Origin of the sequence: Pseudoalteromonas sp. XMcav1-K, from assembly GCF_044005875.1 — a bacterium.
Lineage (GTDB): Bacteria > Pseudomonadota > Gammaproteobacteria > Enterobacterales > Alteromonadaceae > Pseudoalteromonas > Pseudoalteromonas spongiae.
In genome coordinates this window covers 57,672-115,342 of the sequence record NZ_JBIPJE010000035.1, presented here as the reverse complement: position 1 = coordinate 115,342, position 57,671 = coordinate 57,672, and the positions used below count along the sequence as shown (strand labels likewise).

General features: G+C 41.0%; 56 protein-coding genes and 7 tRNA genes (2 of these 63 cut by a window edge). 38 read left to right on the top strand and 25 right to left on the bottom strand.

Annotated features, from left to right (window positions below; genetic code table 11):
• On the bottom strand, nt 1–1,173 hold the 5' portion of the coding sequence (ilvC, locus tag ACHSBP_RS06730) for a ketol-acid reductoisomerase (protein WP_395388410.1). Its footprint begins 303 nt before the window's first position; only the first 1,173 of its 1,476 coding nucleotides appear in the window; the start codon lies at nt 1,171–1,173; the stop codon falls past the left edge of the window.
• 127 nt (nt 1,174–1,300) lie between these two features.
• On the opposite strand from ilvC, the gene ilvY reads away from it, so the two are divergent.
• From ilvY to ACHSBP_RS06685, 9 genes are all read left to right on the top strand, one after another.
• Entirely contained in the window at nt 1,301–2,191 is an 891-nt protein-coding gene (gene ilvY, locus ACHSBP_RS06725; RefSeq protein ID WP_010560506.1) for an HTH-type transcriptional activator IlvY, read from the top strand.
• A 196-nt stretch (nt 2,192–2,387) separates the two neighbouring features.
• Nucleotides 2,388–3,170, top strand: a complete 783-nt coding sequence (locus tag ACHSBP_RS06720; RefSeq protein WP_010560505.1) for a MipA/OmpV family protein — start codon at nt 2,388–2,390, stop codon at nt 3,168–3,170.
• Complete coding sequence (locus ACHSBP_RS06715; protein WP_010560504.1) at nt 3,160–3,546, top strand: DUF3019 domain-containing protein; 387 nt, start codon at nt 3,160–3,162, stop codon at nt 3,544–3,546. The genes ACHSBP_RS06720 and ACHSBP_RS06715 overlap by 11 nt, the downstream gene beginning before the upstream one ends.
• Before the next feature lie 9 nt (nt 3,547–3,555).
• Nucleotides 3,556–4,242, top strand: a complete 687-nt coding sequence (locus ACHSBP_RS06710) for a response regulator (protein WP_010560503.1) — start codon at nt 3,556–3,558, stop codon at nt 4,240–4,242.
• Between the two features lie 22 nt (nt 4,243–4,264).
• On the top strand, nt 4,265–5,506 hold the full coding sequence (locus ACHSBP_RS06705; RefSeq protein WP_010560502.1) for an ATP-binding protein: 1,242 nt from the start codon (nt 4,265–4,267) through the stop codon (nt 5,504–5,506).
• A gap of 165 nt (nt 5,507–5,671) precedes the next feature.
• A complete protein-coding gene (locus ACHSBP_RS06700; protein ID WP_010560501.1) occupies nt 5,672–7,450 on the top strand; it encodes a DUF4856 domain-containing protein in 1,779 nt (592 codons plus the stop codon).
• Between the two features lie 92 nt (nt 7,451–7,542).
• Nucleotides 7,543–8,826 (top strand): imelysin family protein, encoded by a 1,284-nt coding sequence (locus tag ACHSBP_RS06695; protein WP_010560500.1) that lies wholly within the window; start codon nt 7,543–7,545, stop codon nt 8,824–8,826.
• A gap of 9 nt (nt 8,827–8,835) precedes the next feature.
• Nucleotides 8,836–11,016 (top strand): TonB-dependent receptor domain-containing protein, encoded by a 2,181-nt coding sequence (locus ACHSBP_RS06690; RefSeq protein ID WP_010560499.1) that lies wholly within the window; start codon nt 8,836–8,838, stop codon nt 11,014–11,016.
• A gap of 52 nt (nt 11,017–11,068) precedes the next feature.
• Nucleotides 11,069–12,085 (top strand): sterol desaturase family protein, encoded by a 1,017-nt coding sequence (locus tag ACHSBP_RS06685; RefSeq protein WP_010560498.1) that lies wholly within the window; start codon nt 11,069–11,071, stop codon nt 12,083–12,085.
• A gap of 31 nt (nt 12,086–12,116) precedes the next feature.
• Here the strand turns inward: ACHSBP_RS06685 and ACHSBP_RS06680 are convergent, their stop codons facing one another.
• The 4 genes from ACHSBP_RS06680 to ACHSBP_RS06665 form a co-directional block, all read right to left on the bottom strand.
• On the bottom strand, nt 12,117–13,571 hold the full coding sequence (locus ACHSBP_RS06680) for an aminoacyl-histidine dipeptidase (protein WP_395388409.1): 1,455 nt from the start codon (nt 13,569–13,571) through the stop codon (nt 12,117–12,119).
• A gap of 17 nt (nt 13,572–13,588) precedes the next feature.
• The gene (locus ACHSBP_RS06675; protein ID WP_010560496.1) at nt 13,589–13,804 is read right to left on the bottom strand and encodes a DUF3820 family protein; all 216 of its coding nucleotides are present in this window, start codon (nt 13,802–13,804) and stop codon (nt 13,589–13,591) included.
• Between the two features lie 38 nt (nt 13,805–13,842).
• On the bottom strand, nt 13,843–14,094 hold the full coding sequence (locus ACHSBP_RS06670) for a hypothetical protein (RefSeq protein WP_395388408.1): 252 nt from the start codon (nt 14,092–14,094) through the stop codon (nt 13,843–13,845).
• Between the two features lie 101 nt (nt 14,095–14,195).
• Nucleotides 14,196–15,776, bottom strand: a complete 1,581-nt coding sequence (locus ACHSBP_RS06665; protein ID WP_105170636.1) for a cation:proton antiporter family protein — start codon at nt 15,774–15,776, stop codon at nt 14,196–14,198.
• Between the two features lie 213 nt (nt 15,777–15,989).
• Between ACHSBP_RS06665 and ACHSBP_RS06660 the strand changes: the two genes are divergently transcribed.
• Nucleotides 15,990–16,733: a sporulation protein gene (locus tag ACHSBP_RS06660; RefSeq protein WP_395388407.1), complete on the top strand. Its 744-nt coding sequence runs from the start codon at nt 15,990–15,992 to the stop codon at nt 16,731–16,733.
• 50 nt (nt 16,734–16,783) lie between these two features.
• The gene (locus tag ACHSBP_RS06655) at nt 16,784–17,239 is read left to right on the top strand and encodes a GNAT family N-acetyltransferase (protein ID WP_395388406.1); all 456 of its coding nucleotides are present in this window, start codon (nt 16,784–16,786) and stop codon (nt 17,237–17,239) included.
• An 82-nt stretch (nt 17,240–17,321) separates the two neighbouring features.
• Here ACHSBP_RS06655 and ACHSBP_RS06650 read toward each other — a convergent pair whose 3' ends face one another.
• The 5 genes from ACHSBP_RS06650 to ACHSBP_RS06630 all read right to left on the bottom strand — a co-directional run bounded on the left by ACHSBP_RS06650 (nt 17,322) and on the right by ACHSBP_RS06630 (nt 22,100).
• A complete protein-coding gene (locus tag ACHSBP_RS06650) occupies nt 17,322–18,671 on the bottom strand; it encodes a sodium-dependent transporter (RefSeq protein WP_100913082.1) in 1,350 nt (449 codons plus the stop codon).
• A 165-nt stretch (nt 18,672–18,836) separates the two neighbouring features.
• Nucleotides 18,837–20,147, bottom strand: a complete 1,311-nt coding sequence (locus ACHSBP_RS06645) for an ATP-binding protein (RefSeq protein ID WP_395388405.1) — start codon at nt 20,145–20,147, stop codon at nt 18,837–18,839.
• Between the two features lie 3 nt (nt 20,148–20,150).
• Complete coding sequence (locus tag ACHSBP_RS06640) at nt 20,151–20,849, bottom strand: response regulator (RefSeq protein ID WP_010560489.1); 699 nt, start codon at nt 20,847–20,849, stop codon at nt 20,151–20,153.
• Nucleotides 20,849–21,274, bottom strand: coding sequence for a DUF3019 domain-containing protein (locus tag ACHSBP_RS06635; RefSeq protein WP_010560488.1), 426 nt, complete (start codon nt 21,272–21,274; stop codon nt 20,849–20,851). The genes ACHSBP_RS06640 and ACHSBP_RS06635 overlap by 1 nt, the downstream gene beginning before the upstream one ends.
• The gene (locus ACHSBP_RS06630; protein WP_010560487.1) at nt 21,264–22,100 is read right to left on the bottom strand and encodes a MipA/OmpV family protein; all 837 of its coding nucleotides are present in this window, start codon (nt 22,098–22,100) and stop codon (nt 21,264–21,266) included. Before ACHSBP_RS06630 ends, ACHSBP_RS06635 begins: the two co-directional genes overlap by 11 nt.
• 198 nt (nt 22,101–22,298) lie before the next feature.
• On the opposite strand from ACHSBP_RS06630, the gene ACHSBP_RS06625 reads away from it, so the two are divergent.
• The gene (locus ACHSBP_RS06625) at nt 22,299–23,450 is read left to right on the top strand and encodes a serine hydrolase (RefSeq protein ID WP_010560486.1); all 1,152 of its coding nucleotides are present in this window, start codon (nt 22,299–22,301) and stop codon (nt 23,448–23,450) included.
• 35 nt (nt 23,451–23,485) lie between these two features.
• Here ACHSBP_RS06625 and yhbY read toward each other — a convergent pair whose 3' ends face one another.
• Nucleotides 23,486–23,782 carry a ribosome assembly RNA-binding protein YhbY gene (gene yhbY, locus ACHSBP_RS06620; protein WP_010560485.1) on the bottom strand — a complete coding sequence of 99 codons (297 nt, stop codon included), beginning with the start codon at nt 23,780–23,782 and terminating at the stop codon, nt 23,486–23,488.
• 86 nt (nt 23,783–23,868) lie between these two features.
• Here yhbY and rlmE point away from each other — a divergent pair, with 86 nt between their 5' ends.
• The 10 genes from rlmE to ACHSBP_RS06570 all read left to right on the top strand — a co-directional run bounded on the left by rlmE (nt 23,869) and on the right by ACHSBP_RS06570 (nt 34,342).
• The gene (rlmE, locus tag ACHSBP_RS06615) at nt 23,869–24,498 is read left to right on the top strand and encodes a 23S rRNA (uridine(2552)-2'-O)-methyltransferase RlmE (RefSeq protein ID WP_010560484.1); all 630 of its coding nucleotides are present in this window, start codon (nt 23,869–23,871) and stop codon (nt 24,496–24,498) included.
• Between the two features lie 67 nt (nt 24,499–24,565).
• The gene (gene ftsH / locus ACHSBP_RS06610; RefSeq protein WP_395388404.1) at nt 24,566–26,524 is read left to right on the top strand and encodes an ATP-dependent zinc metalloprotease FtsH; all 1,959 of its coding nucleotides are present in this window, start codon (nt 24,566–24,568) and stop codon (nt 26,522–26,524) included.
• 50 nt (nt 26,525–26,574) lie between these two features.
• Nucleotides 26,575–27,423, top strand: a complete 849-nt coding sequence (gene folP / locus ACHSBP_RS06605; protein ID WP_395388403.1) for a dihydropteroate synthase — start codon at nt 26,575–26,577, stop codon at nt 27,421–27,423.
• Nucleotides 27,413–28,771, top strand: a complete 1,359-nt coding sequence (gene glmM / locus ACHSBP_RS06600) for a phosphoglucosamine mutase (RefSeq protein WP_010560481.1) — start codon at nt 27,413–27,415, stop codon at nt 28,769–28,771. The genes folP and glmM overlap by 11 nt, the downstream gene beginning before the upstream one ends.
• A 62-nt stretch (nt 28,772–28,833) precedes the next feature.
• Nucleotides 28,834–29,583, top strand: a complete 750-nt coding sequence (gene tpiA / locus ACHSBP_RS06595) for a triose-phosphate isomerase (RefSeq protein ID WP_010560480.1) — start codon at nt 28,834–28,836, stop codon at nt 29,581–29,583.
• 2 nt (nt 29,584–29,585) lie between these two features.
• Nucleotides 29,586–29,942 (top strand): preprotein translocase subunit SecG, encoded by a 357-nt coding sequence (gene secG / locus ACHSBP_RS06590; RefSeq protein ID WP_010560479.1) that lies wholly within the window; start codon nt 29,586–29,588, stop codon nt 29,940–29,942.
• 14 nt (nt 29,943–29,956) lie between these two features.
• Nucleotides 29,957–30,043: transfer RNA gene (locus ACHSBP_RS06585), tRNA-Leu, on the top strand.
• 192 nt (nt 30,044–30,235) lie between these two features.
• A complete protein-coding gene (locus tag ACHSBP_RS06580; protein WP_395388402.1) occupies nt 30,236–32,851 on the top strand; it encodes an ATP-binding protein in 2,616 nt (871 codons plus the stop codon).
• A complete protein-coding gene (locus ACHSBP_RS06575; protein ID WP_010560477.1) occupies nt 32,844–33,191 on the top strand; it encodes an Hpt domain-containing protein in 348 nt (115 codons plus the stop codon). Before ACHSBP_RS06580 ends, ACHSBP_RS06575 begins: the two co-directional genes overlap by 8 nt.
• The gene (locus tag ACHSBP_RS06570) at nt 33,188–34,342 is read left to right on the top strand and encodes a response regulator (protein ID WP_395388401.1); all 1,155 of its coding nucleotides are present in this window, start codon (nt 33,188–33,190) and stop codon (nt 34,340–34,342) included. Before ACHSBP_RS06575 ends, ACHSBP_RS06570 begins: the two co-directional genes overlap by 4 nt.
• A 280-nt stretch (nt 34,343–34,622) precedes the next feature.
• Here ACHSBP_RS06570 and ACHSBP_RS06565 read toward each other — a convergent pair whose 3' ends face one another.
• Together ACHSBP_RS06565 and queC are read right to left on the bottom strand one after the other, a co-directional pair.
• Entirely contained in the window at nt 34,623–36,059 is a 1,437-nt protein-coding gene (locus ACHSBP_RS06565) for a YfcC family protein (RefSeq protein ID WP_010560475.1), read from the bottom strand.
• Nucleotides 36,060–36,300: 241 nt separating this feature from the next.
• Nucleotides 36,301–36,963 (bottom strand): 7-cyano-7-deazaguanine synthase QueC, encoded by a 663-nt coding sequence (queC, locus tag ACHSBP_RS06560; RefSeq protein WP_010560474.1) that lies wholly within the window; start codon nt 36,961–36,963, stop codon nt 36,301–36,303.
• 98 nt (nt 36,964–37,061) lie between these two features.
• On the opposite strand from queC, the gene queE reads away from it, so the two are divergent.
• Complete coding sequence (gene queE / locus ACHSBP_RS06555; protein ID WP_105170624.1) at nt 37,062–37,727, top strand: 7-carboxy-7-deazaguanine synthase QueE; 666 nt, start codon at nt 37,062–37,064, stop codon at nt 37,725–37,727.
• Between the two features lie 69 nt (nt 37,728–37,796).
• On the opposite strand, the gene ACHSBP_RS06550 is transcribed toward queE, so the two are convergent.
• A complete protein-coding gene (locus ACHSBP_RS06550) occupies nt 37,797–39,368 on the bottom strand; it encodes a LysM peptidoglycan-binding domain-containing protein (protein ID WP_395388400.1) in 1,572 nt (523 codons plus the stop codon).
• A gap of 99 nt (nt 39,369–39,467) precedes the next feature.
• Entirely contained in the window at nt 39,468–40,232 is a 765-nt protein-coding gene (gloB, locus tag ACHSBP_RS06545; protein WP_395388399.1) for a hydroxyacylglutathione hydrolase, read from the bottom strand.
• Nucleotides 40,233–40,292: 60 nt separating this feature from the next.
• Between gloB and ACHSBP_RS06540 the strand changes: the two genes are divergently transcribed.
• Nucleotides 40,293–41,063 carry a class I SAM-dependent methyltransferase gene (locus ACHSBP_RS06540; RefSeq protein WP_395388398.1) on the top strand — a complete coding sequence of 257 codons (771 nt, stop codon included), beginning with the start codon at nt 40,293–40,295 and terminating at the stop codon, nt 41,061–41,063.
• Here ACHSBP_RS06540 and ACHSBP_RS06535 read toward each other — a convergent pair.
• Complete coding sequence (locus tag ACHSBP_RS06535) at nt 41,056–41,910, bottom strand: MBL fold metallo-hydrolase (RefSeq protein WP_395388397.1); 855 nt, start codon at nt 41,908–41,910, stop codon at nt 41,056–41,058. The genes ACHSBP_RS06540 and ACHSBP_RS06535 overlap by 8 nt on opposite strands.
• Before the next feature lie 61 nt (nt 41,911–41,971).
• The gene (gene rnhA / locus ACHSBP_RS06530) at nt 41,972–42,442 is read right to left on the bottom strand and encodes a ribonuclease HI (RefSeq protein WP_100913096.1); all 471 of its coding nucleotides are present in this window, start codon (nt 42,440–42,442) and stop codon (nt 41,972–41,974) included.
• 62 nt (nt 42,443–42,504) lie between these two features.
• Here rnhA and dnaQ point away from each other — a divergent pair, with 62 nt between their 5' ends.
• The 9 genes from dnaQ to ACHSBP_RS06485 all read left to right on the top strand — a co-directional run bounded on the left by dnaQ (nt 42,505) and on the right by ACHSBP_RS06485 (nt 45,835).
• Nucleotides 42,505–43,221: a DNA polymerase III subunit epsilon gene (gene dnaQ, locus ACHSBP_RS06525; RefSeq protein ID WP_010560467.1), complete on the top strand. Its 717-nt coding sequence runs from the start codon at nt 42,505–42,507 to the stop codon at nt 43,219–43,221.
• The gene (locus ACHSBP_RS06520; protein WP_395388396.1) at nt 43,221–44,561 is read left to right on the top strand and encodes a TIGR03503 family protein; all 1,341 of its coding nucleotides are present in this window, start codon (nt 43,221–43,223) and stop codon (nt 44,559–44,561) included. The genes dnaQ and ACHSBP_RS06520 overlap by 1 nt, the downstream gene beginning before the upstream one ends.
• A gap of 123 nt (nt 44,562–44,684) precedes the next feature.
• Nucleotides 44,685–44,761 (top strand) — tRNA-Asp (locus tag ACHSBP_RS06515).
• Nucleotides 44,762–44,784: 23 nt separating this feature from the next.
• Nucleotides 44,785–44,861 (top strand) — tRNA-Asp (locus tag ACHSBP_RS06510).
• A gap of 31 nt (nt 44,862–44,892) precedes the next feature.
• Nucleotides 44,893–44,969 (top strand) — tRNA-Asp (locus ACHSBP_RS06505).
• A gap of 35 nt (nt 44,970–45,004) precedes the next feature.
• Nucleotides 45,005–45,081 (top strand) — tRNA-Asp (locus ACHSBP_RS06500).
• A gap of 28 nt (nt 45,082–45,109) precedes the next feature.
• Nucleotides 45,110–45,186: transfer RNA gene (locus ACHSBP_RS06495), tRNA-Asp, on the top strand.
• Between the two features lie 21 nt (nt 45,187–45,207).
• Nucleotides 45,208–45,284, top strand: a tRNA-Asp gene (locus ACHSBP_RS06490).
• A 284-nt stretch (nt 45,285–45,568) separates the two neighbouring features.
• On the top strand, nt 45,569–45,835 hold the full coding sequence (locus ACHSBP_RS06485; protein WP_395388395.1) for a hypothetical protein: 267 nt from the start codon (nt 45,569–45,571) through the stop codon (nt 45,833–45,835).
• Between the two features lie 32 nt (nt 45,836–45,867).
• Here the strand turns inward: ACHSBP_RS06485 and ACHSBP_RS06480 are convergent, their stop codons facing one another.
• On the bottom strand, nt 45,868–46,395 hold the full coding sequence (locus tag ACHSBP_RS06480; RefSeq protein WP_395388394.1) for a prepilin-type N-terminal cleavage/methylation domain-containing protein: 528 nt from the start codon (nt 46,393–46,395) through the stop codon (nt 45,868–45,870).
• 92 nt (nt 46,396–46,487) lie between these two features.
• Here ACHSBP_RS06480 and ACHSBP_RS06475 point away from each other — a divergent pair, with 92 nt between their 5' ends.
• Together ACHSBP_RS06475 and ACHSBP_RS06470 are read left to right on the top strand one after the other, a co-directional pair.
• Entirely contained in the window at nt 46,488–47,120 is a 633-nt protein-coding gene (locus tag ACHSBP_RS06475; protein WP_395388393.1) for an ATP-binding cassette domain-containing protein, read from the top strand.
• Nucleotides 47,113–48,189 carry a DUF6136 family protein gene (locus ACHSBP_RS06470; RefSeq protein ID WP_395388392.1) on the top strand — a complete coding sequence of 359 codons (1,077 nt, stop codon included), beginning with the start codon at nt 47,113–47,115 and terminating at the stop codon, nt 48,187–48,189. Before ACHSBP_RS06475 ends, ACHSBP_RS06470 begins: the two co-directional genes overlap by 8 nt.
• A gap of 49 nt (nt 48,190–48,238) precedes the next feature.
• Here ACHSBP_RS06470 and ACHSBP_RS06465 read toward each other — a convergent pair whose 3' ends face one another.
• Together ACHSBP_RS06465 and fadE are read right to left on the bottom strand one after the other, a co-directional pair.
• Nucleotides 48,239–49,399: a hypothetical protein gene (locus ACHSBP_RS06465; RefSeq protein ID WP_395388391.1), complete on the bottom strand. Its 1,161-nt coding sequence runs from the start codon at nt 49,397–49,399 to the stop codon at nt 48,239–48,241.
• Nucleotides 49,400–49,489: 90 nt separating this feature from the next.
• Nucleotides 49,490–51,940: an acyl-CoA dehydrogenase FadE gene (gene fadE, locus ACHSBP_RS06460; RefSeq protein WP_395388390.1), complete on the bottom strand. Its 2,451-nt coding sequence runs from the start codon at nt 51,938–51,940 to the stop codon at nt 49,490–49,492.
• Nucleotides 51,941–52,157: 217 nt separating this feature from the next.
• Between fadE and ACHSBP_RS06455 the strand changes: the two genes are divergently transcribed.
• From ACHSBP_RS06455 to ACHSBP_RS06445, 3 genes are all read left to right on the top strand, one after another.
• Nucleotides 52,158–52,583, top strand: coding sequence for a hypothetical protein (locus ACHSBP_RS06455; protein WP_395388389.1), 426 nt, complete (start codon nt 52,158–52,160; stop codon nt 52,581–52,583).
• Nucleotides 52,570–53,040 carry a DUF4124 domain-containing protein gene (locus tag ACHSBP_RS06450; protein ID WP_021033070.1) on the top strand — a complete coding sequence of 157 codons (471 nt, stop codon included), beginning with the start codon at nt 52,570–52,572 and terminating at the stop codon, nt 53,038–53,040. Before ACHSBP_RS06455 ends, ACHSBP_RS06450 begins: the two co-directional genes overlap by 14 nt.
• A 75-nt stretch (nt 53,041–53,115) precedes the next feature.
• Entirely contained in the window at nt 53,116–53,880 is a 765-nt protein-coding gene (locus tag ACHSBP_RS06445) for a class II glutamine amidotransferase (protein WP_010560457.1), read from the top strand.
• 124 nt (nt 53,881–54,004) lie between these two features.
• Here the strand turns inward: ACHSBP_RS06445 and ACHSBP_RS06440 are convergent, their stop codons facing one another.
• From ACHSBP_RS06440 to cmoA, 5 genes are all read right to left on the bottom strand, one after another.
• Nucleotides 54,005–54,757: a DUF3108 domain-containing protein gene (locus ACHSBP_RS06440; protein ID WP_148665228.1), complete on the bottom strand. Its 753-nt coding sequence runs from the start codon at nt 54,755–54,757 to the stop codon at nt 54,005–54,007.
• Nucleotides 54,708–55,346, bottom strand: a complete 639-nt coding sequence (purN, locus tag ACHSBP_RS06435; protein ID WP_010560455.1) for a phosphoribosylglycinamide formyltransferase — start codon at nt 55,344–55,346, stop codon at nt 54,708–54,710. Before purN ends, ACHSBP_RS06440 begins: the two co-directional genes overlap by 50 nt.
• On the bottom strand, nt 55,346–56,386 hold the full coding sequence (purM, locus tag ACHSBP_RS06430) for a phosphoribosylformylglycinamidine cyclo-ligase (protein ID WP_010560454.1): 1,041 nt from the start codon (nt 56,384–56,386) through the stop codon (nt 55,346–55,348). The genes purN and purM overlap by 1 nt, the downstream gene beginning before the upstream one ends.
• Nucleotides 56,387–56,577: 191 nt before the next feature.
• Nucleotides 56,578–57,546: a tRNA 5-methoxyuridine(34)/uridine 5-oxyacetic acid(34) synthase CmoB gene (gene cmoB / locus ACHSBP_RS06425; RefSeq protein WP_010560453.1), complete on the bottom strand. Its 969-nt coding sequence runs from the start codon at nt 57,544–57,546 to the stop codon at nt 56,578–56,580.
• Nucleotides 57,547–57,557: 11 nt separating this feature from the next.
• Nucleotides 57,558–57,671 carry the final stretch of a carboxy-S-adenosyl-L-methionine synthase CmoA gene (gene cmoA, locus ACHSBP_RS06420; RefSeq protein WP_010560452.1) on the bottom strand. The gene runs 609 nt beyond the window's last position, so the window shows 114 of its 723 coding nt (coding positions 610–723); its start codon lies off the right edge, out of view — the gene reads right to left on this strand; its stop codon occupies nt 57,558–57,560.

Below are 57,671 nucleotides of genomic sequence, written 5' to 3'. Positions count from 1 at the left end.
TGACTCATAGTATGCTGATTCATCTTTAATGCCTGCAGCTGTCATGGTTTCAAACGCAAGTTCAACACCTGCTTTCACCATAGCAACCATTAGAATGCCTTTATCAAAGAACTCTTGCTCAGTGATTTCATCACTGGTATTTGCTTGCTTTTCAAAGGCCGTTTCGCCGGTTTCTTTGCGCCAGCCTAGTAATTTAGCGTCATCTTCAGCCCAGTCAGCCATCATACCTGATGAAAATTCACCACTCATAATGTCGTCCATATGCTTGTTATAAAGCGGACGCATAATTACTTTTAGCTCTTCAGATAAGTCAAACGCTTTGATTTTTGCAGGGTTTGATAGGCGATCTAACATGTTAGTTACACCACCGTACTTGAGTGCTTCAGTGATCACTTCCCAGCCATATTGCAGTAACTTTGAAGCGTATGCCGCATCAATACCTTGCTCAACCATTTTATCGAAACACAGTAGTGAACCTGTTTGCAGCATGCCACATAAAATAGTTTGTTCGCCCATAAGATCTGATTTTACTTCCGCAACAAATGACGAAAGTAACACACCTGCACGATGACCACCGGTACCTGCAGCATAAGCTTTAGCTTGCGCTAAACCTTTACCTTCTGGATCATTTTCAGGGTGCACTGCGATAAGCGTTGGTACACCAAAGCCACGCTTATATTCTTCGCGTACTTCAGTACCTGGACACTTAGGTGCAACCATAATTACGGTAATGTCATCACGTACTTGCATACCTTCTTCAACAATATTGAAGCCATGCGAGTACGCAAGTGTTGCACCATGCTTCATTAGTGGCATTACTGCTTCTACTACGCTGGTATGTTGTTTGTCAGGCGTTAAGTTAAGTACTAAGTCAGCATCTGGGATAAGTTCTTCGTATGTGCCTACAACAAAACCATTATCGGTGGCGTTAAGGTAAGATTGGCGTTTTTCAGCAATCGCTGATTCGCGCAATGCGTAAGATACATCAAGACCGGAATCGCGTAAGTTTAAGCCTTGGTTAAGTCCTTGTGCGCCACAGCCAACTACAACCAATTTTTTACCGACTAACGCATCCACACCATCGACAAATTCAGATGGGTGCATAAACTCACATTGAGCAAGCTGCGCAAGCTGCTCGCGTAACGGTAAACTGTTAAAATAATTCGTTGCCATGTCTCATTCCTAAATAAAAAAATCGCTGCCTTTTGCAGCATTGATTTAACCATAAAAGAAATTTTTAATTGCGTAAAATGATATATTTGAACTATTGTATTACAAAAAATGAAATATAAGTTTTTCAATGGATATCAAACGTCTGCAATTATTTTTGGTGCTGGCAGAGCAATTGCACTTTGCAAAAGCGAGTGAACTGGCGAATGTCAGCGCGCCAACGCTTAGCCGCAATATAAAACAACTAGAAGACGAAGTTGGAGCTATTCTTTTTAATCGCAATAAGCGCAGTGTGTCGTTAACTAAGCAAGGTGAAGCATTTGTCCGTTATGCCAGAGCCACGATTGGCGAATGGCAAATGTTTCGCGCATCGCTCAATGAAGCAGGGGAGGCGCTATCGGGTGAAGTGAAGTTATTCAGCTCTGTTACCGCAACGTATAGCTTTTTGTATGACTTGCTCAAAAAAGTAAGACTGGCGCATCCACACATTGAAGTAAAATTAAATACAGGTGACCCAGCACTAGCCATTGAGCGGGTAATGAAAGGCTTTGAGGATATGGCTATTGCGGCAAGGCCCGATAAGCTGCACGACAGCCTTGCGTTTTTCTCACTTGGCTCGTCTCCCTTAGTATTTATAGCGCCAAATGATGATGGACCTTTAGGCACCGTAATCAATGATGCAATTAGTGAGCGAGTAGATATACCTTGGCAAAAATTACCTTTTATCGTGCCGGACCAAGGGTTAAGTCGTAAGCGCTTGGCAGACTGGTGGCAGAAAAATGGTATTAATCCGTTAATTTACTCCAAAGTAGCAGGTAATGAGGCGGCCGTTTCTATGGTGAGTTTAGGTTTTGGTGTGGCACTTATTCCAAAAGTTGTTGTCGATAATAGTCCAATAAAAGATAAAGTTCAGATTTTGTCGATGCCGGATCCGGTACCTGCATTTGATGTTGGCTTGGTCACTAAAAAGGCGCACTTACAGCAACCTATTATGAATGCAATTTGGCAGCTGCTTAAGTAACACTAACTAAAGACTAGTGATTTATTTTTAAACAAAACGCTTTTATCTCTAATGAAAATGGGTGAATATTTGTATATTTTTCGGCGAAGCTTGTAAGTAATTGTAATTTTTGTTGCAGGATTTGTTCGGATTGGTAAAGTGCGCGTAATTTCTCGGAGAATTTTAAATATTGAAGCATATAGTTTGCATAATTATATTGTTTTTTAGTTGGGGAAGTTGTGCTCAGCAAAGCGAAAATGCAATTGAGCTAAGTCAATTAAGACTTGGTGTAGCATTAGGTTTTGGCACAATTACAAATCCACTCAATGATGGTGATAATTTACCGTTAATTGTGATCCCCGATATTGCATACTATGGTGAACGTGCTTACTTTGATAACGGTCAACTTGGTTTTACCTTATCTGAACATAACCGGCATGTATTTAATCTTATCTCCGAGTTCAATCCAGAAAATCGCTTTTTTGTGACATGGCACCCCGCCAATGTATTTATTGCTCGAAACGCATTCACGGAACCTGCAAATTCGGAACGGATCTCTATTTCAGAAATAAATAGCCCTAAGTGGGCATTAGATGGTGGTGTGAATTATCAGTATATTGCCGATACTTGGCGCTTTTCAGCCAGTGTATTGCACGATATTTCTAATGTACACAAAGGTCAGCGCGTTGCATTAAGCTTAAGTAAAGGCTGGCAAACACAATCTGGATTATTGAGTGTGCGTTTGGGGCTTGATTATTTATCTCACAAACTCGCAGATTATTATTATGGTATTCAAGCCGACGATCAGGTTGGCATTACGTTTCAGCAAAATGCTGCTTGGTTGCCTCACGTAGAACTAAGTTGGCATAGGCAAATTAATCAACATTTTGGTTTGTTAGCAAAAGTAAAATACCACTATTATGGTTCGCTTAGTGATAGTCCTTTATTTTCGAGTAATCAAAGCGTGACAGTATTTACTGGGATGACCCATGTTTTTTAGATGCTGTCTGTTTTTTATATTGTGCGTATTTAACAGTGCGGGCGTTGCTGCAGAGCAAAAAGCGCATTTTCAGTTAGCTCCTGCGGTGTGCATGGTGCAAAACAGTGATGATGTGTGTCAGGTTGATGTTAACTTTGAATGGCAGATAAAAAAAGCAGAGGATGTTTGCATTTTACGCGATCAAACCCCCTTAAAATGTTGGCAAAATGCCACTGAAGGGCGTTTTAGTTATAAAGCTGACGTTCAGTTTGGCACTGTATACTCCTTGGTCAATCGGAAAACTGGCAAACAAATCGCCAGTGCGAAAATCAAAGTTCAAAGCAGCAATACCAAGTCGCAGCGTAGGCGATTACGCACCCCTTGGAGCTTTTTCTAGGAGACAAAGATGGCGCATATTTTATTAGTGGAAGACGATATTGCCTTACAACAACTGACCAAAGATTATTTAGAACACAACGGTATGACGGTTGATGTGTTAAGTGATGGTTCTGAAGTGATGGCGGCACTTGAAGCTAATATGCCTGATTTAATGATTTTGGATGTCATGCTGCCAGGTAAAGACGGTTTTAGCGTGTGTCGTGAAGTACGCGATCGCTACCAGTTGCCCATTTTAATGTTGACCGCAAAAGGCGAAGATTTTGATCAAGTGATTGGTCTTGAGCTGGGCGCCGACGACTATGTCATTAAACCAGCTGAACCAAGAGTTTTATTAGCACGTATCTCTGCGCTACTGCGTCGTGGAGCAGTAGAAAAAAGTAGTGAAGAACTGCGTTTTGGTACGCTTACTATTGATAAAAACAGCCGTATTGTTAAGTTGCTTGGTGAAGAAGTGAGCTTAACCTCGCACGAATTTGAATTACTGTGGTTACTGTCAAACAGCGCAGGCGAAGTACTTAGCCGTGACTTTGTGCACGAGAAAATGATTGGCCGTGAGTACGATGGCTTAGACAGAACCGTAGATGTACGTGTGTCTCGACTACGTAAAAAACTTGGCGATAATAGTGATAAACCCTATCGCATTAAAACCGTATGGGGACAAGGCTACTTGTTCGTATCAGATGCTTGGGGATAATCACAAGCTGCAAGGAATTTAGATGGGCAAGTTATTTGTTAGCTTATACGCCTATATTATCATCTCTATTTTTATTCTTAGCGGTGCGCTCGAGAAACTATGGCCTGAACCCAATGGCATAGATGCGCTACCGCTTGCGCCGCAAGTCACAGAATCTCTCTCCCAACTAGCAAAAACCGCTAATGGCATTACTAAACTCAAAGATATTTATCAAAACGAAGTGATTTCGTCTGATCTTGTTGCATTTTTGCCAGAACAAAGCGCCGATTTAAAGCAAGGGCTAGCAGTACCAGTATTTGACGGTCCGCAGCAAGTAATCTGGTATTTGCGGGTAAATGATAAAGAATTACTGAAAATTGGTCCGTATCGTTTTGATGTTAATAGTTACGACTCGGTATGGCCATTTTTCATTATGTTGTTGGTTATTGGTTTACCCGTTGCGGCCTGGAGTTATTGGCTATGGCGTGATTTTAATCAGTTGGAAAAAGCATGTCACAATATAAGCGCGCCGGAAGATTTACAAATCAGCGGTGACGACAAATCTGCTTTATTGCCAATAAAACAAACATTAATGGCGATGAAAGCGCGTATAAAACACTTATTGGACAGTCAGCGCGAACTTACCTCGTCTGTATCTCACGAGTTTAGAACGCCATTAGCACGGCTTAAATTTGCGATTGCGATGCTGGAACAAACACAAGGCGATGATAAAAGTAAGCCGTACTTTGACGGTATGCAGTCCGACATTCAAGAGCTAGAGTCGCTAGTGAGTGAAATGCTGGAGTTTGCAAAATTAGAACGAGAAAAACCGCAACTTAATATTGAGTTGTACGATGTAGTCGCGCAAACACAACACTTTGTGCAAAAGCTTGGCTTTAACCACTCAACTGCTATCAAAATTGAAGCAAACACAGCCATTCAATTAAACGCCGACCCACACTTCATTGGCCGCGCAATTCAGAACTTTATTGGTAATGCGCTGAAATACGCAGAGCAGCAAGTAATCGTTACCTTGACGCAAACCTCAAATACTATTTTTATTAAAGTGGCTGATGATGGTCCTGGCATTGAACAATCCGAGTGGGAAAACGTATTTAAACCATTTACCCGTTTAGATAAAAGCCGCAATAAAAAAATCAAAGGATTTGGCTTAGGGTTAGCAATCGTGCAAAAAATCATAAACTGGCACGAAGGTGAATGCTATCTTGAAAGTGGCCCGTTAAAAGGCGCATGTTTTGTAATTGCGTTACCTAAAAAACCTTAATTTGATCTCTGCTAAACTAATGCAGCATAAACCTGCTATGCTGAATTTTTGTAAACAAAACATTAAAATAAACTAAATGAGATTGATTCTCATTGGTTTTGAAGTTTATAATAGCGTTAGTTTATAAATCTTCATTAATAAAAATTATACTTTATAGGTCACATAATGATTAATTTTCGTAAATCTGCGTTAGCATCAGCTGTGCTTGCTGTATCTCTTGGCTTAACTGGCTGTGGTGGTAGCGATAGCAAAAAAGATCCTGTAACTCCTGTAAACCAAGCTCCAACTGATATCCAAATCTCAGCATCTTCAATTGCTGAAGATACACTTGGCGCGGCTATTGGTGCACTAACTGCAACAGATGATGCAACATCAGGTCTAACCTTCACTGTATCAGACGAACGTTTTGAAATTGTTGATGGCGAACTTAAAGTTAAAAATCATTTAGCGGTTAACTTTGAACAAGAAACAGAAATTACTGTAACTGTAACTGTAACTGATGCAGGCGGTTTAACTTTTACAAAAGACTTAACGCTTAACGTAGCTGATGTTGATGCGGTCGCCGGCGTAAATACCTATGAATTTAATTCAAAACTAGGTGAGGGTTCTTCAGTTTCTTACACAGGTCAAACTGCGCGTCATGCACTCTCGGCAGAAATTAAATATTACATGGGTTTAATGACAGTTGAGTACATTGAGACTAATGGCATTATGGCTGCTGATGTAAGAGCTAAGTTAGATGCACTTTGGGGCGACTACGCGGCTGTTGCAGATTCTTCTATTTCTCACCTAGGCTCAGATTTATCAGCTTATAAGCAAAAGTCATTTGCTGAAATTTCAAGCTCAGGCAAAGAATTAAGTGGCAAAATTGCAGGTAATGATGCAAGCAAAATGTATCAGGATTGGTTAGTAGCTGGCACGTTTAAAGGCTGGAATGATTTTGGTACACGCGCAGCAACGCCTGAAGGTTTAGTTGAGCATTACTTTGATTTATTCATTGCTCAAATTGAAAAAGTGAACGCGGGTGAAGCGCTAGTAGATGCAAATGGTGTTGCTATTTCAAAAGCATATATCACACCAGAAGGCTTGGATTTAGTTCAACTGGTTCAAAAGCATACCTTAGGTGCGCTAATGTTCTCACAAGGTGCTGACGACTACCTTGGTGAAGGTCTTGAGACAGACAATAAAGTAGCGCAGAAAGAGTCAGCAAAATACACAGCTCTTGAGCACCAATTTGATGAAGGCTTTGGTTACTTCGGTGCGGCGCGTAACTATCTAGAATACTCTGACAGCGAGATTGCTAAAAAAGGCGGTCGCGAAGACTTCCAAGGTAAAAATGATATTAATGGTGATGGTGTAATCGACCTAGCGTCAGAGTTTGTGTGGGGCAACTCTTCAAATGCAGCAAAACGTGACCTTGGCGCAACAGTTACAACTGACTTAACAACGCAGGCAATGCTTCACTTTATTGCTGGTCGTAAAATGATTACCGATAACCATGGTTCGGACCTAAGTGAGTTCTCAGCTGACGATCAAGCAAAATTCCGCGAGCATGTTTTCCAAGCCGTAAATGCGTGGGAAAAAGCAATTGCTGCGACAGTTGTTCATTACATTAACGATGTAATTGCTGATATTGAAAACATTGAAGACGGCGAATACACATCAGCTGAATTTGCGGATTACGCTAAGCATTGGGGTGAAATGAAAGGTTTCGCACTGAACTTCCAATTCAACCCATATTCACCGTTTGCAAATCATGAACTAAACCCGAAAAAAGATACGGTAGGCGAAGCAAAATTTGTGGAAATGCATGACTTATTCGGCGACATGCCAGTACTTGCTGATGCAGATGCATTTGCACAGTACAAAGCACAATTAATTGCAGCGCGCGATATTTTAGATGATGCGTTTGATTTTGAAGACGCGAACTCAGAAAACTGGTAATTTAAAAAACGTTTTAAATTGATATAAAAGGTTAGTAATTTCGGTTACTAACCTTTTGCTGTATTTATAATTCGAGATTTTAGGATAATTTTATGTTGATATCCGCAAAACTTAAACCGATAGCATTGGCAACATCATTAGTATTGACGTTGGCAGCGTGTTCGGAAGATACCTCAAGTACACAGGGACCAAATTTTGGTGGCGGTACAAGCGAGCCAGGGAATGGTGGCGGCACAACGTTTGATGAAAAAGCGTTAGTGGCAAACTTAGTCGATAATGTGATCACGCCAACATTTACCTCGTTTAATCAACAAGCGAATGCAAACAAACAAAACATTGAAAGCTATTGTGCAGTTGAAAAAGCAGCGATGGCAGGTGATGCAACTGAACAGCAACGTTTAGCTGCATTAGCATCGGCGCAAACTAGCTGGCGCGATACAACGGCACTTTGGCAACATGCAGAGCTGATGCAAATGGGGCCGCTATTAGAAAATGAAGGCGAACTGCGCAATCTAATTTACTCTTGGCCTGCTAAAAGCTTATGTGGCGTAGATCAAGATACCGTGTATTTTGAAGACGGCGTGATTAATAAAAATGCATCGCGTCCTTACGATATTAAACAGCGTACCGCAACGCGTCGTGGTCTAGTAAGCCTTGAACATTTACTGTTCACCGAGCAACTAAATCACAGCTGTTCGATTGCGAATGATGCGCTTGCTGATTGGAATAACCGCAGTGATAGCGAACGTCGTATCGCGCGCTGTGAGTTCGCTGTTGAAGTCGCCAGCGATTTAGTTGATAACAGCCAAGTGTTACTTGATAAATGGAATGGTGACAATGGCTACGCAATGAAGTTAAAAAATGCCGGTGAAGTTGGCAGCAGTTTTGATAGCGTACATGCGGCGGTTAATGTAATTTCCGATGCACTTTTCTATCTTACTGAAGAACTAAAAGATCAAAAATTAGCACTACCGCTGGGTTATGAAAGTAACTCGTGTGGTTTAGAAGCATGTCCTCAAGATGTTGAGTCACCGATAGCGGCGCAATCGCTTGCTAATATCAAAGCAAACCTTGCTGCGTTTGAAAAACTCTTTACTGGCAATGGTATAGTGCAAGATAACACCACTGGTTTTGATGATTTTCTTGTAGAAGAAGAGGGCACTGACGTTAAAGACACAATGTTAACTGGCCTTGAGCAATCAAATGCCGCATTAGATGCGATTAATGGTTCGCTGCAACAAGCACTGATTGATGAAAAAGACAAAGTAGAAACGTCTCACGCAAAAGTAAAAGATGTGACCGATCAGTTAAAACATGATTTTATTAACAAACTTGCGCTTGAATTACCTAAATCTTCAGCCGGCGATAATGATTAGAGCTTTATTATGAAAAAAACACTTTTAGCATTAGCAATTGCAAGCTGTGCAACGTCCGTTGTTGCAAAAGATAACAAAGCAAACGATATCGAGCACATCACCATTATTAGTCACGGTGACAAACTGCGTACAGAGTCTGGTTCAGCAACCCTTGTTTCAGAAGTAGAACTCGAAAAATATGAATACGATGATATTCACCGTATTTTAGCCAAAGTACCGGGCGTAAATATTCGTGAAGAAGACGGTTATGGCCTGCGTCCAAATATTGGCTTTCGTGGTGTTACACCTGAGCGTAGTAAAAAAGTAACTATTTTAGAAGACGGTGTCTTAATTGGCCCGGCGCCATACTCAGCGCCGGCGGCATACTATTTTCCAGTCACTACGCGAATGACCGCAGTAGAAGTGTTTAAAGGCCCTGCGGCAATTAAGCACGGCCCGCAAACGGTTGCAGGTACGCTTAATATGGTTACGCGCCAAGTACCATTTGAAATGACCGGTGGTTTGGATCTAGCAACGGGCACCGATGGCTATCAAAAAGCGCACGGATATTTTGGTACTGAAGTAGCCAAAAATTTGGGTGTACTAGTTGAAGGTGTTCGTTTACAAGCGGATGGTTTTAAGGAAATCGATAACGGTGGTGATTCAGGCTTTAAAAAGAATGATTTACTCGTTAAAACTAAATATTTGTTAGACGGACAAGCGTTCGACCAAAGTTTTGAACTTAAGCTTTCTTACGCAGATGAAAACTCAGATGAAACTTACCTAGGGTTAACGGATGCGGACTTTAATGCAAATCCGTATCGTCGCTACGCGGCTTCTCAACCTGCGAATATGGACACTGAGCATACGCAAATTATGTTTACCCATAATCTCTCAAACGATGTTTTCTCTGCAACAACGCGTGTTTATCGCAACGACTACGAGCGTGCTTGGCGAAAATTAGGTAGCTTAACAAGTTCAAGTGCAAGTTTGTCGGCAATTATGACAAACCCAGAATTACATGAACGAGAATATGCTGTTATAACTGGTGAGCAAAACTCAGTGCTAGATGGTGAAACATCAATGTTCTTAGTTATGGGTACCAATGACCGCGAATACTATTCACAGGGTATTCAAATTGATGCCGACTACGAATTTTCACTTGGTGGTTTAGATCATAAGTTAGCATTCGGCGTGCGTTATCATGAAGATGAAATTGAGCGTAAACACTTTAGTGAAAACTATCAGATGCTTGATGGTTACGCTGAAAAAACAGCTGGTGATAAAGTATTTACTACAACCAATATCGAAAATACTGAGGCGCTTTCAGTTTATATTGAAGACACGGTAAAACTTGGCAACTTAACGGTGTCTGCGGGTGTTCGTGGCGAAGATATGGATATGTACTACACCGACCTTGTGGACAAAGACGATTGGCAACGTAAATCAACTCAAATTTGGCTACCTGGCGTGAGCGGTTTTTATCAAGTGACAGAAAACGCAGGCGTGTTATTTGGTGTGCATCAAGGTTTTGTGCCAAGCAGTCCGCAACAGGCATCTGATGTTAAAGTTGAGAAAAGCATTAACTATGAGTTTGGTGGTCGTTTTAACGACGGCGCAACTAACATCGAACTAGTTAGCTTTTTTAATGACTACAGCAACTTAAAAGAAAGCTGCTCACAGTCAAGTTGTGGTACACAAGGCGACCTTGACCGCGAGTTTAACGGTGGCGAAGTGAATGTGTATGGCTTGGAAGCACAGTTACGTCAAAGCTATCCAATTAGTACACAATTTGATATGCCATATAGCTTCACTTATACCTATACCAAATCTGAGTTTTTAGAAAGCTTTGAATCAGATTTTGAACAGTGGGGGGATATTTCGGATGGCGACTCAGTACAGTATTTACCTGAACATCAATTGAACTTTGAAATCGGTTTAGCGGCGAATAATTGGGAAACCAATTTAATCGTTAAATACGTAAGCGAAATGGATGAAGCCGCAGGTGATAATGTTACGTTATCGGGCTTTAAAACCGAGTCGAGCGTTATTGTAGATGTATCCGCATCGTATGATCTTGGTCAATATGGCCGCATTTACGGCAAGGTTGATAACCTAACTGATGAAGCGTACATTATTAGTCGCCGCCCGTATGGCGCAAGACCAAATAAGCCAAGACAGTTTGTAATTGGTTACAAATACCAGTTTTAAGCTTTGGCATTGCGAATAAGGGGCTATCGGCCCCTTTTTTGTAGGAACTGCTGTGTTAGAGATATTTTCAACAAGTTTAAGCGAACTACCGCGTTATTTTAGCGATGCGAATAAACGTATTTTTTACCTTTATTTGTTAAGTGCGGTGGCGTTAGCGCTGCCGGTGTATTTTGCTGCAACAAAACAGCGTACAACGTTAGGCTTTTTTAAATTCTTATTCCCAAAATCAGTTTGGTTAGCAAAAAGTGCCAAGCAAGATTATGCTTTGTGGGTAGTTAATAAACTGATCAAAGCCTTAATGTTCGGCCCTATTGTATTAACAATGGCACCGATAGCAATTGCGCTAAGTGACGCTTTAGAATGGCTGTTCGGTCGCACAGAGCCGTTGGCATTGGCCAAGTGGCAAGTAATCACTATTTTCACTTTTCTACTTTTTATTATTGATGACTTAACGCGTTTTTTACTGCACTACGCTCTGCATAAAATACCGTTTTTATGGGAATTTCATAAAGTACATCACAGCGCAAAAGTACTTACGCCATTTACCATTTACCGTTCTCACCCTGTGGAGAGTTATTTATACGCGTGCCGTATGGCAATCGTACAAGGAACCGCAGTGGGTATAGGCTACTATTTATTTGCCGATGCAATTAGTATGTTTGATGTGTTAGGTGCCAATGTGTTTGTGTTTTTGTTTAATGTTTTTGGCGCAAATTTACGCCACTCACATATTTGGTTGTCGTGGGGCGATAAGTTGGAAGGCGTTTTTATTAGCCCTGCACAACATCAAATCCATCACAGTGATAACCCCAAACACTTTGATACGAACTTGGGTTCCGCACTGGCTATTTGGGACCGTATGACAGGTACCCTCATTAAAGCATCAGAAGTTGGCAAGATTTCCATTGGTGTAGGGCAGTATGATTGCGGCCATGATTCGTTATTTGCGATTTATAGTAAACCGTTTTTAGAGTCTGCAAAATCATTAAAGCTAAGTGCTAAAAAAGGCATAAATAAAATAGTGCCGAATAAAGACAAGGTCACCAATGACAAAAAACCGAGCATCTAAGGCTCGGTTTTTTATAACGCGTAGACGAAATTTAGTTTTTATTCGGAATATTACCTAGTACTTCAACGAGTAGGTTGAAAAACGGCTCAACTGTATCGATTTTCACTTTTTCATCTGGCGAATGCGGAAAGCGAATCGTCGGTCCAAACGACACCATATCCCAATGTGGGTAAGCATCCTTAAACAAGCCACATTCAAGTCCAGCATGGATCACCATAATTTTAGGTAATGTACCAAACATACCTTGATAGGTTTCACGTAAAATATCTTTAATTTCAGAATCGTCTTTTGGCTCCCAGCCAGGATACGCACCTGTGAAAGTAACGCTCGCACCTGCTAGGGCAAATGTTGATGCAATCATATTTTGCGTATTAGTGCGGGCAGAATCGATTAGTGAGCGAACCAGACATTTTACGCTAACGGCGTTTTCGTTTGTTAAAACAACACCTAAATTGGTCGATGTTTCAACGATGCCGTCGATAGTGTCACTCATGCGAATAACGCCGTTAACACAACCATTTATGCTATTGATTACCGCTGACTGCGATACTTTAGCAAGTTGTTTTTCGGGTAATGGCGCATCAGCAACCGATAGTAAAATATTTGGCTCAACTTTACTTAATTCTGCTAAAAACAGTGAATTGATATCTTTAAGTGCATTAGCTAGTGTGTCTTTATCTTGGCCATCGATTACTAGCGTTACTTCTGCTTCGCGTGGAATTGCGTTTCTCAGTGAGCCGCCTTGTAAGTTGGCAATGGCAAAGTCGATATCTAATAAACTTAATGTGCGCACTAACAGTTTATTTGCGTTAGCGCGACCTAAGTGAATATCAACACCCGAATGACCGCCTTTTAAACCGTTAAGTGATACGTTAACAGCTGATTTAGTTGTATCGGTCGCTTCCCATTCGATTGGCAGCTCAATGTTTACATCAATACCGCCTGCGCAGCCCATGTAAACTTCGCCTTCATCTTCTGAGTCAGTATTTAGTAAAATATCGCCTTCTAGCCAACCTGCTTCAAGGCCGAAAGCACCTGTCATACCGGCTTCTTCGTCTATGGTAACTAATACTTCAAGCGGACCATGTTTGATATCTTTGCTGGCTAAAACAGCAAGGCTTGCCGAAAGGCCAATGCCGTTATCAGCACCTAATGTTGTGCCATTTGCTGTTACCCAATCACCATCTACATAAGCTTCAATTGGGTCGTTGATAAAGTCGTGCTCTTTATCATTATTTTTTTGCGGCACCATGTCCATATGCGCTTGTAAAATCACACCTTTGCGATTTTCCATACCGATTGTTGCAGGTTTTTTAATAATTAGATTGCCTACTTTGTCTTCTTTAACATCAAGACCAAGCTCGGTAGCGAATTGTTGGATCCACGCAGAAATTTTTTGCTCGTGTTTGCTCGGGTGTGGAATGCTGCATATTTTTTCGAAAATTTGCCACAGTGGCTGTGGTGATAACTGAGAAAGTTGAGTCACAGTGTGTTCCTTGAATATTAATTAAGTAATGGCATTAACACTTTTTCGAGGCCATTACGTTTCACTTCATAAATTAACGCAAGTTGCTGCCCAAGCTTACCCTCAGGGAAACCTTTTTGTTTAAACCAAACAAGGTAAGGCTCAGGTAATTTTAGCAGTGGGCAGCCGGCATATTTGCCAAACGGCATAGGCTGATTGATTGCTTCCAATAAAGCGTGTTTATCTGCGAGCATAAATAAAGTGAGATTGTGAAAGTCTCAGCTAGTATACCTTAATGGCAATTAATTTTGAGTGGTTTTGAGGGAGTGAACCCTTTTTCTCGCAATAAATTATCGAGTTGATTTACAGGTAAATGATGTTGCGGGTTATGGCGCAGGGCATGGGTTTTTGGCACCGCGTATTTATCAAGCAGTAAAAAGTAAAATGTGCGCTTGGCTAAGTCTGAATCAAGGTGTTTAAGTTCATTGCTGATAAAATCACGCATTTCGGGTGATAATGCGTTTTTTTTAGGTTGTTGCTGCATAGTCACGTCATTCAGAGTAATAGATAGGTAAATATTACTCTGAATAACGATAAAAGTGTTACAAAAATGTAAATGAACGTAATCGTACTGAGTGGTTTATGCTAGCTCGCTTTAGAAAACACCTTTTCTTTTACGTGTTCAGCAAAACCGCTACCAGCTTCTAAGTAAAAGTTAAAGGTTGAATGAACACCCATATCCTCTAGCTCTTTTTGTTGGTCGCGATAGTTGGCGATTGCGGTTACTTGCCCAGAGAAGCCCGACGCTTTTAGCTGCTCAAGGGCGTACAAGTTTTGCGCGTGTTTTGGCATGGCTAACATTACCATTTCTACGTCTGAGTGGTTAATGCGGTTCCAAAAATCGGGATCGGTGGCATCGGCTAAAATGGCAAATCGATCGCGCTTGATATGCTTTTCTACTGTGTCAGGGTTAATATCTACACCGGCGACCGATTCAGGGTAGCTTTGCGCAATTGTTTCATAGGCACCAGTGCCAACACGGCCCATACCAAAGATCAAGATTTTCGCTTTGTTTAAGTTAACCGGCATTTCTTCGGCTAAGCGTTTGCTCGATTCAAAGCGCAGTAAGAAATTCTCATATTTTACGTAAAGCTCGTTTGATTTGTTATTAAGCGGTGACGCAATAATAAAGGTTATGGATACCGCAATTGCAAGTACCGCGAGCCATTCGCCCGTTAACCAGCCACTCGATACGGCTAGCGCACAGACAATCAAGCCAAATTCACTGTAGTTTGATAATGAAAATGCACCGAGTAGGGAAGTGCGCGCACGCAAGTGGAAAGCGTTAGTAAATAGGTAATAAAGTAGCACTTTAAGGGGTAACACAATAATTAAAACTGCGGCAACTAAGAGTGCATTGAGCGTGAGTTCGGCGTTAAGGCCAATTGTTAAAAAGAATCCGACTAAGAAGAGATCTTTAAAGCTTAATAGTGCCTTAGATAGTTCGCTTGCTTTTTTATGTGGCGCTAAGATCATACCAATAATCAGTGCGCCTAAATCACCTTTTAAGCCCGCAAATTCAAATGCGTGATAGCCAACCACTAATGCAAAGAAAAAACCAAATAGCGGGAGCACTTCACCGTGCTTTGAACGCGCAAGCATCCAGTAAAATGCGGGTCTAATAAGTGGCAAGGCAAGTACCAATGCGATTGCCCAATAGTTTGGCAGCTTACCTGTACTAATCGCTAAGAAAACAACAGCAAAGATGTCTTGCATGACCAAAATACCTATGGCGACTTTACCGTGTAAGCTGGCCATTTCACCGCGTTCTTCAAGTACTTTTACCGCGAAAACGGTGGATGAAAAGCTTAGTGCAAATGCCAAAATGGCCGCTGATTGACTCGATAATTCAGAAAATAGAGGCAGCTTTAACCAGCTGAGCCCCAGTAAAGCAGCCCAAAACAACACGCTACACAATACAATATGCAAGGTTGCAGGCCCCCAAACTTGGGCTTTTATTAGATTGCCAATCTTCAATTTTAGGCCAATGCTAAATAGCAGTAAGGTGACACCTAGATTAGCCATTGTTTCAAGCAACTCGGTACTTTGATACCCCGCAAGATTAAGCACAAAACCGGCACATAAGAAGCCGATCAGCGGTGGTAATTTAAACTGTAAAATAATGAAGCCGCAAATAAAGGCTGTTGCGTAAAACAATAATTCCATAGAGTATTTTATAATTCTCAGTTAAATAGTAAGGCTTTTCTTAGTCTATCTAAAAACACCGTGCTGTGCTACGAAATACGCTCAGCGCAAGCCAATCAAAGGTGCAATCTAAACTAAAATGTAATCAACTTTTAACAAGTATAACTTTTAACTGACAAATTAATATTTTTATGGTTAATATGCAGTATAAGTATAAAGAACAAGGTGAGTTATATGTTCAAAAAAGTTCTCGCATCTATCGGTATTGGTGCGGCAAAAGTGGATACCGTGCTACATACTGAGCATTTACTGCCAGGGCAAAAATTTTCAGCAGAAGTTATCATAACAGCAGGCGATGTAGAGCAAGATATTTCAGGATTAGAGTTAGCCTTAATGACTAAGGTTAAAGCAGAGTCAGACGAAGGCGAGTATTTTGCAGATCATGTGTTAGATAAATGGTCGATTGTCGATCAAAGAACATTGCAGCCAGGTGAAGAGTTACGTATTCCATTTGAAGCGCGCTTGCACTCAGAAACGCCAATTACTGAAATATCACAGGGCATTAATCAAAGCGTAGTTTGGATTGCAACTGGTCTAAATATTGATTTTGCGCTCGACGCAACCGACCGAGATCCGGTTTATGTATACCCAAATGAAGCGGTAAAAACCTTTATGCTAGCAATGGAGAAATTGGGCTATAAATTGGTTAAAAGCGATGTTGAAAAAGGCTATTTACGTACGTCTAATTTCAATTCCACATCAGGGTGTTATCAAGAACTTGAATACAAGCCTGCAGGCCTAAAAGTGTTTGGTCCGAAGGAAGTTGAGTTGTCATTTGTGCCTGAGGCATTGAAAACTCATGTGTTAATTGAAGTAGACCGAATGTTTGGCTCAGATGGTTACGCTGATTTGACCATTGAGCATGATCAGGTCAACCTGAGCCAAATTTGCGATCAGCTAGAACATATTTTCAGCTAAGCTAAGATAACTATCTAAGGGGCTTAGGCCCCTTTTTTATTGGGTGCATAATGACAAAATTTTATAGTAAAACATTTAATGAACTCACAACGGCAGAGCTCTACGCCATTTTAAAGTTGCGCGTTGATGTCTTTGTGGTTGAACAAAACTGCCCGTATGAAGAGCTTGATGGGTTAGATTGCGAGCCGCAAACCCAGCATATTATTGGTTATGACGATAATGACGTTGTTGCCTATGCGCGTTGTTTAGCGCCAAAAATTAACTATGAGAACAGCGCGGCGATTGGTCGAGTGCTCGTTAAAAACGAGGTGCGGGGTAAAGGGCTTGCACACGCTATTGTGTCGCTTGCCAAAGATATTTGTATCTCACATTGGCCTGAGCACGGGATTGAAATATCAGCGCAGTGTTATTTAACTGAGTTTTACACTGAACTTGGCTTTCAAGTAGACGGGCAAGAATACCTCGAAGATGGTATTCCGCACATTCATATGAAAGCGGTTTTGTAAAAAGATTTGCTAAGCCTAAAAGTAAAAAGCCGATGAATACACATCGGCTTTTTATTTATCTGTTTATGTTTTTAGCTGCTGGCTATGTAAATGAATGAATAAATACCGCCGCAATAGCGAGAGGACACACAAATTTTGTGTACCATGGCCAGATTTTCCAGAACACGCCTGATTCAACGTCTTCATTACCTTGTTTAATTTCTTCAATAAGTGAATTTCGTTGCCAAATCCAGCCTGCGAAAATACAGCAGAACATTGCGATAATTGGCTGACCATATTCTGTCGCCAATGTTGCCACAAAGTCGAGCATCGTACCGATGTTAAAAATAATCACAAAGCTGATGGCTAAAATACCAATACCAGTCCATGTAGTCGCGGTTTTACGCTCAATATTATGGCGCTCAACAAGATAAGATACAGGGCCTTCTAACATCGATATTGACGACGTAAGTGCGGCAATCGACATCAGGATAAAGAATGCCAAACCAACAAACACACCCAGTTGACCCATAGAATCAAATAAACTTGGTAATACTTGGAATACTAGGGTTGGGCCTGCGAGTAATGAGCCATCCTCAGCAAAAATTTGCACCCCTTGTTCCAATGCAACATACATTGCCGGAATGACTAAAAGGCCTGCTAAAAATGCAATTGATACGTCAATAAATGTAACTTGTGCGCCGATGGTAACCATATTTTCTTTTTTCGAAATATATGAACCATAGATCACCATTACACTAGTACCCAACGACAGTGAAAAGAATGCTTGGCCAAGTGCGCTAATTAGTAAGTCAGGGTCAAGTACTCGCGAAATATCCGGGTTAAGGTAAGCTTCTAATCCTTTGTCTGCACCATCTAGGGTTAATACATAGATGATCAATAAAATAAGCAGAGCAATCATTGCAGGCATCAAACGCTTAGACCATTTCTCTATGCCATCTTCTACGCCATTACGAATAATAATTACGGTTAAAAACATAAAAATTGCACAGAAGAAAATATTGCGTGCCACGCTATCGCTAACGGCCCACTCTGCAACGCTGGTGGCACCGACGATGGTTGCACCTGCCTCTACGGCGTAAGATGTCATCCAACCGGCTAAAATACCGTAAAAGCTTAAAATAAGCGCTGCACAGACAATGCCGCCAAAGCCGACAATAAATGCGAAGCGTTTTTGTGTTTGCGTACGAGAAAGTTTTTCAAGAGACGTTACGGCATTCGCTTGGCCGTATCGCCCAATTAGAATTTCAGCCATAAATGCAGGATATGCTAGGCAAAACGCTAAAATTAAATACATTAATACAAACGCTGCGCCACCATTAGTTGCCGTTTGTGTTGGGAAGCCCCAAATATTGCCAAGACCAACAGCACTACCTGCTGCCGCCATGATAAATCCTAGTCGAGAGGAAAACTCTCCACGTGAAGCACTCATATCTTTTTCTCGTTATTAGTTTGCCGCCCAATCTACTGTAAATTGAAATAAATTAATAGAGTGAGTTCGCTTGATTTAGATCAATAAGATTAAAAAAATGTAAACAATCAAATTCGCTAAATTGTTTAATGTAATAGTTGCGTAATTTGTTAAAGGGCGAGCGGGCTACCATGAACTGGTCTTGTTCTTTAAATGGCAGCGATGTGGCAAGCGTAAAGTAAATTTTGCACCGCCGAGTTCTTTTGAGCGAGACACTTTAATATCGCCGAAATGCCATGCGATAACTTTTGCTACGATAGCAAGCCCAAGGCCATAGTTTTTGGCCGCGCGGTTACGGTGATTTTCTTGCTGGAAAAAGGGCTTTAATACGTTATCTAGGTTTGCTTCATCAATGCCCGGACCATCGTCTTCGATTTCAATAAACGTGTCAGCGTGGGTTTGCGTCGTACTAATCGTAATGGTGGTTTTTGCAAAGTCAGTAGCGTTACTTAGCAAATTAACAATAGCACGGGCTAACCAGTGCGGATCCACATAAAGCTGCTGGGTATCTGATTTTATTTCAAGTTTAATAGATTGCGCTTTGAGTTTAGGTTCAACTTGATAAAAACAGTTATCAAATAGCTCAGTACTGGTGATGACAGTAGGCGATATTTGATACGATTTTTGCTCAAGGGTTGCGTACTCTAAATAGCTGTTGAGCATGGATTCCATTTGGTCTAAATCGTTTTCCATGCGTTCAAGGTAATGCCGAATTTTAGTTGGATCTTTGGTATCTATCGCGGCATCTAAGCCAAATCGTAAACACGCAAGGGGAGTGCGGATATCGTGCGACATACTGGATGCGAGTAGTTGGTTTTCTTCGATCAGCTGTTGTATTTGGTCGGCCATGCGGTTGTAGCTGGTTTCTAGCTCACGAATATAGCTTAGCCCGGTTAAGTTGATACGCGCATCGAGGTTGCCATTGGCAAATTGTGCCGTGGCCTTATTTAGCAAACTTAATCGTTTGGTGAGCGGCGCGAGCCACCACCACATAAAAATGCAAATGCCCAGATAAAAACCAACGGTTAAAAAGAGATCGGTACGATTAGTTGGCATTGGCGGCTTTTCAACACGCAACTGAATATGGCTATCGGCTAATGCTGCACTTGTTTGAATCAAGTAAAAGCCTAATTCGTCTTCTAGGGTAATACCGCCGGGTACCAGTAATTCTCCGTGCAGTTCGCGGGGCAATGCAAGCTCGCTATTGCTGTGGTAACTCAAGCTAAATTGACTCGCTTGGGTGAAGCGTTTTAAAAAGGCTTCATGTCCGCTTTTAGGGTGATGGCTTATTTCAGCAACCACGCCTGCAAGTATTTGCTTTTCAACTTTAAAATTATCGTGATTACTCGGAGGCGCACTTAATGAATCAATCAACCAACCAAGAATAAATGATGAAATCAGTGCGCCGGTGATCAGGCTAATATAAAGCTTTTTCATTAACTACCAAGCTTGGCTTACAAACAAATAACCTTTACCCCAAATGGTTTTTATTTTATTTGGGCTTTGTGGGTCGTCGCCAATTTTCTTACGAAGTGCAGAAATAAGCACATCAACGCTGCGATCTAAACCGTCGTATTCTCTGCCTTTGGTCGCTAAAAACACGCTATCGCGGTCGAGAATTTGATCCGCATTTGATGCCAAGTAAAATAATAAGGAATATTCGGCATTTGAAAGGGCGAGTTTAGTACCATCTAAAAATACGTCGCGTGACAAAGTGTCGATTTGTAAACTGCCAATGCTGATCTCATCAGAATTGGTATCCGAGCTCCCTTGTTTTTCACGCATTACTGCATTGATACGCGCAAGCAATACACGTGGACGCACAGGTTTTATGACATAATCACTTGCGCCAACTTCCAAGCCAAGTACTTCATCAATTTCATCACCTTTAGCGGTCATCATAATAATTGGTTGATGATAGAAAATACGTAAATCGCGACATACACTCATGCCATCTTTACCTGGCAGCATTAAATCAAGTAATACTAAATCGGGGTTATGTTTTTTTACTGCCTGCACAGCTTCGTCACCACGATGACACAAAACAACGTCAAAACCTTGCTCAATTAAGTACTCACTTACCCATTGTGCAAGAGATGTGTCATCTTCAACTAATAGTATTTTTTTTGCTATATCCATTAAAACAGTCTCCACCGACGTTTCTTTCGCTTATTGGTATATACCCAATTTACTTTCATTTCTACGGGCTCGCTTATTTGCCCTGAGCTAATTTCAACTAATTCGTATTGCATAGCTTCTGGCGAGTTAAACTCACTGTCTAATTCACCAAAGGTACTGCTATACCAGCAGCGAATCAGTTTTTTATCACTTACTGTGCGAATACAGTAATCACCTCTGACCGGCGCATGCCACTGGAACTTTAATTTGGTGTAACAGTGTTTTCCTTGACGCAATGCCACACATTTTTCAGGGAAAATGGCCAGTTCAGGGTGCGATAGTGGCAAATTGACGTTCTTTTCGGCATTGGCAAAAGACATGCTTGCGAACAAAAATAACGCAATAAGCTTGAGCTTAATAAGGACAAATTTAAGGTTAAAATACATAGCGTATACCAACCTTAGCTTTGTGTCGTAAGCTGTTAGAGATTAATGGACTGTTGCTAATTTCCTTTGAATACCAAGAGGATAACCAGCCACCAAGAAACACCCAATCTTCGTTAATTGGGTATTCGGCGTGAATTTCAAAGGTCAGGCTGTACGCGGCACTTGGGTTGTACTGTGGTCTAAATCCCGCGATTGCTTCGTTGGCATCTACGCCAAAATAATAACCAGTGAAATCCGATGAATAAATATTTAGGCCTGAGCCAACACGAAATTCCCAATTGCGATAATCTTGAATCGTACTAATAAAACCACTTGCCCAAAGACTTTTATGTGCACCTGAGATGTCGTGGAGAATTTCTAACGATAACTGGTGAGTTTTTTCTTTACGGGTAAGGCGAAGGCCCGCATTAAAATCATCTTCGCGTTCTTTCACGCCGCGAAGTTGAGATACTAAATCGTCGTCGTAAAAAGTGCCAGTTTCATCAAAACCTTCATGGGCGTTAATCGCGAATAAATCGAGACTCCAGTCATACTTATCAACGAGGTTATAACCAATCGTCAAGCCACCTGTAAGCTGCGAGTTATCCACATCAAAATAAAATTTGTCGTAGTTGATGGCAACATTGATGTTTAATTCAAAACCATCTTGATAGTCCACACCTTGTAAATAGTGTTTATCGACATAGTAGCCAGCACCAAAACTCCAATCCCACGTGAATCCATCACTTGCCTCGAGTGTGTTGTCTGCATAAAGCCTATTACTAGCAAGGCAGGGCGTCGCAAGCAAGGTGCTCAAAATAAGAAGTGAAATTGTAATTTTGTTCATTGTAATAATTATAGTTGTACTGATCTGTGGCTAAATGCTGTTTAATAAAATACGTATTATATGTATAAATGTGTAGTTCACATGTAAAAAAATGTAGTTGTTCAGCTTGGACAAACAAAATATTTAAAAGTTTTGCCTGCATCCTTGTTATTGGCTTGTTAAACTATGTGCGTATTTATTCCGAGAATAGCGATATATATGCGGTTTTTGTTTTTCTCAACATTTTTGAGTTTTAGTTGTTTTTCAGTTGCGGATAGTCTTGATAACGCAAGCGAACAGGTTGATTTTGACCGTTTTGTTAAAGGTTACAAGAACACCATGGTATCTAAATTAAGAAAAAAAGGGATCCCAGGTGCTGCACTGTCAGTTGTAAAAGTAGATGCGGGGGAGTTTGCCTACGGCTATGGCAAAACCAAACGTATTAGCGGTAAACCTATTACCACCAGTACACGCTTTCGTTTAGCGTCGGTATCAAAAACATTTGCGGGATCTTTGGCTGCAAAGCTCGCCAGTGAAGGGCAGTTAAAGCTTGACGATACGGTGACTAAATATCTGCCGGATTTTCATTTCCACAGTCGTGATAAAAAGCTGCGGGTGTCGCATTTATTAAGTCATAGCAGTGGCCTTGTACCCAATGCGTACGACAATCTTATTGAATCACGCATGCCTTATAACAAAATTAAAAACAAGCTTGCAGAAGTAGAACCGATTTGTTCTCCGGGGCGTTGTTATGGTTATCAGAATGTGATGTTTAGCCTGATTGGTGATGTAATCGAAAAATCCACGCAGATAGATTACAGCACTTGGGTTAATGAATTCATGTTTAAACCGTTAAACATGAAAAATGCGAGTCTTGGTATACAAGCCATGATGCAAGATGACAATTACGCTCATCCGCACGTGAGAGCACGTAAGCGTTGGTACACCACAAAAATAAAACCAAATTACTATAAAGTTGGTCCTGCAGCGGGCGTTAATGCCAGTGCAGATGATATGGTGCAGTGGCTCAAAGCGCAGCTTGGCCAATACCCAAGTGTGTTATCAAAAGAATCACTGGCGCTACAAAGTACACCACAAATTAAAACAAAAAAAGAGTTAAGGCGTCGAGTTTGGCGTAAAAATCTAAATCAAGCTCATTACGGACTGGGCTGGCGCATTTATGACTACAAAGGCGAGAAAATTTATTATCACAGTGGCTGGGTGCAAGGCTATCGTGCTGACGTGTTGGTTATTCCAAGGTTAGAGTTAGGCTTTAGTTTGATGATAAATGCCGAAGCCGGTATTTTGAACGAGCTGACTACGGATTTTCTTGATTTAACGTTAAAGCAATACAATAAAAAACGCGCTTAAAGCGCGTTTTTTTACAGGTTAAAATATGTTTTCCGTTAACCCTTTGGCAATTGGATTTTCTTATCTTCGCTTTGTTTATAAAGCACAATAATATGACCAATTGTTTGAAGCTTGATAGCACCCGTTTCGCGCACAATGGCTTCAAAAATAAGCGCTTTAGTTTCACGGTCACTAGTTGGTACTTTCACTTTAATTAGTTCGTGAATGCCAAGTGCGTTTTCAATTTCGAGTAACACACCTTCTGTTAAACCATTTGCACCTAAAAGAACAACTGGATTTAACGCGTGTGCTTCGCCTTTTAAAAACTGCTTTTGTTTGTTTGATAACTTCATATTTAGTAAATTTCGCAGAAATAATCTTGAATTAAGGGTATTCTACCGCCATATATCCAATATTACTAATTCTAGAGTAGAATTTAATGGCTAATAAAAAGCATTCGGCAAGTTCAAAACGCTGGTTAAAGGAGCATTTTGATGATGTATATGCCAATGAAGCCCGTAAACTCGGGTATCGCTCGCGCGCTTACTTCAAAATTGAAGAGCTCGACAAAAAAGATAAATTAATTCGCCCGGGACTCACTGTGGTGGATTTAGGTGCCGCACCAGGTGGTTGGTCGCAATATGCGGCTGATAAGGTTGGTGATAACGGCACAGTAATATCTTGTGACATTTTACCTATGGATCCCCTACCTGGCGTTGAATTTTTACAAGGTGACTTTCGTGAAGAAGCGGTACTGGATGCACTGTTATCACGAATTGATGGTAAGAACGTTGATCTTGTGATGTCGGATATGGCGCCTAATATGAGCGGAAATAACGTGACAGATCAGGCAGGTAGCATGTACTTGGTCGAACTTGCATTTGATATGTGCCATCAAGTACTAAAACCAAACGGCAATTTTGCTGTCAAAGTGTTCCAAGGAGAGGGATTTGATCAATTTGTTAAAGACCTACGTAATAGTTTTAAGACCGTTAAAATTCGCAAACCAGATTCGTCGCGTGCGCGCTCTCGTGAAGTTTATATAGTAGCGACAGGTTACAAACTGTAGTACAGTATTTAAAGTTAAAGATTTTTTTCAATGTTAGATAAGACAAGAGGTTAATGCCTTGAGTGATATGGCTAAAAATTTAATTCTCTGGTTGGTAATCGCCGTAGTTTTAATGTCGGTATTCCAGAGTTTCAATCCAGGCGAAGGCGCTAACCGCCAGCTCGCATATTCGCAGTTTGTAAAGGATGCCCGTGCACAGCAAGTGCGCGAAGCGAAGTTTGATCGCACAGCAGGCATCGTATATGGCACAAAATTAAATGGTGAACAGTTTAAAACTGTTATCCCTATGCACGATCAGTACATTGTTGACGAGCTGATCAAAAGCGGTGCAATTGTTGAAGGTGTAGAACCGGAAGAGCAGTCATTACTGGCAACAATCTTCATTTCTTGGTTCCCAATGTTACTGCTTATTGGTGTTTGGATATTCTTCATGCGTCAAATGCAAGGCGGTGGCGGCAAAGGTGCCATGTCATTTGGTAAGAGCAAAGCACGCTTAATGAGCGAAGACCAAGTTAAAACGACATTTGCCGATGTAGCTGGTTGTGATGAAGCAAAAGAAGACGTTACTGAGTTAGTAGATTTCTTACGTGACCCATCAAAATTCCAAAAGTTGGGTGGTAGCATTCCGAAGGGCGTACTAATGGTAGGTCCTCCAGGTACAGGTAAAACGCTACTTGCAAAAGCGGTTGCAGGTGAAGCAAAAGTACCATTCTTTACAATTTCAGGTTCTGACTTCGTAGAAATGTTCGTTGGTGTTGGTGCATCGCGTGTGCGTGACATGTTTGAACAAGCTAAGAAAGCTGCGCCTTGTATCATCTTCATCGATGAAATTGATGCGGTAGGTCGTCAGCGTGGTGCAGGTCTTGGTGGTGGTCATGATGAGCGTGAGCAAACACTTAACCAAATGCTTGTTGAAATGGATGGCTTTGAAGGTAACGAAGGTATTATTGTAATTGCTGCAACTAACCGTCCAGATGTACTAGACCCAGCGTTACTTCGTCCAGGTCGTTTTGACCGTCAAGTAGTTGTAGGTTTACCTGATATCCGCGGTCGTGAACAAATTCTTAAAGTACACATGCGCAAAGTGCCTCTGGCAGACAATGTAGAGCCAGCACTAATTGCACGTGGTACACCGGGCTTCTCTGGTGCTGATCTTGCTAACTTAGTGAATGAAGCTGCTCTTTTTGCTGCGCGCGGTAATAAGCGTGTTGTTAGCATGGCCGAGTTTGACGCTGCAAAAGATAAAATCATGATGGGCGCAGAGCGCAAATCAATGGTTATGAGCGAGCAAGAAAAAGAAATGACGGCATACCACGAAGCTGGTCACGCTATTGTTGGGCGTTTAGTGCCTGAGCATGATCCTGTTTATAAGGTATCAATTATCCCGCGTGGTCGTGCACTTGGTGTAACTATGTATTTACCAGAGCAAGACCGTGTAAGTCATTCTAAGCAACATTTAGAGTCGATGATTTCAAGCCTTTACGGTGGCCGTATTGCTGAAGAACTCATCTATGGCGCAGATAAAGTGACCACAGGTGCGAGTAACGATATTGAACGTGCAACTGATATTGCACACAAAATGGTTACGCAATGGGGTTTAAGTGAAAAACTAGGTCCGCTTCTTTATTCAGAAGATCAAGGCGAAGTTTTCATGGGTCGTAGTCAAACGCAGAACAAGAGTATGTCTGGTGAAACGGCTAAGCTTATTGATGCGGAAGTACGTGACTTCTCAGATCGCAACTATCAACGCGCTGAAGATATTCTAAAAGAAAATATGGATATCCTTCACGCAATGAAAGATGCGCTAATGAAGTATGAAACGATTGATGCTGCGCAAATTGATGACCTAATGGCGCGTCGCGAAGTGCGCCCACCACGTGATGCACATGATCGTAAAGACGATGACAAGCCAAGTGCTGGCGCAACAGCTACTGGCGATAAAGAACCTCAAGCAGCAAAACAGGTTGATACAGAGAAAAAACCTGAAAATAAACTTGATGACACCGACCAACCATCGGTAAACTAACAACCCTAAAAACCCCGAGCAATTCGGGGTTTTTTTAAATCTACATTTCTATGTCTACTATCAATTTACCAAACGGCAAGGTACTTGACCTAAGCCAAACCCATATAATGGGAATACTTAACCTTACCCCAGACTCTTTTTCTGATGGCGGCAGTCATCAACAAATCGACAGCGCTGTCATTTCTGCTCTGGAGATGCTTGGAAATGGCGCGACCATTATTGATATTGGTGGCGAATCAACGCGTCCTGGTGCACCTGATGTTGCATTAGAAGAAGAGCTTGCGCGCGTTATTCCAGTTATAGAGGCGATCCGCAAAAAGTCAGATTGTCTCATTTCCATCGATACTAGCAAAGCAGAAGTAATGCGTCAGGCGGTGAATGCGGGTGCTGATATTATTAACGATGTTCGTGCACTGCAAGAACCCAATGCCTTGGAGACAACGGCTGAGTTAGGCGTGCCGGTATGCTTAATGCATATGCAAGGGCAACCGCGTACCATGCAATCAAATCCTCATTACGATGATGTGATAAATGATATTAAACAGTTCTTTGTTGAGCGCATAGCTGCTTGCGAAGCTGCAGGTATATCGCGCGATAAAATCATTCTCGATCCTGGCTTTGGTTTTGGTAAAACCCTTGCACATAACTACTATATTTTAAAATACATAGACGAGTTTAAAATGATGGGGTGTGAAGTACTTGCGGGCTTATCGCGCAAGTCGATGATTGGTAATTTATTAGGGCGCGATGTAGATCAGCGTTTAGCTGGCTCAGTTGCGGGCGCGCTTATCGCCGCGCAAAAGGGCGCTAAGATTATTCGAGTACACGATGTTACAGAAACCGCCGATGCACTTAATGTATGGCAGGCCTGTGAACAAGGAATTACAAATGAGCAATAGAAAATATTTCGGCACCGACGGTGTACGTGGTGAAGTAGGGCAGTTCCCAATCACCCCTGAATTTGCATTAAAGCTTGGCTGGGCGGCAGGAAAAGTGCTGTCTAAAGCGGGCACTAAAAAAGTGATTATTGGTAAAGATACACGTATTTCGGGCTATCTTCTTGAAACATCGCTTGAAGCCGGTTTAGTAGCGGCTGGTATTGATGTTATTTTATTAGGCCCAATGCCAACGCCTGCAATCGCGTATTTAACACAAACGTTCCGCGGTGAAGCAGGTATTGTTATTAGTGCCTCTCACAACCCTTATCAAGACAATGGCATTAAGTTTTTCTCATCACAAGGCACTAAGCTAGATGATGCGTTAGAGCTTGAAATCGAAGCCATGATGGATGAAGAAATGACGTGTGTTTCTTCAGAATCGCTCGGTAAAGCAAAGCGCCTTGATACTGCGGCAGGACGTTATATCGAATACTGTAAAAGCCAGTTCCCAAGCGCTTTATCGCTTGAAGGTTTACGTATTGTGGTTGATTGTGCCAATGGTGCAACGTATCACATTGCACCCGATGTTATGCGTGAACTTGGCGCTGAAGTGATTAAAGTAGCGTGTGAGCCAAATGGTTTAAATATCAACGCAAAATGCGGCGCAACCCATGTTGATACCATGATCCAAAAAGTGCTTGAAGTAAAAGCAGACGTAGGTATTGCCTACGATGGTGATGGTGATCGCGTGATGATGGTTGACCATAAAGGCCGTGTATTTGACGGTGATGACATTGTTTATATCATTGCGAAATACGCGTTCGAGAAAGGTGAACTTGGCGGCGGTGTCGTTGGTACTGTAATGTCTAACATGGGCCTTGAAAATGCGCTTAAGTCACTCGGCGTTGAATTTGAACGCTCAAAAGTGGGCGATCGCTATGTGCTAGAGCTATTAAAGCAAAAAGGCTGGAAAATTGGTGGCGAAAGCTCGGGCCACATTCTAAATCTTGACCGCATCTCAACGGGTGACGGTATTATATCTAGCCTACAAGTGCTTGCTGCCATGGTTGAGAGCAATCAAACTCTTGAAGATTTAGGTCAGGGCTTTACAAAGTACCCAATGAATATGATTAACGTGCGTTATGCAAAAGGCACTGAGCCGCTTGCAAGCAACGATGTGAAATCTGTGATTGCTGAAGTAGAACAGCAACTGGGTGACAAAGGTCGTGTACTTATTCGTAAGTCAGGCACAGAGCCTGTGATCCGCGTTATGGTTGAAGCAGAAAAAGAGAAGCAAGTCTTCGATTTCTCAAAGAAAATTGCTGATGTTGTTGAATCTATAAGCAAACAACTCGAAAACGCACAATAACTTCTTGTAACTTTTAGCGAGTCAGGATAACATCCTGCTCGCTTTCTAAATTGGAGTAAGCAATGGCACATCGCAAACCTATGGTTGCAGGCAACTGGAAAATGAATGGCTCACTTGAGCTTGTATCTGAACTTGCCGAAGTAATCACGAAAATTGATACCTCTGACGTTGATATTTTAGTTTTCCCGCCATTCCCTTTAATTAAATCAGCACTTGATGCAGGTTTGAAAGCAGGCGCACAAACAGTGTCAGAAAATAATGCTGGTGCATTTACTGGCGAAGTTGACGCCCAATTGATTCACGCACTAGGTGCAAATTACACTTTAGTTGGTCACTCAGAAAGACGTGCTATTTACGGCGAAAGTAACGAAACAGTTGCTGCTAAATTTGCCAAAGCACAAGAAAATAATCTAACACCAATCCTATGTGTTGGTGAAAGTGAACAAGAACGTGAACAAGAATTGACCGAACAAGTTGTTTGGCAGCAAATTGATGCGATTATTAGCAAATTAGGTGTAGATGCACTTGCTAATAGTGTGATAGCATACGAGCCCGTTTGGGCAATAGGCACAGGTAAAACTGCATCGCCTGAACAAGCACAAGCTGTGCACAAATTTATCCGTAGCAAGCTGGCTGAACTTAACAGCGAGTTAGCTGCGAAAATACAACTGCTTTACGGCGGTAGTGTTAACGAGAACAATAGCGAACAATTATTTGCGCAACCAGATATTGATGGTGGGCTAATAGGCGGAGCAAGCCTTAAAGCTAATAGCTTTGCAACCATCTGTAATAGCGCAAAAGGAAATGGCTAACAATGTACGAAATTTTATTAGTAGTTTATCTTATTGTCGCACTTGCTTTAATTGGGTTTGTATTAATCCAGCAAGGTAAAGGTGCTGATATGGGTTCATCATTTGGTGCTGGTGCGTCTGGAACCGTTTTCGGTTCAAGCGGTGCTGGTAACTTTATGACAAAAACAACAACCACGTTAGCAACAGTGTTTTTTATTTTAAGCATTGTGTTAGGTAACTTAACAGCAGGTCAGATTAAACAAACTGACGAGTGGTCAGATTTATCATCAGACGCTCCTGCTGCAACGACAGTTGTTGCTGAACCAAAAGATAAAGACGTTCCTGCTTCACAAGACAAAAGCAACGACGTTCCAAACTAATAAATAACATCTTCGCGGATGTGCTGGAATTGGTAGACAGGCAGCGTTGAGGTCGCTGTGTGAGCAATCACGTGAGGGTTCAAGTCCCTCCATCCGCACCAAATATTTAAAACCCAAGCCAAGGCTTGGGTTTTTTGTTTTTCATTTCTAAAAACGCCACCAATATCAAATCTATACATCTGCACGACAAGAATAATTTTAAATCATTGCTATAGTAAATATGTTAATAAAACAATGTGCGGCCCTTTAGGGCCCGATTTGCCGATCGTTTTGTTTACTACTAAGGGAAATAGATGGTTTCAAATAAATACTACATTCGCACTGATGTTGATTTAAGAATAACCGAGGTAAACAAGCTTGTTGAGAGTTTATTGTCGGCATCTCAAGATTCAATTTTAGGTCAGAATCTAAGGCTGTTTTTTAGTCAAATTGAGGCGAAAGAATATCGTAGTATTGTTACTTTCGGCAGTACAGTATTGGAATTTACGTGCTGTGAAGTGCCTAATGGGTATGTCTTCGTGTTTGTTGATATCTCTAGCGACCCACTGGCTAACAGTGATATGGATTTTGTTGAGCAAGCACTTAATTCATCTGATATTGGTGTATGGTGTTACGACCATGAAACAAAAGAGTTTAACTGCACTAAAACCTTCAAAAGGCTTTTAGAAATCCCTTTAGACTCGATTGTCTCCCTTAAAGACCTTCTACAGTTAGTTCACGCTGACGACAAAGAGTTATTCCCTTTATTTTTTGAAAATCATTTGCACTTTCAGATCCCACTACAGTTTGAATTTAGATCTAACACACGTGAAGAGAAATGGTTTTCATTAAAAGGGGAATATATAAACAATGATCAAATTAGAAGTATTGTAGGAACAATTGTAGATAGTTCGTACGAAAAAGAAATGGTAATCGCCTTAAATGAGGCGAATGAAAGTAAACAATTAGCGATTGAAGCAGGCAAAATTGGTACGTGGAATGGCATATTAGATAATCATGTATGGCGTTGGCAATGGGATAGCCAGGCTAATGATATTTTCAAAATGAATTCTGAAGATATAGGTAACCTAGAAAAGTGGATTAATTGTTTACACCCTGATGATAAAGATAAGGTAGTCAATGACTTAGAGCATAGTTTGCGTACAGGTGAAGAATTCATTAGCACGTATCGTAGCGTTCTTCATAATGGAGAGCTTGTTTATATATTTGCACAAGGACGGGTTGGAAAAGATGTACATGGTGAAAGCTATCGCATTGATGGTGTATGCATAGATCAGACAAAATTTTATAAAGCGCAATTGGATTTACAACAACTAAATGCTGATCTAGAAGAGCGGGTTGAACGCCGAACTAAAGACTTAAATATAGCGTTAGACAAAGCTCAGCGTGCCAGCGAAATTAAATCTAATTTTCTTGCGATGATGAGTCATGAACTTAGAACGCCACTGAATGGTATTATCGGTTCGTTAGATTTATTAGAAAATGCGAGACTAAACCATGAATGTTTAGATCTTGTCAAAACAGCATCAATATCTGCAAACAATTTAATTGCTATATTGAATGATGTTTTAGATATCAACAAAATTGAAGCTGGAAAACTAGAGATTGATCACGAATTGTTTGATGTTACAGAGGTCATTCATCAAGTAATCATAACCTTCGCCGCTAAGGCAAAAGAGAAAAATATTCGTTTAAGCGTTTTTGAATCTTCACTGCCGAAAAATCATTTCTTGGGAGATGATAATCGATTAAGGCAAATCCTCTTAAATTTAGTTGGCAATGCAATTAAATTTACTGGTAATAATGCAAAGAAAGAGAACTTCATCAACGTTGATGTGAGTTACAACACGATAAATGAATATCAAGTTGAGTGTATTATTTCAGTTACCGACTCAGGAATTGGAATCAAAGACGATGTGATCGATAAATTGTTTACGCCTTTTACACAAGCTGAAAAGTCAACAACCCGACAATTTGGCGGCACAGGTCTAGGGTTATCAATTTGCGGCAAATTGATTGATTTAATGGGGGGAGAGATTAATGTTTCAAGCGAGTTTGGATTAGGGTCTGAGTTTAAATTAAAGATACCGTTTTGGGTTGACACAAATACAGAAGTTACCAAACCATGTACGCCGATGCAGCTTGTTAGTATTGGGGTTGGCACGTATGAAGAGCAATATTTTCAAAAATTACTCAATAGCACAGTAACATTATGTAATCAGATACTCATTGAAGAGCAGTCTCAGTTTGCAAATGTTATGACAAACATTGACACAATTTTCATAGTAAGCAATACGAGGCTTTTCAGTACGCTGATACAGCAATTGCCTAAATTCGTACGGTTCTTTATATATACATCCGAAAATAATCGAAATTCACTTGAAGCCGCCGCCCCGCATTTATTAATACATACAACTCAACCAATGACGTCATATGCGCTAAAACAAGTTTTATTTGAATCGATAGACGATGACGAAATTGACGATGAGTTAGACCTTGAAATCGAGACTTTTGATGCGCCATTAGTATCAGATGTAAATCACGATATCCTGCTTGTAGAAGATAATCCATTCAATCAAAAGCTGTTACGAAAGCAACTTCAGGCAATCGGGCTCGAGTGTGATATTGCAGACAACGGTGAGCGCGGTTATCAATCTTGGAAGAAAAATAGATATAAGTTAATTTTAACTGACTGTCATATGCCTGATGTAGATGGATACGAGATGACTAAACTGATTCGTATGGAAGAAACACAATTAGGTGTAAAGGCGGTGCCAATAATTGCTGTGACTGGCGCAACAATGAATGATGATGTGGCGTATTGCAAGTCTATTGGTATGGATGACTTTTTGAGTAAACCCGTTAAATTGAAGGACATTCAAACGATTGTGGAGAAATGGTATGGATGAACCAGAAAGTGAATTAGTAACTTTAAATTCTTCTGTGATGATTGAGTTAATTGGTAATGACTTAGCAAAGATTAAGCAATTCCAAATAGACTTTTTGGGTCAGGCGAATGAGTATTTCAAGAAACTCGCAGGGGCATACAATCAAAATCAATTTGAAAATCTAAAAGAACATGCACATTTCTTAAAAACGTCAGCAAACGCTATTGGTGCTGAAAAAACCGGTCATTATCTTGCCACCATAGAAGCTTTCGCCTTGAAAAAAGACAAACCCGCTTTAAAGGAGTTGATTCTAAAACTCAAATCTGAGCTCAAAACATTAGCTGGAGAAATACGGAAATGACAGTGACATCTGAAGGAAGACTCGCAAACCGGCATCCTGACATTGTATTGATCACCCATTGTGAAGAGGAAGTTCACGGTGTAAATGAAATCATAAGAGAACAATTTGATAGCTTTCGATGTATTGTGAAAGACGATGCAGTCATTGAAACGATAAATCAGCTTAAGCCAAAAGTGGTTCTATTCGCGCTTGCAACGGTTAAAGAAAATATCACTTTGTACACGTTGATGATTAAAAGCCAAGTTTTAAATGAAAACCACTACAGCGTACTGTTGTGTAACAATAAAGAGTCGATACTTGCATTTGGTTGCTGTTTAAGGAATTTGTTTAATAGTTACTTCACTCATCAACCGCTTTATGAGCGCTTTCGGCTAAAGTTGATCGTATTCGAAGGACTCACTCGTTGTGAGGTTGAACAAACATTTTATGATGAGCTTGTAAGTGTGGTTAAAAACCAAGATAGCGACTTAAATGAACTAATAGAGTTAGGGCTAAGTTATAAAAAAAATGTTCTTGATAAACTCGATACGAGTAAGTTGGAAGTAGAACGAATAAAGAATGAAGTTAGCAAAGAAGAGCAAGGAGAGTTAAAGCAACTACTTTTAGACAAGATCCAAACTGAACATTTACAACCATTACTGTCTTCACTTGAATCGGTGATATCAGACAATTTAACGACTATGTTGGCTAAAATGATGTCAGCACATGCAAACCTACAAAGTGCGGAAGTAACGCAAAATAATAATCCAGCACAAGCCTTGGAACAGTTTGATATTAATGAACAAGATGAAAAGCGCATATTAGTTGTAGAAGACAACCATATTTATCGCGAAATGATTAGCGACGTTTTGTCTAAAGAAGGTTTTATAATTCATCAAGTAGATGATGGACTGAATGCTGTAAAAAAAATAAAGACTGATCGTTATGACCTTATTTTAATGGATTTGTTTATGCCGAATTTAAATGGTCTCAAAACAACGAAACATATGCGACAAGTTGGCAAGAACAAAAAAACACCGGTAATTGCACTATCAGGCAATAAAAACAAAGAAATAGTAAAAAAATGGGCGAGCCATGGCTTAGCTGGGTATATCGTAAAACCTTCAACTAAAGCTGAAATACTAACAGTTATAAAACGGGTACTGGATTAAATTTATCAATACACATATTTACTAGCGTTTGTTAGCCATTATTTAATTATTTTCAAGGACATAGTGATTGCGGTAACCGATTTGATTATGTTCGCAAGCGCATTTGACTAATAATATTAAAGAGTAAGAACGCAACAGCGTTGAATTTAAACTTTATTAAACGTGGAGCTGGTTGCTTACTCATAAAGAATGTTGCTGTTGATGCGAATTAGTAAAAGTTGTAAATATGAGTCAATAAAAAGCCACCGTATTCGGTGGCTTTTTTGCGCTTGTAATAGAATCAGCTATTTGCTGTAACTTGGCTCTCAACCCCTGCAATCTGTGGTTGCACATCTAAACCATAACCAAAGAAAGTGGCAGCGATTAGTACTACAGAGGCTGCAATCATTAGTTTCACCAATAACGGTAAGCAGAACTTAAACCACTGACCATAAGGTACACCGGCCATACCGATGATCCCCATTAATACCGCATTAGTTGGAATAATCATATTTGAGAAGCCATCGCCAAATTGATACGCAAGTACTGCAACTTGGCGTGGTACACCAACTAAATCACCAAGCGGTGCCATTAGCGGCATAGTAACGTACGCTTGACCTGAACCCGATGGAATAAAGGTATTTAGCAGAGTTTGAATAACAAGCATACCAACAGCTGATATTTCTGCGCTCACATAAGAAAGCGGTAAACTCATACCGTACACTAGGCTGTGCAGAATTTTACCGTCGTCTAAAATGAGTGCGATACCGCGTGCAACACCGATTAAAATTGCAGTGGTTACTAAATCAGAGGTACCTTCAATAAATTTGTTAGCAGCGGTATTCGCATCAAGTTTACCTAATACAGTGATAACTAGGCCCCAAGCAACAAATAAGCCGCCAAGTTCATATAAGTACCAGCCTTTTGTGGCAATACCCCAAACGGCAATTACTAATGTTGCGATAAAGCTAAGTAGTACCAATTGGTGGCGACGATTAAGTTTTGGATAGTCATGGGTTTCTTTGCCTTCTAATGGGCAAGGAATGCCTGCCATTAACGAGCGAGATGGATCCACTTGTACTTGTTTGGTGTATGACCAAACATGATGAAAACCAAGTAATACGAACGGCACGAAAATCGCTAAACGTAGCCATAAGCCCGAATACACAGGAACTTCTGCAATCTGTTGGGCGATTAATACAGTAAACGGATTAAACGCAGATACGCCATAACCGATGCCATAGCCGGCAACAATCATACCGACCGCCGTCATCGCATCAAGGCGCATGGCTTTACATAATGCCACTAAAATAAGTACAAATGGAATGTATTCGCCCGCTGTGCCAATTGCACTTGAGGCAAGAGCAAAACAAAAGACTACGGCAAAAATGAGTTTTTGCGGCTTATCGCCATGTTTTTCTAATAAACGGCCAATTAATGCATCTACTGTGCCTGTAGCACGTGCAATTGCGAGTACACCACCCACAATTAACACAAAAAAGATAACATCCTGTGCAGCGGCAAATGCCCGTGGAATTGCCGTTAGAAAGTCCCAAGGGGTAAGGTAATGACTTTCAGTGGCAACTTGATAAGTGCCAGGAACAACGGCTTGGCGGCCATTTGCTGTTTCTACGGTATCAAAAAAGCCTTGGGGTACAATCCAAGTAGCAAGATAAGCGACAAACATCATCGCTAGTAGCAAAACCAGCGTATGAGGTACTTTCAATGTCTTAGGCATAAATAAATCCAGTTGTGGGAAAGGCCAATAGTTTATTCGTAATTTGGGTGCTTAAAAAGAGGGGATTGTAAACAAATTAGAATGGCTTATCGCAAAAGGGTGTAACTTTGGCGTAGAGTACAAATATGGCTTTAGTTTTTAAGGTGCATAGCAGCAATAAAAAAGAGTTTTGCGAATGGACAGAGCAAAACAAAAAAGCACCATTTGGTGCTTTTAATGTACGTTAACTAACAGGTATTAGTTAATTTGCTTCATATGGTAGCGGATCGCTTGCCTGGTTTAGCTCAAACGCTTCTAAACGCTCTTGGCAAGCGCCGCATTTACCGCAGGCTTTTTCTCGACCGTTGTAGCAAGTCCATGTCTTACTGTAATCGAGGCCCATATTTAAACCGTCGGTTAAAATCTCAATTTTAGTATTATTTAAGTATGGGCTAACTATTTCAATTTCTTCGTAGTTAGCGATGCGGCACACATCATCCATTTTTTGTACGAATTCAGGGCGGCAGTCTGGATAAATTGCATGGTCGCCTGAGTGAGCGCCGTAAAATACCTTGTTGGCTTTAAGTGAAACTGCATAGCCAACAGCAAGTGATAATAAAATCATATTGCGGTTTGGTACCACAGTTGATTTCATGCTTTCTTCTTCGTAGTGACCTTCCGGTACGTCAATATCGTCAGTCAGCGATGAGCCACCAATTAATTGGTTGATTGCTGAGATATCAACAACTTTATGAGAAATGTTTAATTCCGCACATACGTCTGCTGCAACTTTTAATTCTTTAACATGACGCTGGCCGTAATCAAACGAAAGTGCATACACTTCATAACCTTGGCGAATGGCTTTATTTAAAACGGTATATGAATCCATTCCACCAGAGTAAATTACAACAACTTTTTGCGACATATTTCTCTCACTTTAGCTATAATAGCGGTTTTTGCGGGCGCGATAGTCTACACCTTCGTGACCTTGAAGACAAATCTAGCAGTAATTAGAGGCGTACGTTGTACAAAATTAACGAAGTATTCGAAACCATTCAAGGTGAGGCAAGTTACACAGGTTGCCCATCTATATTTATTCGCTTGCAAGGGTGTCCTGTGGGATGTGCTTGGTGCGACACTAAGCAAACATGGCATACGGACGATACTTATTTAGTTGATCTCTCTGACACAGTTGAAAAGAAAGCTGACTCGGATTATTTTGCTAATTGCACCGCAGAACAAATTCTCGCGCTAATTCGCGACAAGCAATATCAAGCAAAGCATATTGTGATCACTGGTGGTGAGCCATGCATGTACGATTTAAACCCACTTTGTGAATTACTTCATGAAAACGGGTTTTCTACGCAAATTGAAACCAGCGGTACATTTGAGATTTTAGCGCCAGCAACAACGTGGGTAACGGTATCACCAAAAATTAATATGCGTGGTGGATATAAGGTACTTAAAAGCGCCATGCAACGTGCTAACGAGATTAAGCATCCAGTTGCGATGATGCGCCATGTTGAAGAGTTAGAAGAGCTGTTTGCTGAAGCAGGGCATACGCCAGAACTCGTTTATTTACAACCTATTAGTCAAAAGGCAAAGGCAACGCGCTTAGCGATTGAAGTATGTAAGGCTAAAAACTGGCGCTTATCGGTGCAAGTGCATAAGTATATTGGTATTGCTTAACTTTCATTAGTTAACGTACGACACAAAAAAGGCGCTAAATAGCGCCTTTTTTAATATGTTTGCTTGGTGTTAACCTGTTTTTACATCCACTTTTAGTTTTAGCTTTTGTCCAGGTTGAATGTATTCATTCTTGGTAATGCCATTCCATTTCATAATGTCCGATACTGACACTTTATACAAACCCGCAATGCGCGCTAACGAATCACCTTTGCGCACTTTATAGGTGATGGTGCGTTCAGTCACATTACCCGCTAAGGTTGAACTGGTTTTTTGATAAACCGTTAACTGCTGGCCAAGACGTAAGGTCGCATTTTTGCGTAAGTTATTCCACTTCATTAAGTCTTTGGTTGATACTTTATATTTACGACCAATTTTCCACAGACTATCGCCACTAACGACTGTGTGCGTAGTTTTGCGGTTTGCTTTGTTGTTAGCTGCAATACGCATTGGACCGCTTAATAAGTTATTGTCTATTTCACCATTACTTAAAGGTACAAACAGCTGTTGACCAACGCGAATAGTATTGTTGCTCAACTTGTTTAGCGTTTTGATGCTAGTCGTGCTGGTATCAAATTGCTTGGCGATTTTTGATAGGCTATCGCCTGATTTTACTGTGTATTGCTGCCAACGAATGCGATCTTTCGCATCCATTTTGGCAAGTTGTGCTTTGAAGCCATAAGCTTTATCTGCTGGCACAAGTAGCTTATGCGGACCGGTTGGATCGGTTGCCCAACGGTTAAATGCGGGGTTTAACTTATACATTTCAGTCACTGGAATGTCGGCCATTTCAGCGGCTTTTGCTAAGTCAATTTGACCGCCAGTATTAACCAATTCAACCGCAGGCTTATTATCTATTTTTTTCCACGTTACTTTAAACTCGTCTGAGCGCGCAAGTAAGTCTGATAGCGCTAGCAGTTTAGGTACGTATTGGGTTGTTTCTCGCGGTAAATCAAGCGACCAAAAATCAGTTGGTAACTGCTTTTTACGGTTCTTTTTAATCGCACGTAATACACGACCTTCACCTGAATTATATGCAGCGATCGCATTTAGCCAATCACCATCAAGTGTTTTGTGTAAATACGTTAAATATTCAAGTGCAGCGCGAGTAGACTCGGTAATATCGCGACGACCGTCGTACCACCAATTCTGCTTTAGACCGAAACGCTCACCTGTGGCTGGCATAAACTGCCAAATACCAGAAGCACTGCGGTGCGAGTAGCCAAATGGGTCAAATGCGCTTTCAACAATAGGTAATAGCGCAATTTCAATAGGGATCTGACGCTTTTCGACCTCTTCCACAATATAGTGAAGGTAGGGAGTACCACGTGTGGCGATACGATCTAAATATTTTTGGTGCTTAGCGTAGTAATTACGCTCGGCAACTACGGCACGATTTTGCGGCACAGGAATCGAAAGCTGATAGCGAATACGTTGCCACACATCGTCAAATTCAGGGATTTGTTCAATGACTTCTTGCTCTTCTTCTGCAAGTGCAAGCACTGTTAATGCATCATATACGTCTTGTGAGCTGGCAACTTTATAGTTTGGCTCTGTCGTATTTTCTGATTGAGATTGATTTGTCGTTTGACAGCCCACAAGCCATACACTGGCGCTTAGGGCAATTATTTGCTTATAAGTCATTAATACAAAATACCGAGTTAAAACGGAACGCCGAATAATACCGATCTTGGCTAAAAATTGCCAATTTCATTTATTTTTATCATTAATTGATAAATAGATTTAATAATTGTCCTTTAGTTCCCTTAAGGCGGCAAAAACACTGACATCGTTTATTTCGGTAACTGAATTTTTAGCTAACACACTGGTTCTTACATTATGTTCATGTGTGCGTAAAAATGGGTTTATCGCCTTTTGCTCTTCTATTGTGGTAGGCAAGGAAATATCACTATGTTTGGCAAGTTCATCGCGATAGGCAACAAGCGTATGATTGTCTGGCTCGATATATGCAGCAAAATCTAGGTTGGCACGCGTATATTCATGGGTGCAATAAACCTGTGTTGAATCGGGCAGGGCTGCGATACGTAAAAGCGATGTGAGCATTTGTGATGGCGTGCCTTCAAATAATCGACCACATCCACCATTAAAAAGTGTATCGCCACAAAAAATCATGTTTTCATTATAATACGCAATATGATCAAGGGTATGTCCCGGCACATGCATAATTGCTAATGTCAGTTGTAATTCATCCAGTGTTATAACAGCGTCATCTTTAAGTTTATGGGTAATGCCTTCAAAAGGGCTGTTGCTCGGGCCATAAACGGGTAAACCATTAAACTTCTTAACCAGCTTTTCAACCCCGTTAGTGTGATCCCAATGATGATGGGTAATTAAGATACCTTTTAGCGGTAACGAGTGCTCGCGGCAGAACGCTAAAACGGGTTCCGCGTCACCTGGGTCAACCACATAAAGCTGTTTATTGTCTTGATTAACCAATGCCCAAATGTAATTGTCGTTAAACGCGGGAATGGGAATTACTTGTACCATATTCACTTGCTCTGTTATGTTTACTCTGTAGGCTATCTCTCATTATAACGAGGCAAAGACTTGAAACCAGCGCTAAGTTTACAAAATACCATTCAACCCCATTCTTGGTATGATTTTCCGCATGGCGAATACTTAAAACAAGAAATCGAGGAAATCTTCACGCCGTGGTTAAACCGAATTTTTGGCTATCACTTGCTCAAAATAGGTGAGCTGAGCGCTGAGTTAGATACCTCTGCGTGTGTTATTAAACATCAAGTAAATGTCGCAAACTCGAGTAAAGCCGGAGTAAGAGCGCACATTGATGAATTACCTTTTTCTGAACAAACAGTCGATGGCTGTATATTAAGTCATGGTTTGGAGTATTTAACCGACCCTCACCACTGCTTACGAGAAGTGCATCGAGTATTAATGCCTGGCGGCTACTTAGTGCTTAGCGGTTTTAATCCATTTAGCTTTTGTGGCTTGGCGCGCATACTGCCTTTTGCCAAGCAAAAGTTACCGTGGAGTGGGCGCTTTTTTACCCCAGCACGAGTTAAAGACTGGTTACATTTATTAGGGTTCGAAGTGGTATTTGAAGAACGAGCGATTTACTCATCGCTTGCTCGTGGTAAGCGTCTATCGCGTTTTGCAGCGTGGCAATCGTTTTGCCAACATTATTTAAAACCGACGGGTAGTGTATACGTGATTGTGGCAAGAAAACGTGTTGCGCCATTAACGCCGATTAAACCGAAATGGCATGCTCGTCCGCAATTTAATCCAGCGGTAAGAGGTGTAGGGCTAAGAAGCACTCCTCGAAATGCTTCTATTAGCTCAAAACGTGAATCTAGTTAAACGTTAGCGGTATTTTTAAGTAAGTGGTGCCATTCGCTTCGGCTTTGGGAAAGTGTCCCGCATTGATATTTACTTGAATTGAAGGGTGAATCAATTTGGGTACCGCTAAATCGGCATCTCGCGATTCGCGGGTTTTCACATAATCGTGTTGGGTAATGCCGTGCTTTAAGTGCACATTATATTGTTTTTGCGCCTCAACACTGGTGACAACACTCACTTCGCGACCATTTGGTTGATAATCATGGCACATATATAAGTGGGTATCGTTACCAAGTTCAAAAATGCGTTGAATTGAATGATACAGTTGGCTGGCATCACCGCCTGGGAAATCGCAACGCGCCGTGCCGCTATCTGGCATAAACAGTGTATCACCAACAAATGCACTACCATCGACAATATAGGTAACGCTGTCTGGCGTGTGTCCTGGTGTAAACATCACGGTAACCGCTTCTTCACCTAAATAAAAGACTTCGCCATCGTCGAATAAATGGCAAAATTGACTACCATCCGTTGGAGTATCGAAGTTAAATACTTTATTAAAATGCTGCTGCACTTGCGTAATGTGCTTGCCTGTTGCCACTTTAGCCCCGAGTTTTTGCTTAAGGTATTGCGCGGCAGATAAATGATCTGCATGGGCGTGTGTTTCTAAAATCCAATCAACATCTAAGTGGTGGCTATCAATATAATGAATAATCGAATCAGCAAACTGGTAGCCGACGTTGCCCGAAGCAATATCAAAATCAACAGCGGCATCGATAACCATTGCTTTTAAGCTACGGTTATCAAATACCACATAACTGATGGTTGAAGACTGTTTGTGAAAGAAACTTTCAATGGTTACATTCATACTAGCAAAAACTGGATATATCAAATATGGAATAAGATATATCATAGAGTAATAAAGAGATCTAGCTTTGCGCTACGAATCCAGTATCTTCAAGCAAGTCGCTACTTTCTGCGGCCTCTCTGGCTAAGTCGTCAACGCGTTCATTTTCCGCGTGACCCGCATGGCCTTTCACCCAGCGCCACTCAACGTCGTGCTTTGAATTGGCAGCATCAAGGCGTTGCCATAGATCTTTATTTTTTACATCTTGCTTGCTGGCGGTTTTCCAGCCGCGCTTTTTCCAGTTGGCAAGCCAAGATTCAATACCTTGCTTCACATATTGACTATCGGTAGTGAGAATAACCTGACAGGGCTCTTTTAATGACTCTAAGCCAATAATCGCTGCGAGCAGTTCCATGCGATTATTTGTAGTTAAGGTATAACCTTGACTCAACTCTTTTTCATGACCTTTGTAGCGAAGTAGGGTGCCATAGCCACCTGGACCTGGGTTGCCCAGACATGAACCATCAGTAAAAATCTCTACGTTTTTTTGCACAGTTTGCCTTTAAATTATGTAGAATGAAGTTATTAACATAACAAAATTTGTGATTTGGCGATATGGCTCACAGGCAAATAGTACTGGATACTGAAACAACGGGTATCGACCCTAAGCAAGGGCACCGCATTATTGAAATCGGCTGTGTTGAATTAGTAAACCGTAGGCTCACCGGAAATAACTTTCACGTTTACATTGATCCAGAGCGAGATATTGAAGACGAGGCGATCTTTGTACACGGTATTACACGCGACTTTCTTGCGGGCAAACCTAAGTTTCGCGATGTCGCGGCAGAGTTTTTAGATTACATCAAAGGCGGTGAGCTGGTCATTCATAATGCAGCGTTCGACGTTGGCTTTATGGATCATGAATTTGCGCTGCTGAGACAAAATTACCCCAAAACCCACGACGTTTGCCAAGTACTCGATACCCTTGCGATGGCGCGTGATTTACACCCAGGGCAAAAAAATAACCTCGATGCCTTATGTCGCCGCTACGATATAGATAACTCAAAACGTACACTGCACGGCGCTTTACTCGATTCAGAGATATTGGCTGATGTGTATTTAGGCATGACAGGTGGTCAAGTAAGCCTTAACCTTGCCAATAAAGAAGGGCAAAGTGGTGATAACAGTAAAGGTATTCGCCGACTTTCGCCAGATAGACCTCGACTAAACGTCGTATTTGCCGATAACGAAGAACAAGCGGCACACTTAGAGCGCTTAAATTTGGTTAATGATAAAGGTGGCCACTGCCTTTGGCTTACTGAGGACGCATAATGAAAAAATGGTTGTTAGGGTTTTTTAGTTTATTTTTGATTTCGAATAGCTTTGCGCAGCAGACTGAATTAGACGTAATTCAACGTAATAGCGAACAAAATGAACTTAAGATTTTCGACAACCGTTTTCGCATAGACTATCAAGTTGATGAAATCACGTTACTCTTCTTTCGTCAAAAAGGTACACCAGCAGTCATTCTTGTAAGGCCCGATGGTAGTAAAATTTATGCGACTACCTCGCTGGGTGATATGAATATTGAATGGTTTGATGACGAAACCTACGACATTATAAAAATTAAAAAGCCAATGCCAGGTCCATGGCAAGCCATCGGAAAAATCCTACCCGACAGTAAATTAATGATCTTAAGTGATATTGAATTACATGTAGATCCGCTGCCACCACTATTATTTAAAGGCGAAACCATCAAAGTAACGGGTCGCTTAACAAATGGCGGCAAACCTATTGAAGAAGGGCTGTTTCGTGATTTAGTGACGTTAAATGTCGATTTTGTTAGCACGAATAATAAGGATTACCTTAATTTTGGCGCAAAGCCCGTGCCTATTGCAGAACTATTGGATGATGGCAAAGGCTATGATGAAAGACCGGGCGATGGTGTATTTACCGGTGAGTTTGCGCTTAATTTTGCCTCTGGTGAATGGCAGCCTGAATACGAAGTACGAACGCCAATATTAAGACGCAGTTTGGTAAAAGATCCCATTATTATCGAAAACGCACCTATTACCTTTGAATTTAGCGAAGCGGGTGAGGACGAAGAGCACCATCAGCTTACGCTTAATGTGAATACCGAGAAAGTTCAGCCCGAATCACTCATTTATCAAGGTACAATTTTTTACCCTAATGGCGAGACGCAAGCCTTTAATCTTGAAGCGCAAGATAAAGCGGTGCGTGAATTAACCTTAATAAATTACGATTGGGGTGTGTATGAGGTTGAGTTAACGCTATTTGGTAGTAACGTTAATGGTCGTGAGTTTGTTGCTAAAATCGATAAGCAAGAGTTTGAAATAGATAAACCGATTGAAGCTGTACCAGAACAACCTGCACCCATTTTACCGGAAATAAACCAAGAGCCGGAACTGCCACCAGAGCCAGAACTCGATGTTGAGCAAATTATCATCTGGGCTGTGGTGGGTAATGTGCTTATTATCTTAATTGGCTTTATTGTGATCCGTGTATTTATTCAGAAAAAACCGTTATTAGGTGGCTTGATGAGTAAATTGAAGAAAAACAAAAAAGGCCAAGAAGAACAAAAAGTAGCGGGTTCTGAGCAGAAATCAGACAGTTCAGATGAAATTTTGAACCTTTCGTTGCCAGATGAGTAAAAAAGCGAGAAAAAAGCAAAAAAACTATTGACTCTTAAAGGGGTGATTCGTATTATTCACGCCGCTGTCAAGGAGCACTGAGAGTCAAATCAAAAGTGAGTCATGACAGGTTTGAAATGACGCGGAGTGGTAGTTCAGTTGGTTAGAATACCGGCCTGTCACGCCGGGGGTCGCGGGTTCGAGTCCCGTCCACTCCGCCAATTATTTCAAACGTTACTCTTTAGGAGTGGTAGTTCAGTTGGTTAGAATACCGGCCTGTCACGCCGGGGGTCGCGGGTTCGAGTCCCGTCCACTCCGCCATTAATTTAAAGAGTAGCCATTATTCCTTCGCGGAGTGGTAGTTCAGTTGGTTAGAATACCGGCCTGTCACGCCGGGGGTCGCGGGTTCGAGTCCCGTCCACTCCGCCATTAGGAATAAAACAATTTAAAATGATATACGCTGCGGAGTGGTAGTTCAGTTGGTTAGAATACCGGCCTGTCACGCCGGGGGTCGCGGGTTCGAGTCCCGTCCACTCCGCCATCTTATATCATTTAAAAATTTGCTCAGCGGAGTGGTAGTTCAGTTGGTTAGAATACCGGCCTGTCACGCCGGGGGTCGCGGGTTCGAGTCCCGTCCACTCCGCCATTAGCAAATTCTCCCCGATGCGGAGTGGTAGTTCAGTTGGTTAGAATACCGGCCTGTCACGCCGGGGGTCGCGGGTTCGAGTCCCGTCCACTCCGCCATTTATACTCCCCTAATGAATTTTCATTATAAGCTTTACGCTTTTATTCTGATTTTATTTCTCTAAGTCAAAAATCTATTTCACCATTAATACTCTTAGTAATTTCACTCTGTAAATTCTAGCTTTTCCATTATCACTTTTATTTATTAGCTCTATTATCAACACCGTGTGTGAGATAAATTTATTATTGGTCTAACTCTTAACGCACTATTTTTTGTGATTAATTAATCCGATATTCAGTTTTCTGGGTTTAGGCTATGACAAATTTTTTTGGGAAAGAAATTAATGAAAAAGCTTGTTATATCAGGGGTAATTGTTGTCGGGTTGATGGCTGCGATGTGGCCTGCGGGATTTGCTGTCGGCTACCAAGTGAAAGAGCGTGAGCTATGCCAAAAGGTGAAAGGTAATGAAGTGCTCTTTAAATTTTCCGCTGGTGGTATAATGCGTGGCGAGAATGCGGAGGGTACAATAAGAAGCAGTATTTATGTCGATGGCTTGAAAAAAGGTATGCTGTTTAGTTTAAAACAGTGTTTCGACAACCAGCAAAACTAATTTTCTTACTGTAAGCCAACAAATAATGGCTTTTAACAACCAGAACTGACTACACCAGTGTTCGGTTGTGTACCATCTTCGCGATTATAATAGTATGCATAGCATTCATCGCTTAAGCGAAGTCCCTGTGGCCAAATAAGAATAAGCCCTTGCGCTCCATTTGTAGCTAGTGGAAAGCCAGGCGCAGTTTGTTGTCTACCCACGCCGCATAAACTATTTGCCGTGCATACAGCGCTTGGTGATGTAAATGGGGTTTCTTTGCCAATATTTAAAATGTAACGCCAAGCGCCATTCCAGTAGCCTTCAACATAGCCGTTGTAAACCAGTACACTAATGCCAAGCTCATCGAGCTGAACACTACCATTTTTAACATCTTGCACTAACGCTTTCGCGTGAACTTGTTCTGCGGTGGCTTTCATTGAAGCGGCTGTTGCTTCTAACACACTAATGCGTGACGCTTGCTGCAAGTTTAAAAATTTAGGTACTGCAACGACTGCAAGTAGGCCTAAAATAACAATCACAATGATCAGTTCAATAAGTGTAAAGCCATGGTTTTTCATTGGTGTATTGCCTCTGATTACTGTGATATTTGCTGGTAGTTTATAGTATAGCTAATCATAAGTCTTTGACTATAAGTGCATAAATAAGCAAAATGTGCACACCAAAACGCATTCAAGATGAAAGGGCAGGTCGTTTGTTTCAAATACGCAGTTTAACCAAACTTTATTTTGATAAAGTTGTGTTTTCAGATTATACCTGCCAATTTACTTCTCAGCGTGTCTTAATTACCGGACCAAATGGCCTTGGTAAATCAACCCTATTAGCCATGCTTGCAGGGTTGGAATCATTTCAACAAGGCGAGATTTTACTGCAACAGCAAAGCGCCAATGCCCGGTTTTTACAAACGAATGTCGCTTTAGCGAGTGATAAAATTATTTTTCCAGAGTTTTTAACGGCTAAACAAGTATTAGATTTAACTTACATGCATCAAGAGTGTGACAATCTTGAAAGCTTGGTTAAGCGCTTTGGCTTTAATGACTTTTTACACACTAAAGTGATTAACCTTTCGAGTGGTAACCTTAAAAAGCTTCAACTGATAAATGCGTTTATGCGCAAAGCCTCAGTGTTGTTATTGGATGAGCCCACGGCGGCACTTGAGCATAAAAGTGTGCCTGTGCTGCTGGCGTGTATTGACGAGTTTCAAGGCCAAGTTATTTTAACCAGTCATGAGCCTGAGCCATTTTTACAATCTGGATTTGAAGTACAGGCGTTGATAAGTGCGTAATTTTTCATTTTTCGAATATCGCATTGCGGCTTTTCATCATTTCATTGCTGAACAATTGGGTCAATTAAAGCAATTAGGCGTTATTTTAGCGCTGTTTATGTATACCGCTTTTCCTGCACTAATTCTGCTCATTTACCTTGCGCTTGGCAAAGTTATGACGCAGGACCCAACATTAAGTATTTTATTATCGGTTGCATTAATCGTGATGCAGAGTGAACTCAGTGTCGCATTGAGTAAAGGTGCGCTTGATGTAAAACACCGTCTTTATCAACGCTCATTTGCGAGCAAAGAAATGCGCGTGTTATGTGATTATGCTTTAGCTTTAGCCGGTAATTTGGTATTTTTACTGAGTGTGCCTTTGTTGTTATCGTTAGACTTGAGCAAATGGCAACAAGGCCTTCATTTTGTATTGTTTTGCATTTGTGTGCTCGGCAGTGGATTTGTTGCCACCCTCAAAACTACACGAATAAAGTTATATGTAATTACGGTCATTCTGTTGCCAGTGCTATTTGATTTAAGCTTGCTTTGGTTGTTAACCAGTTATATTGCACTGTTGGTTGGCGTTGCGTTTTGGCCAAATAGCTTAGCTTTCAAACGGCTGACGAAGTTTAACCTCGGTTTTTGGGTTAGCTATCATAGCCATGCTTTTGCCGAAATTTGGTGGCGTGTATTAATGTTACTTGCCTTATGGGTATTTGCAAATGTACTTAATTTACAACGGCCAGATTTAGGCTTTTTTGTTCATTGTTTTATATCGCCGTTTATCGTTTATATTGCTTCAAGTCAGCAACTTAATCAAAACGAATGCGTGATACAGTACAAATTGTGGTTAAACAGTTTACGCAATGCGAATACGTTGGTTTATGGCCAATATGTTGTGCCTATGAGCTTGGCAGTTGTAGGTTTAATGAGTTTGCAATTGATTGTAGTGAGTTTACAAAGCCTGATTATTTTTGCCGTCGCTGGGGCGTTAACAATTGCGGTTGCTAAGTATAAACCAAGCCATTATGCCCTTGGTTGGTTTGTTATTAATGGCTTAATGATAACGATTAACTATTGGGTGTATTAAGAAGTGTCCTAACACAAGAATAACATTTTGAAATGGAAGCTAAATTCAATCACCAGTTAATTTGGCAAGGATCTAAGTGTGGTTGATTACTAAGCGCTATCGCTTGGTGGATAATATAGGTATTTGTTTCGACTTCATTGCTATTTTTTAAATGTTCAAAATAGGCAAGAGCTTGTTGTTTATTTCGTAATACTAGTTGTGAAGCTTTGGCTCCTTGCTGAAGCTGTAAATTAAACTCTTGCGACTTTTCTTTTAAAAAACTAAGTGCATTTTCATCACCTAATTTTTCATAGATATTTCTTTGCAAACCGATGCCAATTGCAGCAGAAATAAGTGTACTTTGGCTTTGCTCAAGTTGTTTACCTAGATTAATACAGGCATCAATTAATTTAATGTCGTTTGACTGTGCATCCTGACAAATTTTATTAATCACTTGAAAACTAGGAAGGGGGAATGCTGAAGAAATAGATATAGCTAGCATAGGAGAGTAATCAGTATTAATTCCTAATTGATTAAGGGTTTCTTCAACTAGGGTAAAGCTTTCTGACCAATATTCTGTGTAAGTTGGTGCATTAGCTGCATTTATGAGTGCATTAATTGTGTCTTCAGGCGAAGTTTCATTGTGAATTAGATTCGCGTATGCAAGCCAGCTCGCACCATTATGTCTGTCAGTATAAAGTGCGTTCGTAATAAGTTTTTCATCACATTTTTGTTTTTTGCACGCAACTAACACGTGATAAGCAATCAGTTTGTTATCGGGAAAATCTTGAAATAAAGAAAGTAACGAACTGATTAAATCTGAATTCATAGCTAAAGAATAGAGCGCTTCAGTGGTTTTACTTTCTAATGTGACAGCATTATCTTTAAGAAACTTGCTGAAATAATTTTCATCGAAGATATTAACCTCTGACTTGTGCTTTGTTGCAAAATAACTATAGATATCGAAGTTAGGCTCTTTGTCACATGTGGCAATCTTATGATCTTTTGTATGAGATTCTGTTTTAGCTTCAGTGTGGGAACTTATTAATTCTTTCTTGGGGAATTGGGAAACATTCTGATCATTATTTTGAAAGAATCTATTTTCAGTGTTTGTTTTACTTTTCGACACTATCTGTATTGAAGATTCGGGTTGCGCTAGGTTAGCGCCAAATAAAATATAAAAAATACATAAAGCTAAAACAGAAGCTATTATGAATACAATTTTTTTCACTCTGATTCCTTTCATTCTTATTTTCAGTAGGGCATAAAAAAGCCAGCTAATGCTGGCTTTTTATAACACAATCAAATTGTTAAGCAATGCTTAAGCAGCTTTTACCTTTTTTACAGAGTGGGCTGCTTTGCCTGCCAGTAAATCTGCAGGGTCAAAATCATCTACATTGATAACTTGTAAACGGCCAACTTCAGCGGCTTTTAATTGCTCAGCTTCATCACTTGTAATTGCACCGAGTTCAAGTCCCATCTCTGCCACTTTATCAAGGGCAAAGAATGGCAGCTTATCGCCTTTAGCACGACATACTTTGTCGAAGATAGGTTCAACAGCAAGAATGTCTTTTAGCGTTTGCTCTTGGCGACCAATTAAGTTTAATGGCTCGTTAGTAACATAAATATTATGTGCTAAACGGTCGCGCGTTTCGCTTGGCGTCTGCAGTAAACGTGCTACTTTTTGCTCTAATTCGTCGGTTGGTTTGCGAATTGGACGACCCCAAGGGAACAGTACTAGCTTTAAGAAACCACGAAGCGGTGCAAATGGCATGTTGTTGATAAGATCAGCAAGTGCGCGTTGGCAAAGGTATAAGTGGTCTTGACAGCTCCACTGAACAAGTGCGAAGTCTTCTTTACGGCGACCTTCATCGTTGTAACGCTTAAGTGTTGCTGACACTAGATATAGGTAGCTTAGTAAGTCACCTAAACGTGCTGAAATACGCTCTTTACGCTTCAGTGAGCCACCAAAAACGGCCATACAAATATCAGACATTAGCGCAAGGGATGCACTGTAACGTGTTGCAGTACGGTAAAACAATGCTGTTTCATCATCGTATGGTGTTTTAGTAAAGCGTGCGCCTGTTAGGGCAAGCCAAACAGTACGTGCAAAGTTGGAAATGGTAAAGCCAATGTGGCCCATAAGTGACTTATCAAACTGCGCAAGTGCTGCTTCTTTGTCTTCAATGTTACATGCTTCGAGCTCAGATAACACAAACGGATGACAACGAATCGCGCCTTGACCATAGATAATCATATTACGCGTTAGGATGTTCGCACCTTCTACAGTAATGGCAATTGGCGCACCTTGATAACCACGACCTAGGTAGTTATTTGGACCTAAACAAATGCCTTTACCGCCGTGAATATCCATAGCGTGTTTGGTTGAATCACGCATTTGCTCTGTAAGGTGATATTTTAAAATAGCAGAGATTACTGATGGTTTTTCACCAAGGTCAACTGCACCTGTAGACATAGAAACTGCAGCATCTGAGCTGTAAGCATAACCACCAAGTTTTGCTAATGGCTCTTCGATACCTTCCATTTTACCAATTGGTAAACGGAACTGACGACGAATACGGCTGTACGCACCACTTGCGATTGCTAGCGCTTTAATACCACCTGCTGAGTTTGAAGGTAGTGTAATTGCACGACCAACTGATAAACACTCAACCAGCATACGCCAGCCTTGACCAGCCATTTTTGCGCCACCGATGATGTAATCAATTGGTACAAATACCTCTTCACCTTGCGTCGGACCATTTTGGAACGGTACATTAAGCGGAAAGTGACGGCGACCAATTTTAACGCCAGGTGTGTTTGTCGGAATAAGGGCACAAGTGATGCCTAAATCTTCTTTATAACCTAGTAATCCATCAGGGTCACGTAGTTTAAATGCAAGACCAAGCACAGTTGCAACTGGCGCGAGTGTAATATAACGCTTGTTCCACGTTAGGCGCATACCTAACACTTCTTCACCGTTCCATTCACCTTTACACACAATACCAAAATCAGGGATTGAGCTCGCGTCAGAACCTGCTTCTGGTGAAGTAAGTGCAAAACATGGAATTTCATCGCCTTTAGCAAGACCTGGTAAGTAGTGGTCTTTTTGTTCTTTAGTTCCATAGTGTTGTAATAGTTCACCTGGACCTAATGAATTAGGTACACCAACGATAGACGATAATAGCGTTGATTTAGAAGTTAGTTTTTGCAGCACACACGATTGTGCAAATGCAGAGAATTCTAGACCGCCATATTGCTTTTTGATGATCATGGCAAAGAATTTATTATCTTTTAGATACTGCCAAACATCTTGCGGTAAGTCGGTTAGTTCATGGGTTGCTTCCCAGTCATCTAACATGGCGCACACTTCTTCTACGGGGCCATCGATAAATGCCTGTTCTTCGGCAGTTAAACGCGGAACTGGGTACTGGTGCATTTTTTTCCAGTTTGGGTTACCGCAAAATAGGTCTGCTTCCCACCATGTTGTACCTGCATCAATCGCTGATTTTTCTGTGTCGCTCATGCTTGGCGTCACTTTTTTAAATGCTTTGAAAATAGGCTCAACAATGTATTGGCGACGGATGCTTGTCACCGACAATGGAATTGCAATTGCTAAGAAAATTAGCCAGCTGATCATAGCGAAAGCGCCCATAAATGAGCCAATCACCAATACCGCAGCGGCAACGGTTAAATGGGTATGCCAGTTTGCTCTGTGGTAGCTAGCAATCGCTAAGCAACCAAGCAAGCCGAGTACGAATAAAGCAGTCATAGTTATTATCCTTGTAAGAGGTCTGACCAGATTCTCTTTAAGATTAGCTTTTCAGTACAAGAGATTCAAGACAAATTATTGGTTTTTTGAGCGTACAAATGTGCACTCAAGCAGTCTATTAATTATAGCTAACCACATGAAATAGCTATGGCTTTCATAAAATAATTGTTAGTATTTTGTCAGTAAACTTATCTATTTGTGTTTAAAAGGAATTAACATGCTTTCGGTCATCCATGACAAGATTAATTCATCAGCGTTCATTTCAATTAAATATGCACTTGGCTTATTTATTGGTATCGCAAGTATTTTGCTAATAGTGGCTTTTGTTCTTGGCTATACTGATTTGCCATTAGGAAATTATATGCACGCAAATGGTTTGATGTCTTATGCATTTGGTATGTTGTTTGGCGCGGTAATTTCAGCGGCCGCCATTTGGTTTCTCTCAAAAATATTAAAAATTAGCGAAGTTTCAGTATTTTGTTTGTTATCTATACCTGCATACTTTGTTCTACTTTCACTGCCAAGAGAAGCGTCAACAGTATTAATTGCTTTGGTCACGAGTTTGTTTACGTGGGCTGGGTTTTTATTTCTTGATAATAAAGCAATGCTTGAATACCGAGAGCTTGAAGATGAAACGATTTAGTTATTATGTATTTACGCTATTAGCAATCGCAATTATTGGGCTGTTTGTTATTAAACTACCAAACGGTGAAACTGTATTTTCTGTAAATGATCTACTGGATTCAGTAAAGCGTGTTAAAACAATTATTCCAAATGATATTGAATTGCCAAACATCAGCACTACGCAGGAAAAGCAGGTGGATGTGTATATGTGGGTTGATAAAAAAGGCGTTACACATTATTCAGATATGCCGATAGAAGGCGCTAAGCAAGCCGAACTACCTGAGCTTACGGTGCTACCTGCCGAAAAAGTTGAATGGCCCGAGACACAGTTGCCAGGTAATCAAACGCGCAAAAAAAATGATACCGATAAAAGTTATCTCGAGCGCGTTAGTACACTTAAAACAGATGCAGAGTTTGCAAAAAAGCAACTTGAAATGCGCGCAAAACAACAACAAAAAGTACTCGATAATCTCTAATAGATAGCCTTTAGATTACTTTAACTCAGTTTAGATTATGGTTAGAATTAACTAAATTTATTATGGGGTTGTGCAATGTGTGAATTGCTCGGCATGTCAGCGAATGTGCCAACGGATATTTGTTTTAGCTTTTCAGGTTTATTAGAGCGTGGCGGTAATACAGGGCCGCATAAAGATGGTTGGGGCATTACTTTTTATGAAGGTAAGGGCTGTCGTACTTTTAAAGATTCTGAACCTAGTTGCACGTCTGAGATTGCCAAATTAGTAAAAGCCTACCCAATTAAAAGTTGTTCGGTAATAAGTCATATTCGTCAGGGCAATCGCGGTCGTGTGTGTCTTGAAAATACGCATCCGTTTACGCGGGAGTTATGGGGCAGAGAGATCACTTATGCGCACAACGGACAACTTTCGAATTATCAAGATTTAAAGCCTGACTTTTACAAACCTGTGGGCAATACTGACAGTGAGTTGGCGTTTTGCTGGATTTTAGATGAAATTCGTAAAAAATACCCGAAGAAGCCAAGTGATATGAAACCGGTTTTTCGTTATGCAGCAAAATTAGCAATTCAGTTGCAACAAAAAGGCGTGTTTAACATGCTACTCAGTGATGGTGTATACGTATTAGCGGTGTGCTCGAACAATTTACATTGGATCACGCGTAAAGCACCGTTTGGCGAAGCGCGTTTAATTGATGCAGATATGATTGTTGATTTTAAAACAGAAACCACACCAAATGACATCGTAACGGTTATCGCAACCAGGCCACTTACCAATAATGAATCGTGGCACAAAATGAGCGGTGGTGAGTTTGTATTATTTAAGCTAGGCGTGCCAGTATAGTCTCTATTGATTCTCATTTTGTCGATGAACACACGTTATTCACTGCGTCGTTTTTTAATCGAAATAAATGAATTAAAAAAGCAGCGAATGGTCGCTGCTTTTTACAGTATTAAATTGATTTAAGTTATTTTATTACTTCGTAACTCTTTAGTTGCACATCAAATTGCTCAACGCCTTTTTCACCTTTCCACATGCGTACTAACAGGTAATCCATGCTTGGCGCAAACCATGCTAAGGCTTGGCGTTTATCGCTGTTGTAAACGCGTTTAGCTTTGATTGTTTCGACATTACCATAAGGCAGTGTAATGGTTTCTGTGCCTAATATTTCAAACTTATAGTGGCGAGCTTTCCCCTTTTTATCGACGATAGGGTAATCAAATACTTTTTTCCCTGCCATTAAATCCAAGCGCATTTTCGCTTGATAAGTCATTAAATCTTGCACGCCAGTTTCCCAGTTAATTTCAAGCGGGTACTTTGAGCGATTCGACATCACTTGCTTTTTGTCGTGATTGAAATTTAATGTGTACTTGCGATCTGGGCCCGTTCCGGTACGTTCCATCACGTAGCTTAATGGCTTTATATCACCATTCGCACAATAAAACTCGGCGTGTTCGGAGCGTTTATCATTGAAAATCATCCATTTGATATCGCTTTTATAACTTAACTCACAGCCTTGCTCAGACACATTTAGGCGGCGAAATGCGCTGCCATGACGTTCACCTTGGCGTAGAATATCGTATTCAGCTTGATATGAATGAAGTTGTGTTGGTGTTGCCGAAATAAATGGCGAGAAAAGGGCGCTGGTAAGTACCGCACCCATAAGAAATTTAGATTGTAGCGCCTTGCTTTGGAAGAACTTGGCCATCAAGAACTGCATTATCTGTTTCCATTGTTAGTCGTTTTTCACAGAACCACTGAACCACCAAAGGATAAATAATGTGCTCTTGTTGGTGAACACGTTGGGCTAACGTTTGCGCTGTATCGTCCGACTCAATAGCAACTTTGGCCTGCAAAACAACAGGACCGCCGTCTAACTCTTCGGTAACGAAGTGTACGCTAACTCCATGCTCTTTGTCTTTTGCGTCCAATGCTCTTTGGTGGGTATTCAGACCCTGGTACTTAGGCAACAAAGACGGATGAATGTTCAACATTCTTCCTAAATAATTTTGCACTAAGCTTGGAGTTAGGATACGCATAAAACCAGCTAATACAACTAGATCTGGACTAAAAGCGTCAATTTTATCCATTAACGCTGCATCATAGTCTTCACGGCTATCAAATGCTTTATGGTCAAGCACAAGCGTTTCGATGCCGGCATTTTCAGCGCGGGTAAGGCCATAAGCATCTGGGCGGTTAGAAATAACCGCACAGATTTCACCATTAATTTGACCCGCTTTTACCGCATCAATAATGGCTTGAAGATTCGAGCCGCTACCAGAAATTAAAACGACAATTTTGCTAGTCATTAGATAATTTCTACTTGCTCTTCGCCTTGGCTAGCAGCTTGGATTTCACCAATGTGCCATGCATCTTCGCCTTGTGCCTTTAAGATTTCTAAGCTTTGCTCAAGTTTATCTGCAGGCACGACTAAAATCATACCAACACCACAGTTAAACGTACGGTACATTTCGTGTGTTTCAATGTTACCGTTTTCTTGTAACCAGTTGAAAACAGCAGGCCATTGCCAGCTATCACCTTTAACCACTGCTTTTGCAGACTCAGGTAATACACGTGGAATGTTTTCCCAGAAACCACCGCCTGTGATGTGTGATAGCGCGTGAACGTCAACATCTTTTAGAAGTTCTAAAATTGATTTAACGTAAATACGTGTTGGTTCCATTAGGTGTTCGCCTAATGTTTTGCCTTCAAACTCAGCATTTGTATCAGCACCAGACACTTCAAGTACTTTACGGATTAATGAATAACCGTTTGAGTGTGGACCGCTTGATGCAAGCGCGATTAGTTGGTCGCCTTCTGCTACTTTAGTGCCGTCGATGATTTTTGATTTCTCAACAACACCGGTACAGAAACCAGCCATATCGTAGTCGTCACCTTCGTACATGCCAGGCATTTCAGCAGTTTCACCACCGATAAGTGCACAGCCAGAAAGCTCACAACCTTTACCAATGCCCGTTACTACGTCAGCAGCAACATCAACGTCTAGTTTACCAGTTGCGTAGTAATCTAAGAAAAATAGTGGCTCAGCACCTTGAACGATTAAATCGTTCACACACATAGCAACTAAGTCGATACCAACGGTATCGTGCTTTTTAAGGTCAATTGCTAAACGTAATTTAGTACCAACACCGTCGGTACCTGCAACAAGTACTGGTTCTTTGTAGCCAGTTGGTAGTTCACAAAGTGCGCCAAAACCACCAATGCCGCCCATTACTTCTGGACGACGAGTTTTTTTAACTACGCCTTTGATACGTTCAACTAATGCGTTACCAGCGTCGATATCTACGCCTGCATCTTTATAGCTTAAAGATTGTTTCTGTTCGCTCACGGAAATTCCTTAACGGTTGCATGTGGGTTGCATAAAAAATTGCGCGCATTTTACCTGATTTCGTGCGTTGCTACCACATTTATTGCAACTGGATGAGGACATTTGTCCAAGAAGTTTAAAGAAGTGTAGGGTGTGGTTCTCAAGCAAACAAATAATCGCTTGCTTGAGAGTAACTTAGAGTGTGAAGACGCTTAGGCTTCGGCAATTAAGATGGCACGAAGCGGAGCAGGGTAGCCCTCGATGGTTTTATTTACATCGTTTGGATCAAGAAAATCCGCCAGTGACTCTGTGGTCATCCAATCGGTTTTACGCTGTTCTTCAAGTGACGTTTGGTCATTGTCAACCACACGTACATTTTTAAAACCAACGCGCTCTAACCACAAGGTTAATGCAGCGGTGCTAGGGATGTACCAAACATTACGCATTTTTGCGTAGCGGTCAGTTGGCATTAGTACGGTATTAACGTCCCCTTCAACCACTAAGGTTTCAAGCACTAACTCACCGCCTGGGCGTAACTGTGCTTTCAGTTGTGATAAGAAATCAATCGGTGAGCGACGGTGATATAACACACCCATCGAAAATACCGTATCAAACGCTTTTAGTTCAGGTAATTGCTCTACGCCTAACGGTAAAAGATGTACATTTGGGTCTGGATTAAAGTGTTTAATCGCTTGGAATTGGCTTAAAAACAGATCTGATGGGTCAATACCCACAACAAACTCAGCACCTGCGCCGCGCATACGCCATAAGTGATAACCCGAGCCACAACCAATATCGAGTACAGTGCGTTTAGAAAGATCTGAAATATGTGGTAATAAACGATCCCATTTCCAATCGCTGCGCCATTCAGTATCAATATGTAAGCCATGAATGGTAAAGGGGCCTTTACGCCAAGGCATCATGCGCTTTAGCAAATGCTCAAGCTGTTTTGTATGCCCTTCACTTAGCTCCGACGCGTCGCCAAACTCAACTTTATCTTGAATATTAATGTGCTTGGTATTTGACTCAGGTAAATTTTTAAGTACTTTTTCCCATTTAGGCCAATCGCCATGTTGCGCTTCGCGTTGCCAGTGGCTGAGCTGCGCTGGCAGTGTTTCTAACCAATGACTTAATGGTGATTTTGCAATTGCTGCGTAAAAGTCAGTAAACCAGTTATTCATTTCTAAACCTATTATTTAATTGCAATCATTGAGCAGAAGTTAAAACACTGATACCACACTTGGGTATGTTGAAAGCCAATCTCTGATAGGCGCTCAAAATGTGCATTGAGTGTTTCTGGGCGCAT

Coding starts and splice junctions, on each gene's coding strand:
- ACHSBP_RS06550 (WP_395388400.1), bottom strand. CDS start 39,368: ATGACTTATAAGCAAATAATTGCCCTAAGCGCCAGTGTATGGCTTGTG.
- ACHSBP_RS06670 (WP_395388408.1), bottom strand. CDS start 14,094: ATGCAGCAACAACCTAAAAAAAACGCATTATCACCCGAAATGCGTGAT.
- purN (WP_010560455.1), bottom strand. CDS start 55,346: ATGACTAGCAAAATTGTCGTTTTAATTTCTGGTAGCGGCTCGAATCTT.
- ACHSBP_RS06700 (WP_010560501.1), top strand. CDS start 5,672: ATGATTAATTTTCGTAAATCTGCGTTAGCATCAGCTGTGCTTGCTGTA.
- ftsH (WP_395388404.1), top strand. CDS start 24,566: ATGGCTAAAAATTTAATTCTCTGGTTGGTAATCGCCGTAGTTTTAATG.
- ACHSBP_RS06455 (WP_395388389.1), top strand. CDS start 52,158: ATGCTTTCGGTCATCCATGACAAGATTAATTCATCAGCGTTCATTTCA.
- ACHSBP_RS06625 (WP_010560486.1), top strand. CDS start 22,299: ATGCGGTTTTTGTTTTTCTCAACATTTTTGAGTTTTAGTTGTTTTTCA.
- ACHSBP_RS06630 (WP_010560487.1), bottom strand. CDS start 22,100: ATGAACAAAATTACAATTTCACTTCTTATTTTGAGCACCTTGCTTGCG.
- gloB (WP_395388399.1), bottom strand. CDS start 40,232: ATGGTACAAGTAATTCCCATTCCCGCGTTTAACGACAATTACATTTGG.
- ACHSBP_RS06440 (WP_148665228.1), bottom strand. CDS start 54,757: ATGCAGTTCTTGATGGCCAAGTTCTTCCAAAGCAAGGCGCTACAATCT.
- ACHSBP_RS06660 (WP_395388407.1), top strand. CDS start 15,990: ATGTTCAAAAAAGTTCTCGCATCTATCGGTATTGGTGCGGCAAAAGTG.
- cmoB (WP_010560453.1), bottom strand. CDS start 57,546: ATGAATAACTGGTTTACTGACTTTTACGCAGCAATTGCAAAATCACCA.
- ACHSBP_RS06475 (WP_395388393.1), top strand. CDS start 46,488: ATGTGCACACCAAAACGCATTCAAGATGAAAGGGCAGGTCGTTTGTTT.
- rlmE (WP_010560484.1), top strand. CDS start 23,869: ATGGCTAATAAAAAGCATTCGGCAAGTTCAAAACGCTGGTTAAAGGAG.
- ACHSBP_RS06485 (WP_395388395.1), top strand. CDS start 45,569: ATGAAAAAGCTTGTTATATCAGGGGTAATTGTTGTCGGGTTGATGGCT.
- ACHSBP_RS06520 (WP_395388396.1), top strand. CDS start 43,221: ATGAAAAAATGGTTGTTAGGGTTTTTTAGTTTATTTTTGATTTCGAAT.
- ACHSBP_RS06705 (WP_010560502.1), top strand. CDS start 4,265: ATGGGCAAGTTATTTGTTAGCTTATACGCCTATATTATCATCTCTATT.
- ACHSBP_RS06445 (WP_010560457.1), top strand. CDS start 53,116: ATGTGTGAATTGCTCGGCATGTCAGCGAATGTGCCAACGGATATTTGT.
- ACHSBP_RS06710 (WP_010560503.1), top strand. CDS start 3,556: ATGGCGCATATTTTATTAGTGGAAGACGATATTGCCTTACAACAACTG.
- ACHSBP_RS06650 (WP_100913082.1), bottom strand. CDS start 18,671: ATGAGTGCTTCACGTGGAGAGTTTTCCTCTCGACTAGGATTTATCATG.
- ACHSBP_RS06450 (WP_021033070.1), top strand. CDS start 52,570: ATGAAACGATTTAGTTATTATGTATTTACGCTATTAGCAATCGCAATT.
- ACHSBP_RS06640 (WP_010560489.1), bottom strand. CDS start 20,849: ATGGATATAGCAAAAAAAATACTATTAGTTGAAGATGACACATCTCTT.
- ACHSBP_RS06690 (WP_010560499.1), top strand. CDS start 8,836: ATGAAAAAAACACTTTTAGCATTAGCAATTGCAAGCTGTGCAACGTCC.
- ACHSBP_RS06675 (WP_010560496.1), bottom strand. CDS start 13,804: ATGCTCGCAGATAAACACGCTTTATTGGAAGCAATCAATCAGCCTATG.
- ACHSBP_RS06575 (WP_010560477.1), top strand. CDS start 32,844: ATGGATGAACCAGAAAGTGAATTAGTAACTTTAAATTCTTCTGTGATG.
- dnaQ (WP_010560467.1), top strand. CDS start 42,505: ATGGCTCACAGGCAAATAGTACTGGATACTGAAACAACGGGTATCGAC.
- ACHSBP_RS06565 (WP_010560475.1), bottom strand. CDS start 36,059: ATGCCTAAGACATTGAAAGTACCTCATACGCTGGTTTTGCTACTAGCG.
- tpiA (WP_010560480.1), top strand. CDS start 28,834: ATGGCACATCGCAAACCTATGGTTGCAGGCAACTGGAAAATGAATGGC.
- yhbY (WP_010560485.1), bottom strand. CDS start 23,782: ATGAAGTTATCAAACAAACAAAAGCAGTTTTTAAAAGGCGAAGCACAC.
- ilvY (WP_010560506.1), top strand. CDS start 1,301: ATGGATATCAAACGTCTGCAATTATTTTTGGTGCTGGCAGAGCAATTG.
- ACHSBP_RS06695 (WP_010560500.1), top strand. CDS start 7,543: ATGTTGATATCCGCAAAACTTAAACCGATAGCATTGGCAACATCATTA.
- ACHSBP_RS06580 (WP_395388402.1), top strand. CDS start 30,236: ATGGTTTCAAATAAATACTACATTCGCACTGATGTTGATTTAAGAATA.
- ACHSBP_RS06665 (WP_105170636.1), bottom strand. CDS start 15,776: ATGGAATTATTGTTTTACGCAACAGCCTTTATTTGCGGCTTCATTATT.
- ACHSBP_RS06480 (WP_395388394.1), bottom strand. CDS start 46,395: ATGAAAAACCATGGCTTTACACTTATTGAACTGATCATTGTGATTGTT.
- ACHSBP_RS06635 (WP_010560488.1), bottom strand. CDS start 21,274: ATGTATTTTAACCTTAAATTTGTCCTTATTAAGCTCAAGCTTATTGCG.
- ACHSBP_RS06645 (WP_395388405.1), bottom strand. CDS start 20,147: ATGAAAAAGCTTTATATTAGCCTGATCACCGGCGCACTGATTTCATCA.
- folP (WP_395388403.1), top strand. CDS start 26,575: ATGTCTACTATCAATTTACCAAACGGCAAGGTACTTGACCTAAGCCAA.
- glmM (WP_010560481.1), top strand. CDS start 27,413: ATGAGCAATAGAAAATATTTCGGCACCGACGGTGTACGTGGTGAAGTA.
- secG (WP_010560479.1), top strand. CDS start 29,586: ATGTACGAAATTTTATTAGTAGTTTATCTTATTGTCGCACTTGCTTTA.
- ACHSBP_RS06570 (WP_395388401.1), top strand. CDS start 33,188: ATGACAGTGACATCTGAAGGAAGACTCGCAAACCGGCATCCTGACATT.
- queC (WP_010560474.1), bottom strand. CDS start 36,963: ATGTCGCAAAAAGTTGTTGTAATTTACTCTGGTGGAATGGATTCATAT.
- fadE (WP_395388390.1), bottom strand. CDS start 51,940: ATGACTGCTTTATTCGTACTCGGCTTGCTTGGTTGCTTAGCGATTGCT.
- ACHSBP_RS06715 (WP_010560504.1), top strand. CDS start 3,160: ATGTTTTTTAGATGCTGTCTGTTTTTTATATTGTGCGTATTTAACAGT.
- ACHSBP_RS06535 (WP_395388397.1), bottom strand. CDS start 41,910: ATGAATGTAACCATTGAAAGTTTCTTTCACAAACAGTCTTCAACCATC.
- ACHSBP_RS06655 (WP_395388406.1), top strand. CDS start 16,784: ATGACAAAATTTTATAGTAAAACATTTAATGAACTCACAACGGCAGAG.